The organism is Streptomyces griseoloalbus (assembly GCA_014650015.1).
GTDB lineage: Bacteria > Actinomycetota > Actinomycetes > Streptomycetales > Streptomycetaceae > Streptomyces > Streptomyces griseoloalbus.
Window position 1 is genome coordinate 1 of record BMUD01000008.1, and the last position, 56,053, is coordinate 56,053.

Annotated in this window: 56 protein-coding genes (1 of these 56 cut by a window edge); 16 read left to right on the forward strand and 40 right to left on the reverse strand. The window is 72.1% G+C overall.

Annotated features, from left to right (window positions below; genetic code table 11):
- Window positions 1-118: 118 nt before the first annotated feature.
- The 7 genes from IE178_RS14125 to IE178_RS14155 all read right to left on the reverse strand — a co-directional run bounded on the left by IE178_RS14125 (window position 119) and on the right by IE178_RS14155 (window position 7,171).
- Window positions 119-871: an aldo/keto reductase gene (locus tag IE178_RS14125; protein ID WP_193512656.1), complete on the reverse strand. Its 753-nt coding sequence runs from the start codon at window positions 869-871 to the stop codon at window positions 119-121.
- A gap of 52 nt (window positions 872-923) precedes the next feature.
- Window positions 924-1,922 carry an aldo/keto reductase family protein gene (locus tag IE178_RS14130; protein ID WP_184761723.1) on the reverse strand — a complete coding sequence of 333 codons (999 nt, stop codon included), beginning with the start codon at window positions 1,920-1,922 and terminating at the stop codon, window positions 924-926.
- Complete coding sequence (locus tag IE178_RS14135) at window positions 1,856-2,959, reverse strand: MFS transporter (protein WP_193512657.1); 1,104 nt, start codon at window positions 2,957-2,959, stop codon at window positions 1,856-1,858. Before IE178_RS14135 ends, IE178_RS14130 begins: the two co-directional genes overlap by 67 nt.
- A gap of 46 nt (window positions 2,960-3,005) precedes the next feature.
- A complete protein-coding gene (locus tag IE178_RS14140; protein WP_184761722.1) occupies window positions 3,006-3,896 on the reverse strand; it encodes a Vgb family protein in 891 nt (296 codons plus the stop codon).
- A complete protein-coding gene (locus IE178_RS14145; RefSeq protein WP_221491779.1) occupies window positions 3,893-4,531 on the reverse strand; it encodes a CatB-related O-acetyltransferase in 639 nt (212 codons plus the stop codon). The genes IE178_RS14140 and IE178_RS14145 overlap by 4 nt, the downstream gene beginning before the upstream one ends.
- Window positions 4,532-4,649: 118 nt before the next feature.
- Window positions 4,650-4,925, reverse strand: a complete 276-nt coding sequence (locus IE178_RS14150) for a hypothetical protein (protein WP_193512502.1) — start codon at window positions 4,923-4,925, stop codon at window positions 4,650-4,652.
- A 434-nt stretch (window positions 4,926-5,359) separates the two neighbouring features.
- Window positions 5,360-7,171 carry a sigma-54-dependent Fis family transcriptional regulator gene (locus IE178_RS14155; protein ID WP_184761719.1) on the reverse strand — a complete coding sequence of 604 codons (1,812 nt, stop codon included), beginning with the start codon at window positions 7,169-7,171 and terminating at the stop codon, window positions 5,360-5,362.
- A gap of 217 nt (window positions 7,172-7,388) precedes the next feature.
- Here IE178_RS14155 and IE178_RS14160 point away from each other — a divergent pair, with 217 nt between their 5' ends.
- The 7 genes from IE178_RS14160 (at window position 7,389) to IE178_RS14190 (ending at window position 13,434) form a co-directional block, all read left to right on the forward strand.
- Complete coding sequence (locus tag IE178_RS14160; protein ID WP_184761718.1) at window positions 7,389-8,183, forward strand: acetoin reductase; 795 nt, start codon at window positions 7,389-7,391, stop codon at window positions 8,181-8,183.
- Window positions 8,184-8,262: 79 nt separating this feature from the next.
- Entirely contained in the window at window positions 8,263-9,261 is a 999-nt protein-coding gene (locus IE178_RS14165; RefSeq protein WP_184761717.1) for an amidohydrolase family protein, read from the forward strand.
- Between the two features lies 1 nt (window position 9,262).
- Window positions 9,263-10,057 (forward strand): metal-sulfur cluster assembly factor, encoded by a 795-nt coding sequence (locus tag IE178_RS14170; RefSeq protein ID WP_193512503.1) that lies wholly within the window; start codon window positions 9,263-9,265, stop codon window positions 10,055-10,057.
- Entirely contained in the window at window positions 10,054-11,079 is a 1,026-nt protein-coding gene (locus IE178_RS14175) for an NAD(P)-dependent alcohol dehydrogenase (protein ID WP_184761715.1), read from the forward strand. Before IE178_RS14170 ends, IE178_RS14175 begins: the two co-directional genes overlap by 4 nt.
- Before the next feature lie 300 nt (window positions 11,080-11,379).
- Window positions 11,380-11,604: a hypothetical protein gene (locus IE178_RS14180; RefSeq protein WP_184761714.1), complete on the forward strand. Its 225-nt coding sequence runs from the start codon at window positions 11,380-11,382 to the stop codon at window positions 11,602-11,604.
- A 218-nt stretch (window positions 11,605-11,822) separates the two neighbouring features.
- Window positions 11,823-12,803, forward strand: coding sequence for a helix-turn-helix domain-containing protein (locus tag IE178_RS14185; RefSeq protein WP_193512504.1), 981 nt, complete (start codon window positions 11,823-11,825; stop codon window positions 12,801-12,803).
- Between the two features lie 100 nt (window positions 12,804-12,903).
- The gene (locus IE178_RS14190; protein WP_193512505.1) at window positions 12,904-13,434 is read left to right on the forward strand and encodes a hypothetical protein; all 531 of its coding nucleotides are present in this window, start codon (window positions 12,904-12,906) and stop codon (window positions 13,432-13,434) included.
- Between the two features lie 622 nt (window positions 13,435-14,056).
- Here the strand turns inward: IE178_RS14190 and IE178_RS14195 are convergent.
- From IE178_RS14195 to IE178_RS14300, 22 genes are all read right to left on the reverse strand, one after another.
- Window positions 14,057-14,506 (reverse strand): YndA family protein, encoded by a 450-nt coding sequence (locus tag IE178_RS14195; protein WP_184761712.1) that lies wholly within the window; start codon window positions 14,504-14,506, stop codon window positions 14,057-14,059.
- A 266-nt stretch (window positions 14,507-14,772) separates the two neighbouring features.
- Window positions 14,773-15,165 (reverse strand): hypothetical protein, encoded by a 393-nt coding sequence (locus IE178_RS14200; protein WP_193512506.1) that lies wholly within the window; start codon window positions 15,163-15,165, stop codon window positions 14,773-14,775.
- A gap of 198 nt (window positions 15,166-15,363) precedes the next feature.
- Window positions 15,364-15,714, reverse strand: a complete 351-nt coding sequence (locus tag IE178_RS14205) for a MerR family transcriptional regulator (RefSeq protein WP_184761711.1) — start codon at window positions 15,712-15,714, stop codon at window positions 15,364-15,366.
- Window positions 15,715-16,388: 674 nt separating this feature from the next.
- Window positions 16,389-17,810: a gamma-aminobutyraldehyde dehydrogenase gene (locus tag IE178_RS14210; RefSeq protein WP_193512507.1), complete on the reverse strand. Its 1,422-nt coding sequence runs from the start codon at window positions 17,808-17,810 to the stop codon at window positions 16,389-16,391.
- Window positions 17,807-18,661, reverse strand: a complete 855-nt coding sequence (locus IE178_RS14215; protein ID WP_184761709.1) for a sterol desaturase family protein — start codon at window positions 18,659-18,661, stop codon at window positions 17,807-17,809. Before IE178_RS14215 ends, IE178_RS14210 begins: the two co-directional genes overlap by 4 nt.
- 18 nt (window positions 18,662-18,679) lie before the next feature.
- Window positions 18,680-19,696, reverse strand: coding sequence for a guanitoxin biosynthesis L-enduracididine beta-hydroxylase GntD (gene gntD, locus IE178_RS14220; RefSeq protein ID WP_184761708.1), 1,017 nt, complete (start codon window positions 19,694-19,696; stop codon window positions 18,680-18,682).
- 12 nt (window positions 19,697-19,708) lie between these two features.
- Window positions 19,709-20,878, reverse strand: a complete 1,170-nt coding sequence (locus tag IE178_RS14225; RefSeq protein WP_193512508.1) for a cysteine desulfurase-like protein — start codon at window positions 20,876-20,878, stop codon at window positions 19,709-19,711.
- Window positions 20,875-22,326, reverse strand: a complete 1,452-nt coding sequence (locus IE178_RS14230) for an ATP-grasp domain-containing protein (protein ID WP_193512509.1) — start codon at window positions 22,324-22,326, stop codon at window positions 20,875-20,877. The genes IE178_RS14225 and IE178_RS14230 overlap by 4 nt, the downstream gene beginning before the upstream one ends.
- Complete coding sequence (locus tag IE178_RS14235) at window positions 22,323-23,330, reverse strand: NAD-dependent epimerase/dehydratase family protein (RefSeq protein ID WP_193512510.1); 1,008 nt, start codon at window positions 23,328-23,330, stop codon at window positions 22,323-22,325. The genes IE178_RS14230 and IE178_RS14235 overlap by 4 nt, the downstream gene beginning before the upstream one ends.
- Window positions 23,327-23,767 (reverse strand): type II toxin-antitoxin system RatA family toxin, encoded by a 441-nt coding sequence (locus tag IE178_RS14240; RefSeq protein ID WP_193512511.1) that lies wholly within the window; start codon window positions 23,765-23,767, stop codon window positions 23,327-23,329. The genes IE178_RS14235 and IE178_RS14240 overlap by 4 nt, the downstream gene beginning before the upstream one ends.
- A gap of 23 nt (window positions 23,768-23,790) precedes the next feature.
- The gene (locus IE178_RS14245; protein WP_193512512.1) at window positions 23,791-24,951 is read right to left on the reverse strand and encodes an acyl-CoA dehydrogenase family protein; all 1,161 of its coding nucleotides are present in this window, start codon (window positions 24,949-24,951) and stop codon (window positions 23,791-23,793) included.
- A complete protein-coding gene (locus IE178_RS14250; RefSeq protein ID WP_193512513.1) occupies window positions 24,948-25,967 on the reverse strand; it encodes a GNAT family N-acetyltransferase in 1,020 nt (339 codons plus the stop codon). Before IE178_RS14250 ends, IE178_RS14245 begins: the two co-directional genes overlap by 4 nt.
- 26 nt (window positions 25,968-25,993) lie before the next feature.
- Complete coding sequence (locus tag IE178_RS14255) at window positions 25,994-26,701, reverse strand: tyrosine-protein phosphatase (RefSeq protein WP_193512514.1); 708 nt, start codon at window positions 26,699-26,701, stop codon at window positions 25,994-25,996.
- A complete protein-coding gene (locus IE178_RS14260) occupies window positions 26,698-27,852 on the reverse strand; it encodes a phosphoenolpyruvate carboxykinase (ATP) (protein ID WP_184761700.1) in 1,155 nt (384 codons plus the stop codon). The genes IE178_RS14255 and IE178_RS14260 overlap by 4 nt, the downstream gene beginning before the upstream one ends.
- A gap of 8 nt (window positions 27,853-27,860) precedes the next feature.
- Entirely contained in the window at window positions 27,861-28,493 is a 633-nt protein-coding gene (locus IE178_RS14265; protein ID WP_193512515.1) for a P-loop NTPase family protein, read from the reverse strand.
- Between the two features lie 19 nt (window positions 28,494-28,512).
- Window positions 28,513-29,622: an aminotransferase class I/II-fold pyridoxal phosphate-dependent enzyme gene (locus IE178_RS14270; RefSeq protein ID WP_184761698.1), complete on the reverse strand. Its 1,110-nt coding sequence runs from the start codon at window positions 29,620-29,622 to the stop codon at window positions 28,513-28,515.
- Window positions 29,619-30,941: a B12-binding domain-containing radical SAM protein gene (locus IE178_RS14275; RefSeq protein ID WP_184761697.1), complete on the reverse strand. Its 1,323-nt coding sequence runs from the start codon at window positions 30,939-30,941 to the stop codon at window positions 29,619-29,621. The genes IE178_RS14270 and IE178_RS14275 overlap by 4 nt, the downstream gene beginning before the upstream one ends.
- Before the next feature lie 116 nt (window positions 30,942-31,057).
- Window positions 31,058-31,711 carry an HAD family hydrolase gene (locus IE178_RS14280; RefSeq protein WP_193512516.1) on the reverse strand — a complete coding sequence of 218 codons (654 nt, stop codon included), beginning with the start codon at window positions 31,709-31,711 and terminating at the stop codon, window positions 31,058-31,060.
- Between the two features lie 47 nt (window positions 31,712-31,758).
- Window positions 31,759-32,565 carry an ABC transporter permease gene (locus tag IE178_RS14285; RefSeq protein ID WP_184761695.1) on the reverse strand — a complete coding sequence of 269 codons (807 nt, stop codon included), beginning with the start codon at window positions 32,563-32,565 and terminating at the stop codon, window positions 31,759-31,761.
- Window positions 32,558-33,559 (reverse strand): ABC transporter ATP-binding protein, encoded by a 1,002-nt coding sequence (locus IE178_RS14290; protein WP_318280041.1) that lies wholly within the window; start codon window positions 33,557-33,559, stop codon window positions 32,558-32,560. Before IE178_RS14290 ends, IE178_RS14285 begins: the two co-directional genes overlap by 8 nt.
- The gene (locus tag IE178_RS14295) at window positions 33,552-34,061 is read right to left on the reverse strand and encodes a hypothetical protein (RefSeq protein ID WP_193512517.1); all 510 of its coding nucleotides are present in this window, start codon (window positions 34,059-34,061) and stop codon (window positions 33,552-33,554) included. The genes IE178_RS14290 and IE178_RS14295 overlap by 8 nt, the downstream gene beginning before the upstream one ends.
- Window positions 34,058-35,140 (reverse strand): hypothetical protein, encoded by a 1,083-nt coding sequence (locus IE178_RS14300; protein WP_318280042.1) that lies wholly within the window; start codon window positions 35,138-35,140, stop codon window positions 34,058-34,060. Before IE178_RS14300 ends, IE178_RS14295 begins: the two co-directional genes overlap by 4 nt.
- A gap of 333 nt (window positions 35,141-35,473) precedes the next feature.
- On the opposite strand from IE178_RS14300, the gene truD reads away from it, so the two are divergent.
- The 8 genes from truD (at window position 35,474) to IE178_RS14340 (ending at window position 42,948) form a co-directional block, all read left to right on the forward strand.
- A complete protein-coding gene (gene truD / locus IE178_RS14305; protein ID WP_193512518.1) occupies window positions 35,474-36,505 on the forward strand; it encodes a tRNA pseudouridine(13) synthase TruD in 1,032 nt (343 codons plus the stop codon).
- Between the two features lie 20 nt (window positions 36,506-36,525).
- Complete coding sequence (locus IE178_RS14310) at window positions 36,526-37,776, forward strand: aspartate aminotransferase family protein (RefSeq protein ID WP_318280043.1); 1,251 nt, start codon at window positions 36,526-36,528, stop codon at window positions 37,774-37,776.
- 13 nt (window positions 37,777-37,789) lie between these two features.
- Window positions 37,790-38,545, forward strand: coding sequence for a class I SAM-dependent methyltransferase (locus IE178_RS14315; protein WP_193512519.1), 756 nt, complete (start codon window positions 37,790-37,792; stop codon window positions 38,543-38,545).
- Between the two features lie 7 nt (window positions 38,546-38,552).
- Window positions 38,553-39,302 carry an SDR family NAD(P)-dependent oxidoreductase gene (locus tag IE178_RS14320; RefSeq protein WP_193512520.1) on the forward strand — a complete coding sequence of 250 codons (750 nt, stop codon included), beginning with the start codon at window positions 38,553-38,555 and terminating at the stop codon, window positions 39,300-39,302.
- Window positions 39,303-39,411: 109 nt separating this feature from the next.
- Window positions 39,412-40,032, forward strand: a complete 621-nt coding sequence (locus IE178_RS14325) for a 2OG-Fe(II) oxygenase (protein ID WP_193512521.1) — start codon at window positions 39,412-39,414, stop codon at window positions 40,030-40,032.
- The gene (locus IE178_RS14330) at window positions 40,029-41,405 is read left to right on the forward strand and encodes a carboxyvinyltransferase (RefSeq protein WP_184761689.1); all 1,377 of its coding nucleotides are present in this window, start codon (window positions 40,029-40,031) and stop codon (window positions 41,403-41,405) included. Before IE178_RS14325 ends, IE178_RS14330 begins: the two co-directional genes overlap by 4 nt.
- Window positions 41,402-42,067 (forward strand): 2OG-Fe(II) oxygenase, encoded by a 666-nt coding sequence (locus IE178_RS14335; RefSeq protein WP_193512522.1) that lies wholly within the window; start codon window positions 41,402-41,404, stop codon window positions 42,065-42,067. The genes IE178_RS14330 and IE178_RS14335 overlap by 4 nt, the downstream gene beginning before the upstream one ends.
- Window positions 42,064-42,948 carry a class I SAM-dependent methyltransferase gene (locus tag IE178_RS14340; RefSeq protein ID WP_193512523.1) on the forward strand — a complete coding sequence of 295 codons (885 nt, stop codon included), beginning with the start codon at window positions 42,064-42,066 and terminating at the stop codon, window positions 42,946-42,948. Before IE178_RS14335 ends, IE178_RS14340 begins: the two co-directional genes overlap by 4 nt.
- Before the next feature lie 41 nt (window positions 42,949-42,989).
- On the opposite strand, the gene IE178_RS14345 is transcribed toward IE178_RS14340, so the two are convergent.
- The 9 genes from IE178_RS14345 to IE178_RS14385 form a co-directional block, all read right to left on the reverse strand.
- Window positions 42,990-43,616, reverse strand: coding sequence for an IclR family transcriptional regulator (locus IE178_RS14345; RefSeq protein WP_318280044.1), 627 nt, complete (start codon window positions 43,614-43,616; stop codon window positions 42,990-42,992).
- Window positions 43,617-44,304: 688 nt separating this feature from the next.
- The gene (locus tag IE178_RS14350) at window positions 44,305-44,508 is read right to left on the reverse strand and encodes a cold-shock protein (protein ID WP_184761686.1); all 204 of its coding nucleotides are present in this window, start codon (window positions 44,506-44,508) and stop codon (window positions 44,305-44,307) included.
- Between the two features lie 301 nt (window positions 44,509-44,809).
- Entirely contained in the window at window positions 44,810-45,808 is a 999-nt protein-coding gene (locus IE178_RS14355) for a nuclear transport factor 2 family protein (RefSeq protein WP_193512524.1), read from the reverse strand.
- A gap of 107 nt (window positions 45,809-45,915) precedes the next feature.
- A complete protein-coding gene (locus IE178_RS14360; RefSeq protein WP_184761684.1) occupies window positions 45,916-47,262 on the reverse strand; it encodes an MFS transporter in 1,347 nt (448 codons plus the stop codon).
- Window positions 47,263-47,518: 256 nt separating this feature from the next.
- Window positions 47,519-48,304, reverse strand: coding sequence for an HpcH/HpaI aldolase family protein (locus IE178_RS14365; RefSeq protein WP_318280045.1), 786 nt, complete (start codon window positions 48,302-48,304; stop codon window positions 47,519-47,521).
- Entirely contained in the window at window positions 48,301-49,074 is a 774-nt protein-coding gene (locus IE178_RS14370) for an SDR family NAD(P)-dependent oxidoreductase (protein WP_193512526.1), read from the reverse strand. The genes IE178_RS14365 and IE178_RS14370 overlap by 4 nt, the downstream gene beginning before the upstream one ends.
- Complete coding sequence (gene hisD, locus IE178_RS14375; protein WP_193512527.1) at window positions 49,071-50,381, reverse strand: histidinol dehydrogenase; 1,311 nt, start codon at window positions 50,379-50,381, stop codon at window positions 49,071-49,073. Before hisD (IE178_RS14375) ends, IE178_RS14370 begins: the two co-directional genes overlap by 4 nt.
- A 62-nt stretch (window positions 50,382-50,443) precedes the next feature.
- The gene (locus IE178_RS14380; protein ID WP_193512528.1) at window positions 50,444-51,187 is read right to left on the reverse strand and encodes an alpha/beta fold hydrolase; all 744 of its coding nucleotides are present in this window, start codon (window positions 51,185-51,187) and stop codon (window positions 50,444-50,446) included.
- Window positions 51,188-51,192: 5 nt separating this feature from the next.
- Complete coding sequence (locus IE178_RS14385) at window positions 51,193-52,332, reverse strand: cupin domain-containing protein (protein ID WP_184761679.1); 1,140 nt, start codon at window positions 52,330-52,332, stop codon at window positions 51,193-51,195.
- A gap of 145 nt (window positions 52,333-52,477) precedes the next feature.
- On the opposite strand from IE178_RS14385, the gene IE178_RS14390 reads away from it, so the two are divergent.
- Window positions 52,478-53,542: a LacI family DNA-binding transcriptional regulator gene (locus IE178_RS14390; RefSeq protein WP_268250116.1), complete on the forward strand. Its 1,065-nt coding sequence runs from the start codon at window positions 52,478-52,480 to the stop codon at window positions 53,540-53,542.
- Window positions 53,543-53,923: 381 nt separating this feature from the next.
- Here IE178_RS14390 and hisD (IE178_RS14395) read toward each other — a convergent pair whose 3' ends face one another.
- Together hisD (IE178_RS14395) and IE178_RS14400 are read right to left on the reverse strand one after the other, a co-directional pair.
- Window positions 53,924-55,285 carry a histidinol dehydrogenase gene (gene hisD / locus IE178_RS14395; RefSeq protein WP_193512529.1) on the reverse strand — a complete coding sequence of 454 codons (1,362 nt, stop codon included), beginning with the start codon at window positions 55,283-55,285 and terminating at the stop codon, window positions 53,924-53,926.
- Window positions 55,286-55,400: 115 nt separating this feature from the next.
- Window positions 55,401-56,053, reverse strand: partial view of a LysR family transcriptional regulator gene (locus IE178_RS14400; RefSeq protein WP_184761675.1) — the 3' portion only. 259 nt of this gene lie beyond the right edge of the window; the window shows 653 of its 912 coding nt (coding positions 260-912); its start codon lies off the right edge, out of view; it ends in the stop codon at window positions 55,401-55,403.

Here is a 56,053-nt window from a genome sequence, read left to right on the forward strand (position 1 = left end):
CCCGGTGAGCTTCACCCCACCAGCCTGAGCCCGGGCCACCAGCTCGGCGACCAGACCGTCATCCACGGCGCCCGCCCCACTCACAACGGCCTCCCCGGCCTCGATGTCACTCGCCACGTCAGTCATCAACTGTCGCTTCCAGCTCGGGAGTTACACCGCTCACCGTACAGACCCGGTCGACCCGCACCGACTTGGGTATGGCGACGATGTCGCGCTGGGTCAGCCAGCGCAGAGCGACCTGGGCGACGGACTTGTCGTGGGTGCGGGCGATGTCGACGAGGACGGGGTTGTCGAAGAATCCCTGGCCGCCTTCGGCGAGCGGGCCCCAGGACTCGTGCTGGACGCCGTGCTCGCGCATGAGTCGCCGGTCGTCGGTGCGCTGGAAGAAGACGTGGGTCTCGATCTGGTTGACCGCGGGGACGATCTCGTTGTGGGTGATGAGGTCGGCGAGCCGGTCGGGGTAGAAGTTGCTGACGCCGATGGCCCGGGTGCGGCCGTCCCGGTCGAGTCGCTCCAGGGCTCGCCAGGCGCCGTAGTAGTCGCCGAAGGGCTGGTGGAGCAGGTACAGGTCGAGGTGGTCCAGGCCCAGTCGGTCCAGGGAGCGGTCGAAGGCGCGATGGGCGCTGTCCTGGCCGTAGTCCTGGATCCACAGCTTGGTGGTGATGAACAGTTCGTCGCGGGGGATGCCGCTTGCGGCGATGGCGCGGCCGACGGCGCGCTCGTTCTCGTACGCGGCGGCGGTGTCGAGCAGGCGGTAGCCGGCTTCGAGCGCGGCTTCGACGGCCTGCTGGGTCCGGTCTTCGGCGATCTGGAAGACGCCGAAGCCGAGGATCGGCATCCGAACGCCGTTGTTGAGGGTGAGCTGGGGGATCTGCGTGGTCATGGATGCGACCTCTCCTACTGGTGGGATGGCGTTGCCGGGGTCAGCGGCGTGTGATGCCGGTCTGGGCCCCGGGAGCAAGGACTGGTTCCTTGACGGGAGCGTCGCCGAGGGCCTGGTCGATGGCCGTGAGCAGGTCTTCGGGAAGTTCCACGCCGGAGGCGGCGGCGTTGGCGTGGACCTGTTCGGGGCGGGAGGCGCCGGTGATGGCGGAGGCGACCTCGGTGCGGCGCAGGATCCAGGCCAGCGCGAGGGTGGGCAGGCTCATCCCGGCTTCCTCCGCGATCGGGACGAGACGCTGGACCGCTTCGAGGGTGCTGTCGCTGTAGACGAGGTCCTGGGAGACCGCCATGTCGGCGGAGGCGAACCTGCTGCCCTCGGGGACGGGCTGTCCGGGCTTGTATTTGCCGGTCAGCACGCCCTGGGCGAGCGGGGACCAGACGATCTGGGAGATGCCGTTCGCTGCGCACAGTCCGAAGATCTCGGCTTCGGGGGCCTGCCAGAGCATGGAGTACTGGGGCTGGGAGGAGACGAACAGGTCGGGGCCGGCGACGTCGATGGCGGCCTGAACCTGCTCCGGGGTCCACTCGCTGAAGCCGATGTAGCGGGCCTTGCCCTGCTCGACGACCTGTCGGAACGCCTCGACGGTGTCCTCGAGGGGAACGGACGGGTCGAACCGGTGTGCCTGGTAGAGGTCGACGTAGTCGGTCTTCAGGCGGGTCAGGGAGGCGTCGATCTGCCGGGCGATCTGCTGGGGGGACAGTCCCTGGTCGGCCGGGTCGTCCGACATCGGGAAGTAGACCTTGGTGGCGAGGACGTAGGAGTCGCGGGGGCGGGTGGAGAGGATCTCGCCCCAGGCCGTCTCGGCGGCTCCCTGCCCGTAGACGTTGGCAGTGTCGAAGAAGGTGATGCCCGCGTCGAACGCCGCCTCCGTGCAGGCCCGGGTCTTGTCGGCCTCGATGCCTCCGGAGTAGGTCAGCCAGGATCCGAGCGAGATTTCCGAGACCTCGAGGTCCGAACTGCCGAGCTTGCGATACCGCATGGTGACTCCTTGCTTTCGTTTCGAAGTTCTCCAGGACTGCCGCCTTCAGCCTGCTGTCGGTTGCGGAGGGCGGCGACCGGAAATGGTTCGGTGGTGCGGGTGCGGGTGCGGGTGCGGGTGCGGGTGCGGGTGCCGGTGAGGGCGGGCTGCGGGTCGGGGTCGCTCCGCGCGGAGGCCGCCTTGCGCTGCGAGGCGGCCAGGAGGCCGAGCGGCAGCAGGGCGATCAGGGCGAGAGCCAGGCCGGCCAACGACGGGCCCTTCAGGTCCAGGGCGGAGGTCAGGGCGAGGCCGCCGAACCAGGAGCCGACGGCTATGCCGACCTGGAAGGCGGAGGTGGCCAGGGCCATGGGCAGGGCGCGGCCGGCGCCGGCGGTGCGGACCACCTCGCCGACGAGGATCGGGTTGGTGGTCATGCCGGTCGCGCCGAGCAGCACGACCAGGACCACGGCGATGACGCTGTGGGTCGCCCACAGGGTGGTGGCGGCCAGGACCGCGGCGGTGCCCGCGGCGGCCGGGATGAGCGTGGCGTAGGGCCGGTCGTCGCCACGGCGCCCGCCGAACGTCGTGCCGACCAGGGCGCCGAGGCCGTAGCCCAGCATCGCCAGCGGCACGATCGCACTCGTGAGGTGGGCCCGCTCGGTCAGCAACGGGGCGACGTAGCTGTAGAAGGCCATCATGCCGCCCTGCACGAGCGCGATAGCCAGGTAGATCAGCCACAGGCGGGGGTGCTTCAGCGTGCCGAGTTCGCCGCGCAGCGAGCTGTCCGCGCGGCCGGTGTCGGCGGGCAGCCGGCGAGCGATGACCGCGGCGGCGGCCAGGGCCAGCAGCGCGAGCGCCCAGAAGGGGCCCTGCCAGCCGGCCACCTGGCCGGCGGCCGTGCCGAGCGGGACGCCGACGATGCTGGAGAGAGTCACGCCGCCGACCATGACGCCCATGGCGCGGGTGCTGGCGGCCGGTCCGGCCGCGGCGGTCGCGACGACCGCGCCCACGGCCCAGAAGGTGCCGTTGCCCAAAGCCTCGGCGAACCGGCCCACCATGGGCACCAGCCGTGAGTGAACGTCACGGGCTAGGTCTCCTCCTGGGTCAGGGCAGCGGGTTCGGGGTGATGCGGGCGAGGGCACCGATCTCCAGCGCCGTCCACAGGGCACCGTCAGGGCCGACGGTGATGCCGTGCGGTTCCGAGCCGGAGGTGGGCAGGTCGTGCACCTCGATCACGCCATCGGTGGTGAGGGAGCCGACGCGGTTGCCGCCCCACTCCGTGAACCACAGGTCACCGTTGACGCCCGCGGTGATGGCGTGCGGTCGGCCGGCGCGGTCGGGCAGCGGGAACTCCTCGATGTCGCCATCGGCGGTGACGCGGCCGATGTGGCCGGCGGCGATCGCGACGTACCAGACGGCGTCGTCGGGGCCGAGCGCTATGCCGACCGGTGCGGCGGCCGCGGTCGGCAGCGGGTGGACGGTGACCGTGCCGTGGGAGGTGATCCGGCCGATCGCGTTGGCCTGGTTCATGGTGAACCACATCGCGCCGTCCGGGCTCGCCGTGATCGCGGACGGGAACGCGCCGGTGACCGGCAGCGGGAACTCGGTGACCTCACCATCGGTGGTGATGCGACCGATGCGGTCGGCGGTGGTTTCGGTGAACCACAGCGCCCCGTCGGGTCCGGCCGCGATGCCGAACGGCCCGCTCTCCGGGGTGGGCAACGGGAACTCGGTGACCTCACCGTCGACGGTGATCCGGCCGATGCGGTGTGCTCGATATTCGGTGAACCACAAGGCGCCGTCCGGTCCGGTGGTGATGACCGTCGGTCCGCAGTCCGGTTCGAGCTGGTAGTTCTTCGGCTCGCCACCGGGCACGAGCCGGCCGATCCGGCCGCTGTGGACCAGCGTGTACCACAGCGCGCCGTCCGGGCCGGTGGTGATCGCGTACGGTCCGCCGCCGGCCACGGGGTGCTCCTCGATCGACACGACGGTCATACGGCCTCCAGCCCGTGGTCGGCGGCGATACGGGCGATGTCGGCCGGGGTGCCGGCCATGATGGTGCGGGCGTGCTCGGTGACCAGCTCGGCCGGCCAGTCCCACCAGGCGGCACGCAGGAGCCGGTCGATGTCGGCGTCGTCGAACCGTTGCCGGATCGGCCGGGCCGGGTTGCCGCCGACGATCGTGTACGGCGGTACGTCCGCGGTGACGACCGCGCCGGCGGCGATGATGGCGCCGTCGCCGACGCGTATGCCGGGCATGACGGTGGACCGGTGGCCGAACCAGACGTCGTTGCCGACCACGGTGTCGCCCCGGCTGGGCATGCCGGTGACGATGTCGAGGGTCCGTTCGGCCCACTCGCCGCCGAAGATGGTGAACGGGAAAGTGGACACGCCCATCGTCGGGTGCTCGGCGCCTGCCATCAGGAACCGGGTGCCCGCGGCGATGGCGCAGTACTTGCCGATGATCAGCCGTTCCGGGCCGTAGGCGTAGAGCACGTTGCGGTGCTCGAAATCGGTGGCTCCGTCGGGGTCGTCGTAGTAGGTGTACTCGCCCGCGACGATCTTCGGTGAGCTGACCAGCGGTTTGAGGAACACCACCCGGTCATGGGCGGGCATGGGGTGAAGGGTCATCGGATCAGGGGTCAACGTTCAGCTCCTGCTGCGGGGATAGGTGCGGGGAGGGGGTCGGGGAAGCCGTGGACGCGGCGCAGGCGGGTCTGTTCGCAGACCATGACGGCAAGCCCGATGATCACCGGGGGGCCGCCGACCGGCGCCAGTCCCCAGGCCGGGCGCGCCACACCGTGATGGCCGTCGACATTCCCGGCCGGTACACCAGGCCGGGGAACTGCCGCTGGGCCGTGGCCACCACGTCCTCGATGGCGTCGCGGCCCTCGGCCGCCACGATCGGATCGAGGTAGCCCGCGTCGTCGGTCCGGAGTTCGTCGACGAGCGCCCGGCCCCTGGCCGGATCGCGCTTGTTCCCACTGGCCGGATATCGCCTGGCCAGCTCGTCGATGCCGGACATGGTCGATCCCCTCCGCCGCCGTGCTGCGTTCATCAATCTACGCCGGGGGCGGGGTGCTGCATCTGTTACGCCACGGCCATCAGGCCGGGGATGTGCGGACGGCTCAAGTACCCGACCCTCGCCACGCGTTGCATGGCCGGAGTCCGGTCGAGGCAGCGGTGCGGCTCGGCCGGCCGACGCCCACGAACCGCTCGCGCGGCGCACGGACTGGGCACACGATGCCACGCAGCCGTGGATCGACGCGCACGTCCGACGCTGCCGCGCGCTGCTCGCTCCGGAAGCGGACGCCGCGGAGCTGTACCAGGACGCACCGCGGCCGCACCCCGAGGTACGGCAGTTCGAACGCGCGCGAACCGCTCCGCTCCACGGCGAGTGGCTGCGCCGCATGCGCCGCAAGGGTCCGACGCCCGCCGCCCCGTCGGTCCCGGCCCGTCTCAGGGGCGTGTGGGAAGGGTGATGCCGTAGGCCCTCATCTTGCGGTAGATCGTCGTACGGGAGATGCCGAGCCGCTGGGCCGCCAGCAACTTGTTGCCGTCCACCTCCAGCAGGGCCTGGACCAGGGTGTCGCGCTCGGCCGCCTCCCAGGCGCTCAGGGACCGGCCGCCCGCGCTGTGCAGGGACGGTGGCAGGTCGCGGAGCTCGATCCGGTACGTGCGGCGGCCCGCGGCGGCCTTGCTGAGCACGTCGTTCAGCTGGCGGACGTTGCCGGGCCAGTCGTGCCGGCGCAGCAGGGGCAGAACCTCCGGTGCGTACTCCACGCCCGCGCCGACGCGTCGCAGCAGACAGTCGACGAGGGCGGGGAGGTCGGCGAGACGGTGCCGCAGGGCGGGGACCGCAGCCGCTTCTACGAAACAGCGCCTCAGGGGCTCCGGTACGCCCGGTGCGCGGTGGAGCGTGCCCACGATCCATGTGCCCTGTGCCGCCGCGGCATCCAGCGCCCGGGCGACGGCGGGTCCCTGCTCGGGAGCCACGGCGTCGACGTTCCGCAGGACCAGGGCGCGGCCCGGCCCCGTGGGCGCCGCGCGCAGGGCAGCCGACAGGTCGGTCCCGGCGTCGGCGGCCCGGGGGTCCATCGCATCCACGACGACGGGCGACGAGGCCGCCCCGGTGAGCGCGTGCGCGGCACGGACCAGGGCGGATTTACCTGTTCCGGTCTCGCCGTGGAGCAACAGCGGCGTCCGTTCGCGGGCGCAGCGCGACGCCGTGCGGGAGACGGTGTTCCATGCCGGGTCCGTCCCGGCCAGTCCCGGCAGCGGCCACGGCAGGGCCGAGCCCTGCTCCTCACGGCTGCGGGAGCGGGAGCCGGTACGGTCGCCGGCCTGGTCGCCGGGGTGGTCCGTGAAGGCGAGCTCCAGCAGGTACCCGGCCGTGCCCGCGGAGCTGTCGACCTGGCGGCACCGCATCAGCACGGTCTCTCCGCCGGTCAGCCGCACCTGCTTGCGGGTGCGCGGCGCGTGCCCCAGTTCGGCGGCGGCCTCGTGCAGCAGCCGGTGGTCGTCGCCGCTGAGCCTCGCCGTGGCCGCGGAGTTGGCGAGCACGAGATCCTGGCCGAGGCAGAGCACCGGCCGGTCACCGTAGTGGGTCACCTGCTGGAACGCTTCCAGCAGGGCTCGCTGGTGCGAGCTGCTGGACTCGTACATCACGCGCTCGATGTCGGCGACGGCTTCCTGCACCAGGGCTGCCATGAGGGTGCGCGCAGGACCGTTCCAGCAGGTCAGGTTCATGGCCCCTTCGACCCGTCCGGTGACCGAGTTGCGGATCGGGGCGGCCGCGCAGGAGACGTTCTGCAGGCGCTCGTTGAAGTGCTCGGTGCCCAGCACCACGTTGGGCCTGCGCTCCTCCAGCGCGACCCCGATGCCGTTCGTACCGACGAACTGTTCGGCGTAGTTGAAGCCGGGGGCCAGGTGGACGCGGTCCAGGTGCGCCGACAGCCGCTTCTCCCCGACGCGGCGGTCGCGTACCCAGCCTTTTCGGTCCGTCACGATCACACAGGCGTCCGAACCCGCCAGCACCTGTTCCAGACGGTCCAGGACCGGCGTGGCGGCGCGTACCAGGCGGCTCTCCCGGTCGTAGTCGGGCTGGTAGGGGACGACCACCTCGTCGGTGCCGATCCCCAGGTACTTGGAACGCTGCCAGGAGTTGCGGATGCCCTCGGGCACGATCGGCGCAGGCGGGTCCTCGTTCGCGAGGAACTGCAGGCGTGCTCGTGCGATGTTCCGGTCCCGCGCTGTGCTGTCACTGAGCATGGCGCCTCCGATGGCGTGTTTCCGCCATATTACGAACGTGTTTGCACCTGTCAACGGGTGGTTCGCCACGACTTTTCCGCGCGTTCGCCGTGCCCTGACCGGGAGGCGGGTCAGGTGTGTTCCACATTGAAAAAGTCGACGGGCCCACCCGCCCCCACGCTGATGGTCGGCACCGCACGAAGGGTGCGGCGGCCTACCGTCGAACACAGGAGCACCTATGACTTCCGTCGGTAACACACCCCGTACCGCGATCGTCACCGGCGCCGCCCGCGGCATCGGCCGCAGCATCGCGGAGCGGCTGGCCAAGGACGGGCTCGATGTGGCCGTCGCCGACCTCCCCGGCATGAGCGAGGAGCTGAGCGAGGTGGCGGCCGGCATCGAGAAGACGGGCCGCCGGGCCCTCGCCGTGCACGCCGATGTCACCAGCAAGGAGCAGACCGACGCGCTCGTCGACGAGGTGGCGGGCCGCTTCGGCAGGGTCGACGTCTACGTGGCCAACGCCGGTATCGCCCGGGTCACCCCGCTGCTCGACACCGGGCTCGACGAGTTCGAGCAGATCATGGCCGTGAACCTGCGCGGCGTCTTCCTCTCCTATCAGGCCGCGGCACGGCAGATGATCGCCCAGGGCGGCGGCGGCAAGATCATCGGCGCGGCCTCGATCGTCGCGTACCGCCCGTTCGCACTGCTCGGCACCTACTCGGCGTCGAAGTGGGGCGTACGGGGTCTGACCCAGGCCGCGGCCATGGAGTGGGCGCGGCACGGCATCACCGTCAACGCGTACTGCCCGGGAATCGTCGGCACCGACATGTGGGACCTGATCGACGAGCGGCTGGCGGAGGCCGAGGGCCTGCAGAAGGGCCGGGCCATCAAGAAGTACGCGGAGGCGATCGCGCTCGGCCGGGTCGAGGAGCCCGCGGACGTCGCGTCCTTCGTCTCGTATCTGGCCTCGCCGGACTCGGACTACATGACCGGCCAGTCCGTCATGATCGACGGCGGAATCCAGTTCTCCTGACGCGGGGCGTCGCGCGCCCACTCGGTCAGCCACCCCGCGCGCACTCCGGTCAGCCACCCATCGCGAACTGAGGAGACAGATGTATTCCAAGGACGGCGAGAACTACTTCATCGTGGACGCGCACGTCGCGCTCTGGGACGCGCGCCCCGAGAACCAGCTCAACATCCACGGCAAGCAGTTCATCGACTGCTTCTACGACTACCACCGCAACCTGAGCCCGGAATCGGAACTGTGGCCGTACGAGGAGTACCTCTACTACGGCGGCGAGCGTCTGATGCGGGACCTCTTCGCCGAGGGGTACGTCGACCACGCCATCTTCCAGCCCGCGCGGCTGGGAGCGTTCTACCGCAACGGCTTCGGGCAGACCGAGGAGGCCTTCGCGCTCACCCGGCAGCACCCGGACAAGCTCACGTACAACCACTCCTGGGACCCTCGGTACCAGCAGAAGGGACTCGAGCGTCTGCGGCGGGACGCCGAGCGGTTCCAGCTCAAGGGCGTGAAGCTGTACACCGCCGAGTGGAAGGGCGACAGCCGCGGCTACAAGCTCGACGACCCGTGGACGTACCGCTATCTCGAGGCGTGTCAGGAACTCGGGATCAACAACATCCACATCCACAAGGGGCCGACGATCCGGCCGCTCGACCGGGACGCGTTCGATGTGGCGGACGTCGACAAGGCGGCCACGCAGTTCCCCGAGATGAACTTCGTCGTCGAGCACTGCGGCCTGCCCCGCCTTGAGGACTTCTGCTGGGTCGCCACGCAGGAGCCCAACGTGCACGCGGGTCTCGCGGTCGCGATGCCCTTCATCCACAGCCGGCCGCGGTACTTCGCGCAGATCATCGGCGAGCTGCTGTACTGGCTGGACGAGGACCGCATCCAGTTCTCCAGCGACTACGCGCTGTGGACGCCCCGGTGGCTGATCGAGCGGTTCGTCGACTTCCAGATTCCCGAGGACATGACCGAGTACGCGCCGATCACCGTGGCGCAGAAGAAGAAGATCCTCGGGCTGAACGCGGCTGCCATGTACGACATCGAGGTGCCGGCCGGGCTGGGCGTCGCCGAACCGGCGGTGGTGTGAGATGTCCGGCGGCACATGGGAACGGTCGGCTCGCGCGGCGCTGGACACGGTCTTCGACCCGGAGCTGGACGAGCCGATCACCGACCTCGGCTTCGTACGCTCCGTGACGGTGACCCCCGACGGCGCGCTCACCGTCCGTCTCAGGCTTCCCACCTCGTTCTGTTCGCCGAACTTCGCGTATCTGATGGCCTCCGACGCCAAGGACGCGTTGACGGCACTGCCCTGGACCCGGGACGTCGTGGTGCTGCTCGACGACCACCACGACTCGGACCTGATCAATCGCGGGCTGGCCGCGGACGCGGGCTACCGCGGAACGTTCGGGGCGGAGGCGGAGAAGGATCTCGAAGCACTCCGGCTGACGTTCCGCCGCAAGGCGCATTCCGCGGCGATGGAACGGGCCCTGACCCTCCTGCTCCGGGCAGACCCCGACCTCACCGAGGAGGACCTCCACGGCGTGGTGCTCGGTGACCTCCCCGACGCGGCGGCGTCCGGCGCGCTGCTGCGGCGGCGCGCGGCGCTGGGGCTCGGGGTGGCACCCTCCGACCCGGTCCTCGTGGACGAGGAGGGACGGCGCTACCCGCCGGGAGAGATCCCGCTCCGCTTGCGCTTCGCCCGTGCGGTCCGGGTGTCGATCGACGGCAACGCGCACTTCTGCCGGGGCCTGCTCCGCACCCGGTACCCGCAGTCCGCGGCCGACCAGTCCCCGCGGGCGGAGGACTTCGCGACGGCGGAGCAGCCCGTGCCCGCGGGGGAACTCCTGCACCTCACCGCTCCGCCGAAGGGATATGTCTCGTGAAAGCAGTCCAGGTCGTGGGCTACGGCCAGAACCTCCGGATGGCCGAGGTCCCGGCTCCCGAGATCACCGGCCCGTACGACGTGATCGTCAGGATCGGCGGTGCCGGCGTGTGCCGCACCGACATCCACATCCTGGAGGGGCAGTGGGCGCAGAAGTCCGGGGTGGCACTGCCCTACACGATCGGTCACGAGAACGCCGGCTGGGTCCACGCGGTCGGCAGCGCCGTCACCAACGTCTCCGAGGGCGACAAGGTCATCGTGCACCCGCTGATCACCTGCGGACTGTGCCGGGCGTGCCGGGCAGGTGACGACGTGCACTGCGAGAACAGCCTCTTCCCCGGTATCGATACGGCCGGCGGTTATGCCGAGTACCTGAAGACCTCCGCGCGCAGTGTCGTGCGGATCGACGACTCCCTCGAACCGGCCGATGTCGCGGCTCTCGCCGACGCGGGCCTGACGGCCTACCACGCGGCGGCCAAGGCCGCCCGCAAGCTGCGGCCGGGTGACCGCTGCGTCGTGATCGGCGCGGGCGGGCTGGGGCACATCGGCGTACAGGTGCTCAAGGCCGTCACCGCCGCCGAGATCGTCGTCGTCGACCGCAACCCCGACGCGGTCGCCCTGGCCGTCTCCATCGGCGCCGACCACGGTGTCGTCGCCGACGGCGGCCAGGTGGACCGGGTGCGCGAACTGTCCGGTGGGCACGGGGCGGAGGCGGTCATCGACTTCGTCGGTGAGGGCGGCTCCACCAGGGACGGCGTCGGCATGCTGCGCCGGGCGGGCGACTACCACGTGGTCGGTTACGGCGAGAACATCGACGTCCCGACCATCGACATCATCTCCGCCGAGATCAACTTCATCGGCAACCTCGTCGGCTCCTACAACGACCTGTGTGAGCTGATGGTCCTCGCCGCGCAGGGCCGCGTGCGCCTGCACACCGCCCAGTACCCCCTCGACCGGTTCCAGGACGCCCTGGACGATCTCGGGAGCGGCCGGATCCGGGGCCGGGCGATCCTCACCCCGTGACCCCGCCCCCGAACGACGAAGGAAGTGCCCCTTGATGGAGGGCAGCCGCAATACGCCGGAAACGTGCCGTAGGCAGGCTGCGGTGGTGATCTGGAGCTCGCTGGCCCACCGGCAGGTAACCCGTTCGTGGGTTCCTCCGATGATTCGCGGCGGGGTGCCTGGATGGCTTCTTCCCTGGTCATGTGCTTGTGGTGTCTGTGATCGGCTCGGCTGCGTGTGCTCCGTACGGGTGAGCGGCCGGGATCATGCGGCGCATGCGAGTCGGTCACCCTACCCACGGGCGCCCGCAAGCAGAACGCGGTGCACGCCGAGTGCGGCAAGGCGGTGCTGGAGCGGCTGGAGAAGGCCGGCGGCCTGGCCAAGCTCTCGGAGGACCACGAGTTGGTCTCCGCCCACCACGGCGACAACTACGCGCCGCTGATGCGGCGTCACTTCCGCAGCCACCGCAAGGTGCTGCTCGACCTGCCCGACACCTTGTCGATGGTCGCCACCTCCACCGACGACACAGTGCTCCAGGCTGTGTAACGTCTTCGGGCCGGGGGCCGGTTTCCACCAACTGAAGATCGCCGGCTGACCGGCGAGTGTACGAGCCCGCGATCCGGCCATCCTCGGCACAGGCCACCGCTTCTCGTGTGGTCCCCGTCCCGCCAGGGAATTCGACATGTACGCATCCGCACCAGGCGTGCTCTTGCGCATAGCCAGCGATGCAAAGCATGCCGATCAAGGACCCGCGGGGGAGAGAAATGCTGATCGAGAGGGCTTTCTGTACACGGGATTTCCTCGCGCCTGACAGGTTCTCCTATTGGCGCGAGCACATCTCCCAGACGCACATACCGATGGACGTCGGCGGTGACCGCACAGCGGACACCACGGTGTCGCAGCGCATCCTGGCGCTGGGAGCCGTACAGCTGTGGACAATGGAACACTCACCGATGACACTGCGGCGAACGCAGAAGCTGATCGAGCAGTCCGACCCCGAGCTCTACCACCTCTCGCTCAACCTGCGCGGGACGATGGGACTCTCCAGCTCCGGTCACGAGGCCGAATACGAACCGTACGACCTGGTTCTCCACGACACCTCACGGCCCCACCTCATACGGGCGACCACCAGCCACGGCGAGGACACCATTCTGGGAACAGGGCTGTTCATCCCCCGAAAACTGCTGCCACTGTCGGACAACGTGATCGACTCACTGATCATGCAGCGGTTATCGGCGCGGGAGGGTATCGGGGCGCTGCTCGCCCAGTTCCTCACCCAGGTGAACCGGGACTCCGGCTCCTACCGCCCCGACGACGGACCCCGACTGGGAACCGTAGCCATCAACCTGCTCTCTGCGTTGTTCACCCACGCCCTCGACGTCAGCGGCTCCCTCCCCCCGGAAACCCACCGACAGGCCCTCGTACTGCGCATCCGAGCCTTCATCCAGCAGCACCTGCACGACCCGCACCTGACTCCGCGCACCATCGCCTCCGCGCACCACATATCCACCAGCTACCTGCACCGTCTCTTCCAACATGAAGAGGAGACGATCGCAGCCTGGATACGCCACCAGCGCCTGGACCACGCCCGCCGCGACCTCGCCGACCCGGCTCAGCGCACCACACCCATCCACGCCATCGCCGCCCGCTGGGGCTTCCCACGCGCATCCGACTTCACCCGCGCTTTCCGCACCGCCTGCGGCATCCCACCCAAGGAGTACCGGCACCAGCACACCGTCGAGTAGGCGCATCGCCAAGTAGGCGTGCACTCAGCGTTATCGCCCTCCCCGGGGGTGGCAGGCGACTCTGATGAAGGCAACTTTCACGGGGAAACGGAGAGCTTTCATGCAGCGCAGGATCAATAACGCTCTGGTCGCGGGCGCGGTCGCGGGCACGATGGCTGTGAGCATTCTCGGCGCGGGTACGGCCACGGCCGCACCCGCCGGGACCGCCACGACCGAAGCCACGACCGGAGCGTCGTCCATCAGCAGGCCGTTCAAGCCGATCGAGTTGCGTCACGGAAAGTACCTGGGGCGGAGCTGCGGGAAGAAGTCGATCGCGGAAACCGACGGCCGGGGGAAGACAACCCTGAAGATGAACTTCTCGAGGACTGTGGAGACGGCGTTCTCGTCGGAGGCAGGATTCACCGCCGGCAGTGTCAGCGGCAGCATCGGGTCCGAAGTGCGGAAGAGCTACACGGTGGAGATCGAGACGCGTTTCGAGGTTCCGAGGGGGAGGGTGGGCCATGTGAGGGCCTATCCCAAGTACAAGGTCTACAAGTACGACGCGTACCTCAAGATCGGCGGCTATATGGGCAAGGCAACCTTGAAAAAGCCGATCGGGATCTGCTTCGAGGAGTGGACGACGAAGGCGTAAACCTCGCCTTCTGGCGGTTACGCCCGGTGTGCCCTGTTCTCGGGGTGACGTCACCCGACGAGTAGCTGTCGGTAATCGGCGTTGCGATCCGTGACGTCCACACTTCCGGACGACTGGCGCAGTAAATGCCGGATTTACTGCGGCGGAGCCCCTACCCTGATCATCGCGAAGGATGCTCGTCGGCGAGCCTGCTCCGACCGGACCCGCCCGCCGGGGCGCGAAGCCGCCCCTCTTCCCCGTCACCGCGATCGACGACCCGGCCCTGCCGGAGGCCCTGGCCGAACTGGCGGCGGCCAGGGCCGACGAGATGGACGCCGACACCGTCAACCGGGAACTGTCCATCGCCCGCAAGGCAATCGGCTGGTGGCAAATCGCTGCCCTCAACGCGGACACACGGGTACGACCCGATACGCGTCTTCACCTGAGAAGTGCTTCTTTCCACGGCACGGTCTGGACCCTCGACAAGTCCGATCGTTCCAGGTCAGGAGCACTTCTCGCGTTTGTGAGCAAGCTTCGGACAGGCTACCTCGTGAAAGTCCGATGCTTTATTGCAAGCGGCTGTCCATGGCGCCAGCCGGGTGACGTCCTGTCCGGTCACGCCGACGTCCGACGCAACGGCCCGTCAGTCGTAATAGTCGGCGTAGGTGCCGGCCACGGCCGTGGTGACGAGGTAGAACTCGGCGGTCCCGTCACTGCCGTCGACAAAGCCCCCGATGCTCCTGAACACCGCGCAGCCATCGGAGTTCAGTCGCACCGACCCGACGTAGTCGTCGGTGTTCTCCGAGTCCCACTCCCACAGCTCGTACCGGTCACCGGAGCCGAAGCTCGAGCCGATGCAACCCTGGAAGTCGCCGCCCGTCGAACGCGCCGCAGGTGTCTTGTAGTCACCGTTGCCGGTGGCGAAGAACGTGCCCCGGCCCACGAAGTCCCAGCCGGCGGCCGCGGCCCGTAACCCGGTGCGGTTCGCGCCCTCGTCGCCACTGGTGACGGCCGCCGCGGGGGCGGCGGACGCGCCTGCCAAGAGCATCGTGCCCAGGATGGCCGTCGCGGCACGTCGAGCCACTGTTCCCATGTTCACTCCTTGTCCGTTCGTCCCTTCGAGGGTGGTCGAGCCCTCGTTGAACAGCAGCCTGCCGCTTCCCGGCCCTCGCGTCCTTACCGAGGAGTGCACGGATATTTGACGTTCCGTACACATCCGGCGTGACGGACCAGGTCTCAACTGCCCTGGACGGCTGTCACGGCTCTACGCTTGGCTCCTCATGCGCCCACATCGCAGCTGGGAGGTTCGTTGTCCACCACGCCACCCTCTCCGAGCGACAGCCCCACCCCTCCGCCTGCTCAGCCGCCCCACCCGCAGGCGCTGCGGCCGCCGGTGTGGTGCCGGGTGCAGACCTTGTTCCAGGGGACGAGCCAAACGGGCAAGGTGGCCATCATGGGGTGTGTCTTCACGCTTGCGAGTGCCGTGGTAGCGGGCGTGTGCGCCATTGTCGTCGCGCTCGTCCCTGCCGTCTGGAACGAGAACAAAGACGACGGGCACTCCGGCTCGTCCGCGTCGATTCCCCCAGCGGTGTCGACAACGCACCCTGAGCGGTCTTCGGCAGCGTCATCTGCGTCGCGGTCGTCCCAGGAGCCCAAGGTCAGCATTACCTCGTGGACCGAGACTTCCTCAACATCGTCGACGTGAAGGTGCCCCAGGACGACTGGTCGCCGCTGGGTGAGATGGCGGTCCACTAAGGCTGACGCACCTGCGTGTCGTCGCGGAACGGCGGTGGGCGTGAGGTCGCCCACCGCCGTTCGACGGCCCGGGACGGGTTCAGGTCTGCTGTGCGGTCTTCCAGGAGCGGTCATGCGGCTCGGGAGCGTCGGTGAAGGAGATGTGGCGGCGGTGGCCGGGGCGTACAGGGACCGCGCGCTCCCCCGTGTCCGTGATCAGCTCGAACCGGGACTGGAACTGCCGGACCCTTCCTTCGCGGCGCGGCGGTACTCGGCGTTGATGCGCTGAGCTTCCTCGAGCTGGTCCTCGAGGATGACGATGCGGCACGCGGCCTCGATCGGGGTTCCCCTGTCGACGAGCTCGCGGGCGCGAGCGGCGATCCGTAGTTGGTAGCGGGAGTACCGGCGATGTCCGCCCTCCGAGCGCAGCGGAGTGATCAGCCGAGCCTCGCCGATGGCTCGGAGGAAACCAGGGGTGGTGCCGAGCATTTCGGCGGCCCGGCCCATGGTGTAGGCGGGGTAGTCGTCGTCGTCCAGACGATCACTGAGCGGAGTATCTGCTGCCATGTCACCTCTTTGTGCAACGCGTCGAGGGGCCCTGGTGCCGTACGGCACCAGGGCCCCGAAGGAAATTCAACACCATCTGTCGGCCCTCATGCTGTGCCGACCTTCTGTTTCCGTCACCCGGCCCGGCGAGGGGAGGGGTGCGGGGATCGCGGCTGCGTGACCGGGGACCACCATCCATTCCGGGGTCTTGCGGTACCCGGACCGAGAGCTTCCCGGGCCGGGCGATCCTGATGGCGTCTGCTCCTCCGTTCTTCCTCTGAACCAACCACTTGCTGGACGGGTACTGCGGTACTGCTCGGTGATGCTGTTGGCGACCCCTCGACCTGCGGGCCACCCAGTGCGGCTCTCAGCCCCGTCACCGTTTCGAGAACGCCTTGGCTTCGGAGCTCCAGAGCCGCACTGACCTGCGAACTTCAGCTACTTCCGCCCGCCAGTTCGTGTCTGCCGGGCCTTGCTTGACCGTGTCGACAAGAACAACGTTAACCATGTCAGGGCTCGATGTCTACTCTGGCAAAAGTAGATTTTGGCGTTCAGGGGACGCAGGCATCCTGCGGCCCGCGATACCGGTGAGGCGGCGGTACAACGGTGAGGGCCCTGCCGACGCGTGTCGGCAGGGCCCTCACCGGGTCTCTGATGGCGGTTTCCGCCTGTTCTGACGCGCCTCGGGGGGCGCGTCAGGGGTTCAGGTTGGTCATCACGTGCTTCAGGCGGGTGTAGTCCTCCATGCTGTAGCTGGACAGGTCGCTGCCGTAGCCGGAGTGCTTGGTGCCGCCGTGGGGCATCTCGGCGGCCAGGGGGATGTGGGCGTTGATCCAGACGCAGCCGGCCTCCAGGTGCCTGGCCAGGCGCATGGAGCGGGGGTGGTCCCGGGTCCAGACGCTGGCGGCCAGGGCGTAGTCGACGCCGTTGGCCAGCGCCAGGGCCTCCTCTTCACAGGAGAAGGGCTGGACGGTGAGGACCGGGCCGAAGACCTCGCGCTGTACGATCTCGTCGTCCTGGCGCACGCCGGCGACGACGGTCGGCGCGTAGAACCAGCCCTCGTCGCCGACGCGGTGGCCCCCGGTGAGGACGCGGGCGTGACCGGGAAGACGGTCGATGAAGCCGCCGACCCGCTGAAGCTGGGTCTCGCTGTTGAGCGGGCCGCAGAAGGCGGAGGTGTCCGACGGCGGACCGACCCGCGTGCCCTCGGCCTCCTTCACCAGGGCGGCGAGCAGGTCGTCGTGCACGTCCTCGTGGACCAGCACACGGGTCGCGGCGATGCAGTCCTGGCCCGCGTTGAAGAACGCGGCCTGGGCGATGCCCTCGGCGGTGGCCGCGAGATCGGCGTCCGGGAAGACCAGGGCGGGCGCCTTGCCGCCCAGTTCGAGGTGGACGCGCTTGAGGCCGGCCGCGGCGGTGGCGGCCACCTCCATCCCCGTCCGCACCGACCCGGTGACGGCCACCATGTCCACGTCCGGGTGGCCGACCAGGGCGCGTCCGGTGTCGCGGTCGCCGCAGACGACGTTGAACACGCCGGACGGCAGGACGCGCGCGGCCAGCTCCGCCAGGAGGACGGTGCTGCGCGGAGTGGTCTCGGCGGGCTTGAGGACCACCGTGTTGCCGGCGGCCAGGGCCGGTGCCACCTTCCACACCGCCATCATCAGCGGATAGTTCCAGGGCGTGACCTGGCCGATCACACCGAGTGGCTCCCGGCGCAGCATGGACGTGAAGTCCGGCGAGTACTCCCCGGCCGCCTTGCCCTGCAACGAGCGGGCGGCGCCGGCGAAGAAGCGGAGCTGGTCGACGGCGGGGACCAGCTCCTCCTCGAGCGTGGTGGCACGCGGCTTGCCGGTGTCCGCGCACTCGGCGTCCACCAGGGCGTCGGCGTGGGCCTCCACCGCGTCGGCCAGGCGCAGCAGCGCCGCCTGGCGTCCGCCCGGGGTGGTGTCGCGCCAGCCGGGGAACGCGGCGCGGGCCGCGCGGACGGCCTCGTCGACGTCGGCGGCCCCGGCGCGGGCGGACGCACCGGAGACGGTTCCGGTGCAGGGGTCGATCAGATCGAGGGTGGAGCCGTCGGCCGCCGGGACCGAGGCCCCCGCGATCACGTTCTGGATCATGGCTGTCCTTCCGGTTGTTCCTCGCGCCGCGGCTGCCACCCGGGGCCGCGGAAGAGATAGCCGCCCGCCTCGCGCGGCGAGTGGGCGCCGCGCAGGTCACGGCCCAGGCGCAGCCATTCGAAGGTGACGACGCGCAGCGGGTTGTACGACTTGACGTTGGTGGTCATGCCGTAGGCGATGCGGCTCTTCTCCGGCTCGAAGGAGCCGAACATCCGGTCCCAGACGATGAAGACGCCGCCGTAGTTCCTGTCCAGGTAGGGGTAGTGGCTGGCGTGGTGCACACGGTGGTGCGACGGGGTGCAGAAGACCCACTCGATGGGGGCCCACAGCTTGCCCACCTTCTCGGTGTGCAGCACGAGCTGGTAGACGAGGCCCACGGCCTGCACGACGAGCAGCATGTACGGCGGGAAGCCCAGCAGCGGCTCGGCGGCGAAGAAGGGGATGGAGGTCATCGGCGCCCAGGAGTTGCGCACCGCCACGGTGAAGTTGAAGCGCTCGCTGGAGTGGTGGACGCTGTGCACCGCCCACAGCACCCGGACGCGGTGGTGGGACCGGTGGAAGGCGTAGTAGCACAGGTCGTCCAGGACGAACAGCAGGACCCACATCCGCCAGTCGCTCGCGTCCACGCGCAGCGGGCTGATCGCGTAGAGGGCGGCGACGATGGCGACGTTGGTGCCCTGCCAGAAGAAGTTGACGACCTGGTTGCCCATGGCCAGGCCCAGACTGCTGGCGGTGTCGCGCAGGTCGTAGCCGGTGTCCTTGTCGGAGGGCAGGAACTTGTGCGCCAGCAGCTCCAGGCAGACCAGGACGGCGAAGACCGCGACGGTCAGGCCGAGTGTCGACCAGTTCATGGAAGACCTCTCGCGGGCTCAGACGACGACGCGCACGGCGTCGGGGAGCCGCATCGCGCTGGACTTGCGCAGGTCCCGGGTGACGTTGACGCGCTTGAGCCAGCGGTCGGTGCCGTCGTAGCGGGCCTTGAACGGCTGACGGCCGTGCACGAGGCGGAAGTTGTCGATGAAGACCACGTCGCCGGGGCGCAGCGGCACGTCGGTCAGCCCGCCCTCGATGGCCTCGCCGATGCGGTCCAGGGTGCGCCGGGCGGGCTCGTCGCCGGGGGCGGTGTCCATGTACGCCGGGTCGATCTGGAGGAAGGGGTCGTGCGGGGCGCCGAAGAGGACCGGCACCGCGTCGGGCTCCTCGTTCATCTGCTCGGTGCGGTCGAAGCCCTCGCGGTGGCGGTCGGCGTTCTCCGCGTTGTACGCCTGCAGGTGCGACTTGTCCGGGCGGATGCGGAAACGGGGTTCGAAGGCGCAGCGGCGCTCCTCCTCGGTGAGCACCGAGGGGTCGAAGCCGCCGACGGTCGTGGCCACGCCGTCGGGGTTGCGCAGACACATCAGGACCACGTAGTCGGCCCGGTAGGGGTGGAACGCCTCCTCGGTGTGCCACATCAGCGGGGCGGTGCTGCCCGAGCCGAGCTGCTCGTCCTCGTGGCCACGGGTGGGCACCACGTCGTGGACGAGGCGGCCGTCCTGCTGGGTGGCCCAGCCGAACACGTCGCCCAGCAGGGAGCTGTACAGGACGAGGGCGTTCTCCAGACGGTGCACGGCCGGCGGTACGGGGCGGCCCTCGCGCCAGCTGGACGGGGTGGGCCCGATGGCCTCGTCGGGGACGTCGAGCCCGCCGATGACCAGGGCCGACGGGCCGTCGTCCGCGTGCAGTCCCGCGAGCGCCGCGCGGACCGCGCGGGGCATGCGGTGGGCGATCAGCGGGGCCTCGCGCAGGAAGGCGGGGTCGTCGGCGGCCGGATGTTCCCCGGCGGCCTCGGCGCACAGGGCGGCCACGGCATCCCGGTCCTCGGCGGTGAGGTCGATCCTGGTGAGCATGGGTGTTTCCCTTCAGGCGAGTGCGTCCACGGCGCGCAGCAGGCGGTCGACGTCCTCGGTGCTGGTGTAGCAGGACAGGCCGGCGCGGACGGCGCCGTCCTCGTGCAGGCCCAGGGCGTGCATGACCTCGTGGGCGTAGAAGATGCCGCTCCAGGTGGCGATCTTCTGCCGGGCGAGGTGCCGGGCGACGTCGTCGGCGGGGTGGCCGGCGACGGTGAAGGCCACCGTGGGGGTGCGGTCGGTGTGGTCGTGCGGGCCGTGCACGCGTACGTGGGGCATGGCCAGCAGGCCGTCGAGGAGCGGGGCGAACACGGCCGTCTCGTCCACGGCGCGGGCGTGGTCGAGGACGAAGCGGGCGGCCTCGGTGGCGGCGGCGATCGCCTCGAAGGACGGGGTGCCGGTCTGCCAGCGGTCGGGGGCCTCCTGGGGGGCGGGCCGCACCCGGTCCGGGTCGAGCGCGTCGAGCAGACCGGGGTCGGCGCACAGCACGCCCAGGTGCGGGCCGTACCACTTGTACGCGGAGCTGACCAGCACGTCGGCGCCGAGGGCCGTGCGGTCCACCGGGCGGTGCGGGGTCAGGTGCACGGCGTCGACGAGGACCCTGGCCCCGGCGGCGTGCGCGGCGGTGGCGATGGCCGCCACGTCGGGGATGCTGCCCAGGGCGTTGGAGGCGCCCGTGACGGCCACCCAGCGGGTGCGGTCGCTCAGCAGGCGGGTGACGTTCTCGGTGGGCAGCCGGCCGGTGTCGGTGTCCACGTCGGCGAGGTGCACTGTGGCGCCGGTGCGGGCGGCGATCCGCAGCCAGGGGGCCACGTTGGCGTCGTGGTCCAGGCGCGTGCACACGATCTCGTCGCCGGGGCCGAGGCCGGCGGCCACGGTCTGCGCCAGGTCGATGACCAGCGAGGTGGTGTTGGGGCCGAAGACGACGCCGCGCGGATCCGTGCCGAACAGCTCGCCCATCGCGGCCCGCCCGCGGGCCACGACCTCGTCGGTGGCGTCGGCCGCGGCGAACATGCCCTCGGTGTTGGCGTTGTCGCCGCTGGTCAGATAGCGGGTCATCGCCTCCACGGCGGTGTCGACGACCTGGGTGCCTCCGGGCCCGTCCAGCCGGGCCCAGTCGCCGCGCAGCCCGGGGAAACGGTGCCGCAGACCGGTGGTGGTCGTGGGGTCGGTGACGGTCATGCGATGGCTCCTGATCCGGGGACGGTGGGTGGGACGCAGGCGGTCAGCGGCGCGATGCGCAGGCCGAGTTCGCGTACGCCCAGGGCGCAGGCCGCGGCGACGGCGCTGCCCAGGGCGTGGCCGCGGAAGGCGTCGGTGCGCGGCTGGAAGCGCACCCGGTCGCCCACGGCGGACCGCTCGGTGCGCAGGGTGGCGTCGGGGCGGTCGTGACGTCCGGCGGGCCGCAACGTGCCGTCGGGGCCGAGGAGCAGGCCGAGACGCAGGCCGGGCTCGGCCGGGGCGTCCAGCCGGATCTTGGCCTCGCTGTGCCGGACCCGGTCCAGTGCGTCGAGGACGGTGCTCTCCAGCAGGGCGGGGGCCACGTCCACCGGGTCGCCCTCGCGCAGGACCCGGCACAGCAGGTCGAAGGCCAGCTCGGGCCGGGTGCTGTCGATGTTGAGACCGCTGCCGAGGCGGGCGTTGACCTCGGTGGGCAGGAAGCCGTCCGCGGTGAGAACGCCGTCCAGGGTGAAGGCGCCGCGGTAGCCGTAGAGCTCGCGCAGGGCGCGGCCGACGGCGCGGGTCGTGGCGCGCAGTTCGGCTTCGCGGGGCGCCGGGCAGTCCCAGTACGTGGAGGTGCCGGCGAAGACGAACCCGCCGTCGGGGCGGCGCAGGGTCAGCAGCTCCAGCGGGCGGAAGACGGGTACGGCGGCGCTACCGGGTACGACCAGGCCGTGGATGCTGCACGGCAGCCCGTCGAGGAACGGCATGACCCGCACGCGGTCGGCGCGCCCGGCGAACGCGGCGGCGAGCGCGGCGGTGTCGGCGCCGGGCGGGTGGTGGCGGGTGCCGCGGGCCCCGGTGTGGATGCCGTCGCGGGCGTCGGCGGCCCACACGGTCCCTCCGGCGGTACCGAGTTCCCGCACGGCCTCGGCGAGCGCGCCGGGCTCGCACGGGACGACCGCCTCCGGGGCCGCGGCGATACCGGCCCGTTCCCAGACCTCGTGCACCCGCACCTTGTCCTCCGCGACCGTCCAGCGCGGGCGCCGGTGGCCGTAGCGGCGGCGGTGCAGCAGTGCGGCGCCGTCCGTGTCCAGGGTGTCCAGGACCAGGGCGGAGCGGTCCGGGTCGAAGGCGTCCAGGCGGGCGGCCAGCTCGGGCGTGGGCCGGGACAGCAGCCGGGTGAACTCCGCGGCCAGGGCGTCCTGGTCGCCGGAGGCCAGACCGGCGTCCCACCACACCACCCGCGCGGAGGCGGGGCGGGCGGCGTCGAGTGCCGAGTCCGGGCGGGCCGACAGGGCGAACACGCCGGCCGCGCCCAGCTCCAGCAGTTGGGTGACGCGCGGGACCAGGCGGGCGGGGGACATGCCGGCCAGGACGCAGCGCCGGCCCGCGACCGCCCGCGCGACCTGGGCGGCGAAGGGGGCGGCGGCGTCCGGTGCGGTGGCGTGGACCGTGCCGGGGCTCATCCGGTCCACGCCTTCGGCTCGGCGGACGCGGCCCGCGCGTTGTTCTCGGCCCAGTACACCTGCGAGGACCGGATGGCGTCGGCCGGGTCGGGCATCACGTGCGTGCACCCGATGGGCTCCTCGATCGCGAGGTAGACCTGGTAGGCCGCGTACATCTCCACCCGGCGCAGCTGGACGCGGCTGAGGGTCTCCCGGGCGAAGGGCAGGTGGAAGCGGTTCCACGCCTCGGGGGTGACGAACGGCGGCGTGGACAGCGCCGAGGCGCCCCGCGGGACGCGCCAGGAGTTCAGGCCCTCCACCGTCAGGTCGAACATCTCGCCGACCCGGGGGGCGTCGGCGCCCCGGCCGAGCACCGAGGTGCGGGGCGCCTCGGGCGGCCCGGCGTACACGGTGTCGGTGATCCATGCGGCGAGGTCGTCGGCGGCGACGATCTCCACGTAGGCGTCCTTGACCCCGACGACCGCCGGGATCACCCCGGAGCACAGGCCGGAGACGATCCAGAAGAGTCCGCTGAACCGGTCGATCGCACCGTCCGTGCGACGGCCCATGACCATGGGGAAGCGGACGACGTCGGTGCGGGCGTGGCGGGCCGACGCCGTCCGTTCCGCCCACGCCTTGGACCACTCGTAGGTGTTGCGGTAGTCGGCGGTTTCGGCGGACGCGCCGTCACCGCGCAGACCCGCGGCGAAGGTGGTGGACAGCTGGAGGAAGTGGGTGTGCTCGTCCGCCAGGTCGAGCAACGCGTTCGTCGGGCCTACGTTGGCGGCCTCGGCCTGGTCCGCGGGCAGGTTCCAGCGGGTGTCGGCGGCGCTGTTGACGATGACGTCCCAGGAGGTGTCACGCAGTTCCCGGGGCGGCGGTTCGGAGCCGATCTTCCAGGCGCACTGGCCGGGGGCGCCGCGACTGCTCACCCCGGTCACGTCGGCGCCGCGGGCGCGCAGGTGGCGGATCAGCTCGCCGCCGACCGCTCCCGTCGCGCCGGCGACCAGGATCCGTGGGCTCACGATGCCACGACCCGCTGCTCGATGGAGGTGAGCATCTGCTGGGCGTTGTCCCGCAGGGCCTTGGCGGCCACCGGGTTGAGCATGTCGGCCAGCAGCGGGATGCCGATCTCGAACTCCACGAAGAACGTGGTCACCGAACCGTGGTCGCCGTCCGGGTCGACCCTCCAGTAGCCGCCGAAGTGGTCGAGGTCGCCCGTGAGCTGCCGGAACGTCATGGTGCGGTCGTCGTCGTCGATCTCGTCCTCCTCGACCCATTCCAGCGTCGAGCCCTTGAGCAGCACCGACCACTCGCTGACGCGCCGCGTACCGGAGGATTCGGTCACACGGACCGAGTTCACGCTGTCCATGTAGTCGGCGTAGTCCTCGATGCGGCTGACGGCCTGCCAGGTCTCGTCCGCCGGCGCGGCGATGCTCAGCTTGACTTCAACGGTGGGCACGGGGTTTCTCCTTCGGTGGTACGTCAGCTGGAGGGGTCGAAGCCGAGGGGCCGGCCGGTGCAGTAGGCGCCGACCGCCTCGTCGCAGGCCAGCAGGCTCGGCGGGTGGTGGTGGGCGGCGAGCGAGTCCAGGTGCAGCGCCGCGGCGTGCTGTCCGCGGGTGTACATCCGGCTGCCGATCACGGGGGTCAGCGTGGACACCACCCGGTCCCGGGTGTCGCTGAGCGACGAGCGCAGCGCCATGGCGGTGGCCAGCGCCGGCTCGCCGCCGAGCGAGCCGTCGGTCCAGTCGCGGGCCAGCTGCCGGCAGGCGCCGCCCAGGGCGAGCAGGTCGCGCGCCGCCTGTCCGATCCGTACGGTGCGCGGGCCGTGCCGGTCGCTGGTGGTGACCGTCTTCACGGCCAGGTCCAGCAGGGAGGTCAGCACACCGTGGTAGGTGGCGCCGATCAGTACGGCGAACCACACGATGCCGGCGATGACGGTGTCGTCGATCGAGTCGGCGGGCGCGCGGTGGAAGACCAGCCGGTCGTCGATCTCGACCTCGTCGAGCACCAGCTTCGCCGTGTCGGAGGCGTTCATGCCCAGGGAGGGCCAGTCGCCCTCCACCCGCAGGCCGGGGGAGGCGCTCGGGCACAGCGCGATGATGGTGTCGTCGGTGCCGGCGACCCGGGCGCTCAGGCACACCAGGGTCGCGGTGGAGGCCAGCGAGCAGGGGTACTTGGTGCCGGAGACCACGTAGCCGCGGCCCTCCCGGCGCGCGGTGGAGACGCTGCTGAGGAAGTTGGCGCTGCCGCCCGGCTCGGCGAACGCGGACGCCACCAGGGCGTTCTGCGTCGCGATGCCCTCCAGCAGCCAGGAGGTGGTGTCGCGGTGGCGCTCCCAGTAGTCGGTCATCAGGCCGACGGTCAGGGAGTGCATGTTGAGCGCGATCGCCGCGTGCGGATCGCGCCGGGCCAGGGCGCGCTGCGCGGCGGCGGTCCCCGCCAGGTCGGCGCCCGCGCCGCCGAACGCCTCCGGGATCGCCAGGGAGGCGAATCCGGAGGCGGCCACGGCGCGGATGCGCTCGGCCGGGGTGCCCTCCTCGGGGTCGTGCACCGGACCCGGCCAGGCGTCCGGCATGTGCCAGCCCGCGTCGAGCAGAGTGAGGTGCCGGTCGGTGTGCCGGTCGGTGTCGGTGATGGTCATGCTGGGGCCTCCTCGTGCCGGCCGGGTCCGGTGGGCGCCGTGTCCGGGCGCGGGTCGATCCACCAGCCCTCCGTGTGGTGCAGCCGGCCGCCCATGCGGTGCTTGAAGTGGGTGACCGGGGTGTCCGGACGGCTGTCGCCCATGTGGTAATAGCGGCAGCCCTGCGCACAGGCCGCCTCGATGGCCAGGGCCTGGAGCAGGGTGGGGGCGCCGGTGGCCGCCGCGGGGGCCTTGTCCATCGCGCCGCGCCAGTACTTGGCGTGCTCGCCCTGGCGCATGGTGATGATCCCGGCGACGGCTCGGCCCTGGTGGTGGGCCAGCCAGATCTGGCAGGCGTCGCCGAGGTGGCGGGCCACGGCGGCGAACTTGCGCCGCGGGTCCTTGCGCCACATCTGCCAGCGGGCGCGCGGCCGGGACGTGCCCTCCTGGGCGGCCCAGCGGTCCACCGACATCCGGTAGAGCCGGTCGAACTCGCGTACCAGCCGCGGGTCATTGCCCACCTCGACGCCGATCCCGGCCCGCTCGGCCTTGCGCACGTTGCGGCGGGTGTTGGAGGTGAAGCGCTCGCTCCAGACCGTGGCGTACCCACCGGACAGGTCGGCGATCTGCGTGATGCGCGGGTAGCGGCGCACGTGGCCGGGGGCGGCCGCGCGCCACACCTCGTCCGTCAGCGGGCTGGGCCGCAGATAGGCGGCGGCGCCGGGCCGGCGGGCGAGGTCGGCGAAGACGGTGGCCGCCTCCGCGCGGGTGACGGGGCCGCCGGGGGCCACGGGCCCGCCGATGCCCCAGTCCAGCGGCCAGCCCAGCTCCTCGGCGCGGGCGGCGGTGGTCAGGCGGGAGCGCACCAGCGGCAGCACCAGGCGCCGTCCGTCCTGCCACTCGTAGAGCCGGCTGACGTCGCGGTAGGGCCGCACCGAGCACATCGCGTCCAGCCAGCCGGGGGTCTGGGTGGCGAGCGCGTCGGGGTCGTCCGCGAGCGCCGCGTGCCAGAGGTCGCGGGGGACCGGACTGGTCACGCGTACGGCCGTGAGCAGGGCGGCGGTCACGGCGTGGCCAGCGCGGCGCGCACCGCGGCCAGATCGGCCGGGTCCACTCGACGGGCGACGAAGCCGGCCAGGCCACCGGGGACCCCGGCGAGGAAGTCCGCCATGGTGGCGGGCACCACGCGCATCCGGGTCAGGTAGTCGTCGCGGGTGTGGCCGCGCTTGCTCCACTTGTCCTCGAACAGGTCGACCCGGGCCACCAGGTCCGCGGCGCTGGCGCCGTAGTCCTCGGCGATGTCCGCGGCGGGGCTGCCCACCGTGTCGAGCACGGCGGCGACCACCACGCCGGTGCGGTCCTTGCCGCAGTGGCAGCAGAGCAGGAAGGGCTCGTGCGCCACCGAGGCCAGGGCGGCGAACAGGTCCGGCCAGCTCTCCGGCAGCGCGTCCGCGAGCATCCCGTGGTAGTACGCCACCACGTCGTCGGAGGTGGGGCGCGGCTTGTCGATCGGGGTGCTGGGATAGCCCGTCACGGGCGCGTTGATCCAGCGGATGCCCGCGTCGACGAGCGCCTTGGGCGCGCCGTACTTGTCGATCTCGCGCCGCGAGCGCAGGTCGACCAGTGCGCGGATGCCGTACCGGTCGCGCAGGGCCGTCGCGTCCCGCGCGGTGTACGTGGTCACGGCGCCGCAGCGGAACATCCGGTCCGCCACCAGGCCGCGGGCGCGCACGGCGCGGAAGTTCACGCCCACGCGGTCGTCGCCGTTCATCGCACCCCCGCGGGGGTGCCGAGGGCGGCGGTCGCTTCCGCCCAGAAGCGGGGGAAGTCGGCGTTGACGTCCGGGCCGTAGCGCACGCGGGCGCACGGCAGCGCGGCGAGGTCGGCGAGGACGGCGTCGCGGGTGACGGTGTCGGCGACGGCCGGGGGCAGCACGCCGAGGTAGTCGACGAAGTGGCGCAGGTTGCGGCCGGCGACGGGGGCCAGCTCGGGCGGCAGGCCGTCGACCGGCTCGACCTGCCAGCCGCGGACGGTGGGGTCGGCGTGGGGCAGCAGGATGCCGCGCGGCCGGGAGTCCTGGTCGACCGTGGCACCGGTGACGGCGGTGAACTCGTCGAGGTCGCAGTAGACCCGCACACGGCCCTCGCGGGTCCACGACGAAGCGCCCGGAGTGGGCAGCGGGCCCACCGGACCGTCGTAGCGGCGCAGCGAGGCCTGCTCGAAGCGGGCGCGGGCCGGGTGGCCCACCAGACTGCCGACGCTGATGCCGAGCCGGCGCGGCCAGCCGCTCACCCGGGGCGGGGCGGAGGCGTGGTCGCGCCACACCATCAGGGTGTCGTCGCTGACGAAGTCCCAGCCCGCCAGGGTGGTGGCCAGGAACGCCAGGGTGGACTTGCCGGAGTTGGTGGTCCCCAGCATGATCACCGACTCGCCGTGGCGGGCCACGGCGGAGCCGTGCAGCACGGGCACGCCGCCGTGGTGCAGCTGCGCCCCGACCAGGAAGGCCAGGTAGCGCACCAGGGCGCGGACGGTCTGCGGCCGCTCGTCGTACACCTCCAGGTGCACGTGCCCGGCCGGCCGCGAGGCGGTGACCAGCATCGGGCCGCTGTCCTCCTCCGCGTCGCGCAGCAGGACCATGCGGTCGTGGCCGTGGTCGAGCAGGACGAAGCGCGGCCCGTCCTCGTTCAGCCACAACTGCGGCGTACGGCGTACGGCCTCCAGGTCGGACTCGGAGACCGGCAGCCGTGCGGAGCGGGTGATGCGCACGGTGACGGCGCCCGGGGTGTGACCGGGCGTCAGGGTGAAGTAGGGCGCCAGCACGGCGGCGATCACGTCGTCGAGTCCGGGCACCTCGCTCTCCACGTTGATGCGGCCGAACCAGCACGACAGCGTGGCCTCGGCGCACACGGGAGGGGTTGTCACGGGGACGGTCACGTGCCGGTCCCCCGGTCCGCTCGGGGCCTGGTGCCGTGGGTCATCGGCTCTCCTCTCGGGGACAGGGTCTCGGGACAGCGGCACGGGGGAAGGCCCGGGTCGCCGTCCGCGGCGGGTGCCCGCCGGTCCGGGGCGGACAGCTCCGCCAGCAGGGCCGAGGCGGCGCGCCGGGTGCGCACCACGCGGACGTCGGCCCCGGCCAGCAGCGGTGCCATGCGGCGCAGTTCGCGGCGGCGGAAGCCCAGGGCCTTGCGCAGCAGCGCGCGCACGCTGCGCACGGGCGGGTCGTCCGGGGCGAGCCCGTGCGGCAGGTAGTCGGTGCGGTCGCCGCGGCGCAGCCGGGCCGAACGGCCCACCAGGGCCGCGGCGCACAGCAGCGGATGGCGGTCGAAGAGGACCACGACGTCGGCCGCGGCCACGCGGACCGGCACGGTGTCGATGAAGTTCCCGTCGACCGTCCACGTCCGCAGCCGGGTCAGCCGCGCGACCGTGGCCTCCCACTCGGCGGGGACGGGGCGCCGCCAGCCCCGGCCCCAGTAGAGGTCGTCGAGGTGGTACAGCGGGGGACCGCCCGCGGCGGCCAGCGCGTGACAGAAGGTGGTCTTGCCGCTTCCGGGACTGCCGAGCACGGCGATCCGGCTGACGGCCTCAGGCGTGGTGATCGGACACCTCCCGGATCATCCCGGCCACGCGCCGCATGGTGGCGTCGTCGGCCAGCGAGACGCGGAAGGCGCCGCTCAGCCCGGTCAGCGAGGTCAGCGACCGGATACGGACGCCGCGTTCGGCCAGGCCCGCGGCGATGCGGTCGGGGAGCGCGGGGTCGCCGGTGACGAAGGTGGCGAAGTTGCCGCCCGGAGCGAGGAACGTCCAGTCGGGACGGTCGGCGAGCACGGCCGCGGCGAACTCCTCGCGTATGCGCGCCAGGTCGGCCCACACGGCGCGGTACTCGTCGAGCGCGTCGAGACCCTGGCCCAGCAGGGCCAGCGCCGGACCGGAGACGGTGCTGTCGGGGCGGTACTTGAACAGCTCGGCGGCGATGCCGGGGTGGGAGAAGACCGCGGCCAGCCGGGCGCCGGCCAGGGCGTAGGCCTTGGAGCAGGAGCGCACCACGACCAGGTTCGGGTGGCGGCGCAGCAGGGGCACGTGGGTGGTGCCGGTGAAGGCGCCGTAGCACTCGTCGACGACGAGCAGGTGCCCGTGGCGCGCGGCGAGCACCGCCAGGTCGGCCACCTCGGTGGTGTCGAGCACGAGACCGGCGGGACTGACCGGGTTGGCCAGCGCGACCACGGCCGGGGAGGGCGCGTCGGCCAGGGCGTCGGCCAGGGCGCCGAGGTCCGCGCGCGGCGGCGTTCCGGCGAGGACGGGCACGCCGGTGACCGGCACCTCGCGCAGCCGGGCGTAGTACTCCCAGGCCTCGAAGGCGGGCCGGGCCACGATCAGCCCGCCGGCCGGGCGCGCGAACGCGTCGACGAGCAGTCCGATCGCGGCGTCCGAGCCCGCGGTCAGGGTGATGCCCTCGACGCGGGTGTCGTGGACCCGGGCGAGCGCGGCGAGCGTCTCCGCCTGGTACGGGTAGGAGCGGGTGTCCTCCACGCGCACGCGGGCCAGCGCCCGGTCCACGAGCCGGTCGGAGCCGGGGTGGCGCAGTTCGCAGCTCTTGAGGTTGAGCGCGTCGGTCCGCAGGCGGGGCCGGGGATCGACGGCCGCCGCGCCGGGTGCGGTGGCGAAGGCGGGTACGGGTTCCGCGGCGGCCGTCACGACACCCCGCCCGACAGCCGCCTGGGTATGTTCTTGTAGACCGAGGTCAGCCGGTCGTCGCCGCCGAAGACGAAGTCGTAGACGTCGGTGGACTCCGTGCCGAGCGGGGCGGAGGTCAGCTGGCGGTTGAACCGGCTGATCTCCAGCGGGGTCATGGCGGGCGTCATCTCGTGCAGCGGGGTGTAGACCGTGGGACGGAAGCGGGCGCCGGTGTCGCGCAGCACCTCGCGGGTGCGGGCGGCCCCGGCGGCGGTGGTGCCGGGCAGCCCGATGATGACGAACGCGTTGAGCTCGATGCCCGCGGCCTCGCACCAGCGCGCCAGCTCGCGGAAGCGTTCCTCCTCGATCCGCTTGGCGCGCGGCAGGGTGCCCTGCCCGTCGGGTTCGAGGGTCTCCAGGCCCACGGAGATGCGGACGCAGCCCGCCTCGCCCATCAGAGCGACCAGTTCCTCGCTGAGGTGCGGAATGGTGGTGGCGCACTTCCACTGGGGCGACACCGGGCCCTCGATGAAGCGCCGGCACAGCTCCTTGACCCAGCGGCGGTCCAGGGTGAACGTCGGCGCGTAGAAGGCGACGTACTCGAAGGGCGCCTTCTCGTAGGAACGGCGGATGTAGTCGATCGTCGCGTCCACGCTCAGCCGTCGCTCGCGCAGGCCGAAGATGGCCGGGACCTCGCAGAAGTCGCAGTTGACGGGGCAGCCGCGGGCGGCGGGCACGACCAGTTCGCGGCGGAAGGGGATGCCGCAGAACTTGTGCGCGTCGTCGGCGTAGAGGCGGTCGTAGGAGTCGTAGGGGATCTCGTCGACCTCGGGCAGCACCCACTGATCGGCGGGCAGTGTGTCGCCGGGGCCGGTGGGCGGGTGCCAGCGGTCGCCCTCGCGCACGGTGACTCCGGGCAGGCCGGTGGTGACCGCCCCCTCGGCCAGGGCACGCACGTAGTGGGCCACGCCGGTCTCGTAGTCGCCGGACTGCACCACGGCGTCGAGGGCGTAGCGGGCGAAGAAGCCCGGGTTCATGCTGCTGAGCCGGCCGAAGGTGATCAGGCGGGCGCCGGGGCACAGCTCCTGGGCGTAGAGGACGAACCGTTCGAAGCCGTCGACGGCGTCGAAGTCGTTCATCATCGCGATCACGTCGTAGGCGCCCTGGTAGAGCAGGTCGCCCATGGCCTTCCAGTTCAGGCCCGCCGCACTCGCGTCGCAGGTCTCCACCTCGTGCCCCTCGGCACGCAGGTGACCCGCCGTCATGTAGAGCGGCGTGTGGTGGCCCGCGTTGAAGTAGCTGGGCACGTGCGGTGGCCAGACGACCAGGATCTTCGCCACGGATGAACTCCTCGGCTGGTGGGGGCACGACGATTCTGTGCCGCCGTGCGGGTGCGGGGAACGCGGTGTTTCTGTGGTTGGAACGCTGATTCGAGCAAGTTGGGGCGAGGGCCGGCTCAGATGCCGAGCAGTGCGTGCAACGGCGTGAAGTCCGGGGCTGCCGGGTCCACTTGGACGGTGTCCCAGCCCAGCTCCCGCGCGGGCGCGATGTCGTTGTGCGGGGTGTCGCCGACCATGACGCGCCGGGTGAAGTCCCCCGCGCCGACGGCAGCGAACGCCCGCGGGTCGGGTTTCTTGGGGCCGCCGTCGGCGGAGAACAGACAGGCGTCGAGGACGTCGGGCACCCCGAGTCCGGCCAACAGCCGGCGCATCTGGTCCCCGGGCAGGTAGCAGGTACTGACCATGCGGACGGTGTGACCGGCGGCGGCCGTCCTGACCATCGCCTCCGCGGCCGGGGCGCACAGCCGGAAGCGGCCGTCGTCCGGTCCCAGGACGTGCCACAGGGTCCGGTCCACGGCCGCCGCGTCCGCCGAAACGCCGTGCTCGTCCAGGATGCGTGCGAGCAGCAGCCGGGAAGCGGGCTGTTCGGCGGCCGGCTCGGTCAGCGCGGTCCACAAGGTGCCGATCAGGTCGTCGAGCACGGCGGCCGCGGTGATCGAGGGCAGCTCGAGGGAGGCCGCCAGCCTGCGGGCCAGCTCCGGTGCCTCGGGCATGGGCGTCAGCTCGGTGACCACGGTGCCGAAGCAGTCGAACACGACGAGGGCGGGCATGCGGCCCCTCCGGAAGAGTGCGAATGGTGCGGTGGACGGTGTGCCGGTCAGGACCAGGAGACCTTGCGGTCGTCGAAGCGGAACCGGTTCAGGCCGGCGACGGTGAGCACGGCCGCAATGGCGAGGAGCACCAGGCAGGGCAGGACGGCCCCGCCGAGGCCGTCCCCGTCGAGCACGGCTCCGGTGAAGCCGCGCATGGCCCAGTAGGTGGGCGTGACGTGGGCGAGGGCCTGCACCCAGCCGGGCAGCTGCTCGACCGGGGCCAGGGTGCCGCCGAGGCCCGCGAACAGCAGGGCGGCCACGTTGGAGAAGACGTTCAGCTGCATCACCGTGCGGCAGAGCGCGACCAGGACGAACCCGAAGGCGACCAGGCACAGGGCCAGGCACACGCCGACGGCGGCGATCGCCGCGTAGGAGCCGCGCACGCGCAGCCCGAACAGCAGCCCGCCGACGGTGAACAGCAACGTCAGCTGCACGAGCAGCACCAGCAGCGGGACGACCGCCCGTCCGGCCAGCACCTCGAAGGGGCGGGCCGGACCGGTGCGCAGCCGGTCCCAGGTGCGCCAGCCGTGTTCGCGGAAGACGCCGTAGCCGACGTCGGCGGCCAGGAAGAACGAGAAGATCACCGCGACGCCCGGCACGGCGAGCTCCGCGCCGGTGAACGGGACGCCGTCGGGCGGGGTGCCGTACCGGGTGCTGAGGCTGCTCAGGTACAGCGGGCGCACGAAGGCCATGATGAGCAGGGGCATCACCGTCATGGTGACCAGCGGGGTCAGGTCGGCGCGGTGCAGCCGCAGGTCGTGTCTGACCAGCGCCGCGACGCGCAGGACGGACCGCGGCAGGGACTCACGCATCGGCGGGGCTCCCCTCGTCGCGGTAGCGGCGGCCGGTCAGTTCGAGGAAGACCGCCTCCAGGTCGGGCCGGACCACGCGCAGCCCGGACAGCGCGGAGGTGGGGCCGAGCAGCTCCAGCAGGCGGGCCGCCGCCTCGTGCGGCCGGTCGGCCAGCACCCGCAGGCCGTCCTCGGTGGGGCGGGTGGGCCAGGGCAGGTCCAGGTCCTCGGGGACGGGGCCGTGGAAGGTCAGCTCCAGCGCGCCGCGGGCGTGCCGGTCCACCAGCGCCGACAGGGTGTCGTGCGCGATCACCCGGCCCCCGTCGAGGACGGCGACGTGGGCGTCGAGGGACTCCACCTCGGCCAGGTAGTGCGTGGAGTAGCACACGGCGACGCCGTCGGCGGCGAGCCCGCGCACCAGGTCGAGCAGGGCGGTACGGGTGCGGACGTCCACTCCGGCGGTGGCTTCGTCCAGCAGCAGGACGGCGGGCCGGTGCACCAGCGCCATGGCCACGTGCAGCCGGCGCTGCTGGCCGCCGGACAGCTCGCCCGCCCGCCGGTCCAGCAGCTCGGTCAGCGCGAGCGGCTCGGCGGTCTCGGCCGTACGGTCCCGGGCGGCGCCGCGGCGCAGTCCGGCCAGCTCCGCGCAGAACATCAGGTTCTGGCGGACCGTCAGGGTGGGGTAGACGCCCAGTTCCTGCGGGGCGAAGCCCAGGGCGCGCCGGGCCGCCCCGGGCGCGTCGGCCACATCGTGCCCGGTGACGGCGATGCGGCCCGCGTCGGGCCGCTGCAGGCCTGCCACCAGCGACATCAACGTGGTCTTGCCCGCGCCGTTCTCGCCGAGGAGCGCGGTGATCCGGCCCGGCGGGATGCGCAGGTCCACCCCGCGCAGCGCGTGGACGTCGCCGTAGGACTTCGTGACGCCGACGAGGTCCAGCGCGACGCCGCCGCCGCGGCCGACGCAGGACTGCGACCCGGCGATGGCGCTCGGCGTGTCGTGGACGGACTCAGTCACCGGGCAGCGCCCAGTCGCCGGGGAGGACGCCCGGAAGGCCGAGCTTCTCCAGATGGGCGGCCCAGGTGCGGACCAGGCCGACGGCCTTGAACATCCCGGCACCGGAGCGCACGTACGGCAGGGGCTCGGGGTAGCCCAGCCGGCTCTCGGTCTCCGCCAGGTGGGCGCGCAGCTCCTCCAGCCAGGCCTCGTCGCCGTGGTCCAGGCCGCGCGCGGCCAGCGCTTCGCCCTCGGCGACCTCCCGCGGGTCCACCCCGGCGAAGGGGTCGAAGCTGGCCTGGCCCTGCGGCCAGCTCAACTCCCCGGCGGTGGCCAGACCCCTGATGGACAGGGAGATCTGGATCAGCTCGTGCGCCATCAGCACCGCCGTCTCCGGCTGGCCGGCGGCCAGCGAGCCTTCGACGTCCTCCAGCGCGGCATGGCCCTCCAGGACGAGGCGGGCCGCGCCGTGGGCGCGGTACCCGATGAGCCTGCGCACGTCGGGCAGGGCCGCGGCACTCACGGGGCCTCCTTCACGGCCGGGGCCACGCCCAGCCACAGCATGTCGTGGGCGAACAGGTCGCGGACCTCCGGGGGCGGGGCGTCCGCCGGCCCCGTCCACACCGTGCCGTCGCCCGGGGCGGCGGGCAGGCCGGACAGCGGGGTCTGCACCGCGCGGATGCCCCAGCGGTCGACGACGGTGCCGGTGTCGACCGGCCAGGTGGACACGCCGGGCGCCCAGTGCACCGCCGCGTCCCAGTGGCCCACCGGGCCGAGCAGGTCGTCGGCCCAGGACAGCGCGGTGTCGAGGGTGACACGGCCGGCCAGCAGCGCGGTCACCTTGGCCAGCCCGTCACCGTCGTCCAGGACGCGCAGCTTCTCCGGCAGCCACTTGGCGTTGAAGTACCACTGTCCCGCCTCGGTGGCGCGGGCGTGCAGGGCGTGCAGGACGGCGTCACGGGCGCGCAGCGCAGCCAGGGCGGGGTTGGCGGGCGCGAGCCAGCGGGCGGCGGTGCGCATCCGCACCGCCTCGGCCACCCACCAGCGGTGCAGCACCCGGCCGAGCCACGGTCCGCGCAGGCCGCGCTGCCAGGCGAGCCAGTCGTCACCGCCCTTGAGCGGTAGGCCGAGCGCCATCCGGCTGGTGGTGTTCAGGGAACGGCGGTGGTGGTTCCAGCCCGCGTTGTCCACCCGGTCCAGCGTGGGCCAGTCGGTGGTCGTCAACGCCTCGGCCGCGGCTTTCGCCGGTGCGGCGGCGCGCACGGTGACGTCGAGGAGCGTGCCGAAACGGTGTGAGGTGATCGGCATCCGGGTGACGCGGTCGTTGTCGACCAGGACCAGCAGGTCGAGGTCGCTCTTGTGGGTGCCGAAGCCCGCCAGGACGGAGCCCGCGGCGACCGCGATCACCGGTTCGCCGTGGCCTTGGTCGGTCTCCTCGACCAGATCGTCCAGGCCGAACGACCGGGCCGTGAGGAACGCTTCGAGCCGGGTGCGCAGGAGATCGTCCGAAGCGGACGCGGCCGGGGATGCGGAGGGTGCGATCGACAGGACGGCCTCCCTGGGTGGTTGTTCGCGCGGCGCCGGGCGGCGCCGCGCCACCATCCTGAACTGCCCTGTCCCAGAACGTCGTTCGGTGTTCCACTGCTCGGAACACAGGGCCCCGGCACGGGTTGGGGCGTGCCTAGAGTCGGCACCACTCCGACCGTCTCCGGCCGGGAGTCGTTGAGGCAGCACCCACCACGAAGTCCGTACGCGGACCCCACGTGTTGCACCGACAGCGGCCCCGCCCGGCCTGCGCGAGACGCGTTCTCGCGTCGGGGGAACAAATGACCCCGGACGTCGGACGACGGGCGCTCGCCCCGGAACGAAGCGAGAGCGTGGTGCGGGCCCGGTCGTGCCGGGCCCGCACCGCACGACCCCTTGGGAAGGAACCCGATGTCCGTCTGCGTACTCAAAGCGGTCCCCGAGGACTTCGCGGTGAGCGAGTGCCTGGGGACGGCCACCGTCCCCGCAGGGGACGCGGACCACCAGTACCTGCTCCTCACCAAGCGCGGGTTCACCACCCACCAGGCCGTCGCCGCGGTCGCCGCCCACTTGGGGGTGGCGCGCGAGGCCGTCGCCGCCGCCGGGCTGAAGGACGAGGACGGGGTCACCGAACAGACGCTGTCACTGCGCGGGACGGCCTCCCCCGAGCAGCTGGCCGCCTTCAACCGCGCGCACGACGGTGCCGACTACATGCGGCTGACCGAGCGCGGGCACGGCGACGGACCGGTCGTCGTCGGCGAGCTGGACGGCAACTGCTTCCGCATCGTCGCCCGCGACCTCGACGCGGCCACCGCGGACGCCCTGCGCGCGGGTCCCGCGCAGCACAACATGTTCTTCGTCAACTACTACGACACCCAGCGCTTCGGCGTGCCCGGCGGCCCCAAGCAGACGCACCTGCTGGGCGGCGCGCTGATCGACGGCGACGACGAGGCCGCCTTCCGGCTGCTGCGGGAGTCGGGTTCGCCCGAGGGCGGGCAGGCACTGGCGCACGACGGGGACCCGGCGGAGTTCCTCGCCGCGCTCGACCCGCGCGTGCTCGCCTTCTACCGCTGCGCCCACGCCTCGGCCGAGTGGAACGAGCGACTGACCAAGCTGGTCGCCGACGAGGGCGGCGCGGACACGGTCGAGACCGACCGGGAGGGCCTGCGCTACGTCCTGCCGCGCACACCCGCCGCCGCGCGTGAGGTGCTGCGCGCCGCGCCGGAGCTGGGCTGTGGCCGCTACCGGTGGACGGACGGGAAGATGCGCTACACCGAGTCCCCGCGCCCCACCGTGGTGCAGACGCGGGTGCGGGTGCTCGGCGTGCGCCCCGACGACCGGTTCCCGGACCGGTGGGCCTGCACCCTGTCGTTCTTCCTGCCCTCCGGCTGCTACGCCACCATGGCCGTCACCCAGTTCTTCCAGCAGCTGGAGACGGTGTGAAGCCGGCGGCCCGAGACGCTGTGAGAAGTGCCGAGGACACTCTGCGCGGCGTCCGCGAGCACATCTCGCCCAGCCTGGGCATGCTGTACGCGATCAACGGCATGGACGCGGTGGAGGCCACCGGCGACGGCGCGCTCGTCAGCCTCTCCGACGGCCGGGACGCGGTGGACTTCGGAAGCTACGCCGTCACCCTGCTCGGCCACCGGCACCCGGCGGTCACCGCCGCGGTCGCCGCCGAACTGGGGCGCATGCCCACCTCCACCCGGGTCCTGGCCAACCCGGCCACCGCCGCGCTCGCCGACCGGCTGACCGGCTACCTCGACCCCGGCCGGCTGACCCGCGCCTGGTTCGGGCTCAACGGCTGTGACGCCGTGGAGGCCGCACTGAAGCTGGCCCGCGCGCACACCGGCCGCACCCGCGTCGTGGCCGTCGAGGGCGCCTACCACGGCAAGTCGCTGGGCGCGCTCGCCGCCACCTGGAGCGAGCGCTACCGCGCGCCGGTGCGCGGCCTGCTGGGCGGGGTCACGCATGTGCCGGTGGACGTCGGCGCGCTGGACGCGGCCTTCGCGGACGGCGACGTCGCCGCAGTGATCTTCGAACCGGTGCAGGGGGAGGGCGGCGTGCGCCCGCTGCCGCCGGAGTTCCTGGACGCCCTGGTCGCACGGGCCCGCGAGGCGGGCGCGTTCGTCGTCGCCGACGAGATCCAGACCGGCCTGCGCCGTTGCGGCGAGCGGTCGCTGGCCGTGGCGGCGGGACTGCGTCCGGACGCGGTGCTGCTGGGCAAGGCGCTCGGCGGCGGAGTCCTGCCGCTGTCGGCGATGGTGGCCACCGAGGAGTTCCACCGGCCCTTGGCGCGCGACCCGTTCCTGCACACCACGACCTTCTCCGGACATCCGCTGTGCGCGGCGGCCGGCGCGGCCGCGCTCGAGGCGGTCGAGGAGCACGCCGCGGACGGCGCCGACCTGGCCGAACGGGTCGAGCGGGGACTGGCCGAGCTGTGCGCCCGCCACCCGGGCCTGCTGCGCGGCGCGCGCGGACGCGGACTGCTGTGGGGCCTGGAGGCGGCCTCGCCCGCCGCGGCCGGCGACCTGCTCATGGAACTGGGGCAGCGCGGACTGCTGCTGTCGCCGTGCCTGGGCGAGCCCGAGGTGCTGCGGTTGCTTCCGCCGCTGGTGACCACCCCCGCACAGCTCGACCGGGCATGGCAGGTGCTCGACGAAGCATCTGCCAAGATCACCCCCGATCTCGCCGTCAGCGGGACGGCCGGCTGAGCGGAGGACGACGATGAGCGAGCACGACACACCCACCACTGGCCCCGACCGGGACGAGGACGACCTCGGCTACGAGCCGTTCGCGCTCCAGTACGACCGGGGCAGCGCGGACAACCCCTACAACACTCTCCTGGAGCGGCCCGCGCTGCGGGAGCTGCTCGGACCGGTGCGCGGACTGCGCGTGCTGGAGGCCGGATGCGCGGGCGGCCGGCTCTCCGCGCAGCTGGCGGACGACGGCGCGCGGGTACTGGGCCTGGACGTCAGCCCCTCCCTGGTGGCGGCGGCCCGCGAACGCGCCGGGGAGAGGGCCGAGTTCCGCGTGCACGACCTGCGCGAGCCGCTGGACTTCCTCGGGACCGGTTCGGTCGACCGCGTGGTGTCGTCGCTGACGCTGCACTACGTGGCGGACTGGGTGCCGGTGCTGACCGAGTTCCGCCGCGTGCTGGCCCCCGGCGGCCGGGTGGTGATCTCCACCCACCACCCCTTCGACGACCTCGAACTGTCCGAACGGGGCGACTACTTCGCCGTGGAGCAGCTCACGGACACCTGGAAGTCCTACGGCCCCCCGCCGATGGTGGTCCGCTTCTACCGCAGGCCGCTCGGGGACATGGTCGCCGCCGCGCACGCGGCCGGCCTCGCGGTGCGGGACCTGCGCGAACCGCGCGCGACCGAGGAGCACCGCGCCGCCTTCGGCGACAAGAAGTTCCCCGCCGTGGCCACCAGGCCGCGCTTCCTCCTGCTCGACCTGACACCGGATCCCGGAAGGTGACTCCTCCATGACATCAGCGACGTCGCAAACGCAGCCCGCAGTGGCGGCGGTGATCGGCGGGACCCGGGGCCTGGGCCACCAGCTCGCGGTCCGCTGCCGGGACGCGGGCCTGCGCACCTTCGTCTACGGCCGGTCCGTGCACGACCTGCCGCCGGAGCGCTCGCGCGGGTTCGAACCGCGGGAACTGGACCTGTGCGACGCGGACTCCGTGGCCTCGGCGGACGTGTCGCTGCCCGGTCCGGCGTACGTGTTCTGGGTGGCCGGGGCCTTCCTGAAGAAGCCCCTGGCCAAGACCGAGGACGCGGAGATCGACGGGCTGACCGACCTGCTCCTGACCGGTCCGCTCAAGCTGCTGCGGCGCATGCTGGCGGCCGCCCCGTCGAGCGTGCGGCTGGTGACCATCGCCTCGTCGTCCGGCTGGAAGCGGCGGGAGAACGAGTCCCTGTACTGCGCGCTCAAGGCCGCGCAGGCCACCGCGACCCGGGGTCTGGTGCCAGAACTGGTGGAGGCGCACCCGGCGAACCAGGTGACCCTGATCCAGCCGGGCGGCCTCGCGGTGCCCGACTTCCACACGGGGCTGGAGATCGACTACGGCACGATGATGGACCCGGCGGAGGTCGCCGGGATCATCTGGGACCTCGCGCGCTCCCAGCGGGAGTCCTTCTCCGAGGTGCAGATCCTCCGCTCGCGCGAACCCGGCCAGGAGGGCGTGCCGCAGGTCTCCTTCGGCCCGCGCCTTCCCGAGCCCCCGCTGTAGGCCCTGCCACCGGACTCCTGCCCTTCGGCGGGCGCACGCCGTCGTCCTCGGTGACACGACCCGGTCGGCGTCCGCCCGTCGCACCCCCCCATCGTCCGAGGAGGACAACGTGCTCGACTTCACCGCCGCCCGGGACACCAGGACCGAGCCCTACCACTGGTCGACCGTCACCGGTCTGCTGCCCGCCGAGGCGCGCGCCGCGCTGCGGGAGTCGGTGCCCGCGCTGGAGCACTTCACCCGCTCCGAGCGCCGTACCGGCGGCGACAAGACGTACGGCATGCACGTGCTGCCCCTGGTGCACCGCGGCGAGGAGCAGCCCGCGCTGCGCAAGGCGGGCGACGCGTGGGCCGGGTTCGCCGCGGCCGTCCAGTCGCCCGAGTACCGCCGCTGGGTGGGCGAGACGGTGGGCGCGGACGTGTCGGGCGGCGCCTTCGACGTGGGTGTGTTCGTCTTCGGCGAGGGCGACTGGGTGTCCTCGCACACCGACAAGGCCGACAAGAACGCCACCCACGTGCTCTACCTCAACGAGGAGTGGGGCGCGGACGACGGCGGCGAGTTCCTGGTGCGCGGCACGGCGGGCGACGACGCGCCGGTGCACGCGTCCATCGTCCCCGGCGGCGGCCGGTCGGTGCTGTTCGCGCGCGCGGAGAACTCCTGGCACGCGGTCGCCCCGGTGCGTCCGTCCGCGCCCGGCCTGCGGGTGACGGTGCAGGTGGAGATGTGGCGATGAGCGGTTCCACCCTCATGCGCAACCCCGCCGACACCGACGTGTGGACGGTGTGCGGCGGCTCCCCGGCGGCGGACGCCGGTCCCGTACGGGCGGACGGGTTCAAGCACCTGCTCGTGCCGAGCCTGGCCGCCGCCTGCCTCGCCGGCGCGCCGTGGGAGTTCACCAACGTCCCCGACATCGCCGACCGGCACGCGCTGGGCGGCATCGTCTCCGCTCTCGGCGGGCGGGTCGAGCACGACGGGGACCGGATGACGGTCGACCCGCGCGGGCTGACGGGCCACGAGATACCGGCCGCGCTGTCCCAGGGCGTGCACGGCGGCATGTACCTGCTGCCGACACTGCTGGCGGCGCGCGGCCGGGTGGTGTCGGGCACGCACGGCGGCTGCAGCATCGGCGACGGCGCGGGCGGCGCCCGGCCGACGGGTCACGTGGCACGCGTCCTGGAGGCGTTCGGCGCCACCTGCGAGGCCACCGCGGACGGGTTCAGCGCCCGCGCGCCCCGCGGCGGACTGCGCGGCGCCACCCTGGACATGGCCGACTTCGCCGACGTCGAGCCCGCCACGGGAACCCTGACCGGCCCGTACTACTCCGGCGCCACGAAGACCGCCCTGCTGGCCGCGGCCACGGCCACCGGCACCACCGAGATACGCAACCCGTACCCCAAGCTCGATGTGTACGGTCTGGTGCGGGTGCTCGCCGAAGCCGGGGTGGCGGTGGAGACCGCCCCCGGCCGCATCGTGGTGGAGGGCGCCGGCGGGCCGCTGGGCGCGGCCCGTGTCACGGTGCCGTCGGACCTGATGGAGGTCGTCACCTTCGTCGCCCTCGCCGTGCACCTGCGCCGTCCGCTGGAACTGGCGCTGGACGGCGTCGAGGAGGTACGCGCCGGACTGGCCCCGGAACTGCGCTACCTGGACGCGATGGGCGTGCCCCTGGAGTGGGGTCCGTCGTCCCTGCGGATCGGCGAGCCGGCGCGGCTGCGCGCCACCGACGTCCTGGCCGCCTCCCACTTCGCCTACAGCGACGCACAGCCGCTGTTCGCGCTGATGCTGCTGGGTGCCGACGCGCCGGCCACCCTCACCGATCTGGTCTGGCACGGCGGCCGCTTCGGTTACGCCGAGGGGCTGCGCGCCCTGGGCGCCCGGCTGGAGCTGAGCGGCAACCGGCTCACGACCACGCCGAGCCGGCTGCGCCCGGCCGCTACGGACCTGGTGGCGGGCGACCTGCGGGCCGCGGCCACGCTGGTGCTGGCCGCCCTCGGCACCGGTGTCCCGCAGCGCCTCGTCGGCGTCGGCCACCTGCGCCGCGGATACCAGGACCTCGCCGCCAAGCTCACCTCGCTCGGCGCCACCATCACCCCCGAGGATGCCTCGTGACCACGACCGTCGACAACGCGCCCTTCGACTACGACGCGCTGACCCGCACCGAGCCGGCCACCGATCCGTTCCGCTGGGCGCTGGTGCGCGGCATGCTGCCCGGCGCCGTCGGGACCCGGCTGGCCGAGGAGTTCCCCACCGAGGGCTTCACCCTCACCGAACGCGCCACGGGCACGGGCGGCAAGGGCTACAGCACCCGCAACCTCAAGCTCATCGAGCACTCCGAGCCCGTCCCCGCCGCCCTGGCGCTGCTGACACCGCGCTGGCGGGCCGTGGTCGACGCGCTGCTGTCCCCGCGGTACCGGGCGGCGGTGGCCGCGCTGTCGGGGCGTGACCTGACCGGCTGCACCGTCGAGGCGCGCGCCGTCCGTTACGGGTCGGGCTCCTGGATCGACCCGCACACCGATCGCGCGGACAAGGCGGTGACCCAGACCTGGTACTTCAACTCCGGCTGGCTGCCGGAGTGGGGCGGTGCCCTGCGCATCCTGGCCGGGCCGAGCGGGGACGAGGTGGTGCGGCAGGTGCGGCCGGACCTGGGGGAGTCCGTGGTGCTGGTGCCCTCCGACGCGTCGTGGCACTCGGTGGCGGCCGTCACCGACGAGGCGCGCCAGGAACGGCAGACCCTGCTGGTGCACTTCGTCCGTCCGGAGGCCGCCGGATGAGCGGGGGAGGGCAGACCGCGGCACAGGGCGAGTACCACCGGGAGCTGTTCCCCGCCTGGCACGACTGGGAGACCACGGTCGGCAGGATCGCCGACTTCACCGGTCAGACGGGCCCGTCGGGACTGCTGGGACTCGACCAGATGGGCCATTTCGGCCCGCACGGCTGCGACCGTGTGGCGGACGCGGTGGCCGCGCACCGGCCCGCCGGCCCGGCCGGGACGCCCCTGCGGCTGGTCGAGCTCGGCAGCGGTTTCGGCGGCGCCCTGCGCTACCTCGTGGACGCCCTGACCGCGCGCGGCGTCGTCGTCGGCGAGGCGGTCGGAGTGGACCTGGTCCCGGAGCACTGTGAGGTCAGCGCGCGCATCACCGCTTCGCAGGGCCGCTCCAACGTCACCGAGGTGTGCGCGTCCGCCGACGCGGTGCCCCTGTCCGACGGGGAGGTGGACGCGGTGGTGGTCACCGGCTCCATGCCGCACTTCCCCGATCCCGCGGCGGTCCTGCGCGAGGCCGCGCGGCTGCTCGCGGACGGGGGCGTGCTGGTGGTCACCGAGGAGGTGAGCCTGTGCGCCGCCGGAGAAGCGCCGGCTCCGGCCTTCCGGCGCTTCCACCCCGAGGGTGTGTTCTTTTTGACGGACGTCGAGGAGCGGCGCACCCAGTTGGCGGCGGCGGGCCTGGACCTCGTGGCCGACGTGGACGTCTCCGAGTGGGCCGCTCAGCTGGTGGCCGAGCGGCTGCGCGCCCTGCGGTTGTTCCGCGGGAGCCTGGATTCCATCCTTGGTGCCGACTCGGCGGACCGTGTGGTCGGCACCCTCGACTCGGCGCTGGCGGAGTATCGGGCCGAGCGCCTGCTGCCCCGGCTGTTCGTCGCGCGGAAGGTCTGAGGCGGGGCGGGGCGGCGCCGGTCAGCGCGCGCCCGTGCCGCTCAGCACGGTGGCTGTTCCCACGGTTCCTGCAACTGGCGCGAGATGGAGCGGGCCGCCCCCTGGGCGTGCCGGGCGGCGATCTCGGGGCGCAGGTGCGTCATGACGCCGACCACGGTGAGGGCGGCCGCCGGTGTTCCGGCCCCGCCCAGGACCGGGGTGGAGACGGCGACCAGTCCGCGTGCGCCGGGCACCGTGGTGTACTGCCGGCCGCCGGCCCTCTCGGAGGGTACGGGGGAGGAGAGCACCTGGCGTGCCGCCGAGGCGCACACCGAGCCGTGGTCGGTGCGCCGCATGGTCTGGAGGGAGGGGCTGTGCACGGCGTCCAGGTGGACGACGTTCGGGCCGTCCGCGAAGGACAGGTAGGCACTGCCGCCGGTGGCCTCGTTCAGCCGATGAAGACAGGGGAGCGCGGTCCGTCGCAGCAACTGGTGCTGCGGCGCGCGGGAGCCGAGCAGAAACAGCGTGTGCCCCAGCCTCAGCCCTCGCCGACCGCGTTCCAGGAAGCCTTGGTCGACCAGTTCTTTTATCAGCCGGTGCACGGTGGGTTTCGGGAGTCCCGTCCGACGGGCGAGTTCGGACAGTTGGACCTCGTTGTCCTGGGGCCGGAACGCGTTCAGCAGCGTCAAGCCCCGGGTTAACTTGGACCGTCGCCCCTCTTCCGCCTGCGGTTCCTCGGTCGAGCGGCCAGCCGGCGATAAATTTGTCACAAATACCTTCACTTTGTCTGATTACTGGAGACAGCAAGTGACGGGATCGTAGCCGAGTGCGTCTAGTCGAATGACCAGTCATTTCGTAATGTCCGGAACCGTCGTCACGGCACTCACGCTTTACGCCACGCTGGACGTCGACTGGCTACAGGTGCCCCCGCCGCTCGCCGCCGTCACGGCCGCCGCCTGCGGTGCGGCGGCCTGCCCCGGCTTCGTGGCGGGCACCGGCCGCCAGGCGGGGCCGAATCCGGCCGACCGCGGCAAGAAGGGATCGAGAATCCACCTCATGGTCGACCGCAACGGCATGCTCCCGCGTGGGCGAACAGCGGCACGGCACACCGGGGCGCTGATGGCCCTCGTCCGCGTTGTCGTTCTCGGTATGTGTATTGGCCGAATGCCTCTGGTGGCCGCCGGTTTCCTCGCAGGCAATCTCGGGGTGAACCAGAAAGCGATGTGGGCGGGATCGGGCCCGACGGGAAATGGTCACCGGTCGGTGATGCGATGGAGTTCGGGGCCTTTCCGGCCCCGGCGCCCTGAAATGCAGCGAGCTGGGGCCCGCACCCATAAGGTGCGAGCCCCAGCCGTGAAGTATGTGCCGGCGAAGGTGTCAGGCGGGAACGATGTTCTCGGCCGTCGGGCCCTTCTGGCCCTGCGCGATGTCGAACGACACCTTCTGGCCTTCCAGCAGCTCACGGAAGCCCTGGGCGGCGATGTTGGAGTAGTGGGCGAAGACGTCGGCGCCGCCGCCGTCCTGCTCGATGAAGCCGAAGCCCTTGTCCGCGTTGAACCACTTCACGGTGCCGGTAGCCATGTCAATTCCCTTTCGGAGACGGTGTCAGGAATGCACACTGTGTGCGTTCCGTGTCGCCGTGATGATTACCCCGTCGGAAATGAACCTTCTGGCAACCACACCTGCAACTGATGCGACAGTAGCACGGTGCGATCGGCCCTGCACGGTCGATGATTTCGCTCCGGCAGGCGGATAAGAAATACTTGCCGTACCCCGCGCTTAATTCTCATGTCCCGGTCGTAGATATGCGGTGCACCCGGAGGTGGACGCCGCGGGCCCGCCACCGGAATGCCGGTGGCGGGCCCGCCCGCGTCAGTGACGCTCAGTAGATGTTGGCCTCGACCTGGGGGCCGTCCCCGCGCCCCGCGTCGATCTGCGCACGCAGCGAGATCTCGTCGTAGACACGGACCTCCTTCACGATGCGGCCCTCCTGGATCAGGAACTGCGAGACGCCGAGCACCGTGACCGGCCGTCCGGTGAGGGGGCCGAAGGCGGGGACGCCGCGGTAGGTGCCGTGCATGGTCCACAGGACGGCCACGCGCAGGCCGGCGTAGCGCGGGGAGTGGTTCGTCTGGATGTCGCGGACGGCGAACCGGGCGTCGGGGAAGGGGCCGACCATGGCGAGCAGGTCGCTCTGGTAGCGCTCGGGGCGGATGACGGTCCGGTCGCCGATCGTGTGGAGGAACAGGTCGCGGTCCATGAAGTCGTTGACCCTGTTCAGCCGGCGCCGCGTCCACACCTCGTCGATGAACTCGAGCACCATCTCGCACTCGGGACGGAACTCGTCCGGACGCGGACCGCTGACCCCGCTCAGCAGCACGTCCTGCGGCGGCTCGTCGAGCATGGAGCCGCTGTACCCCTGGAAGGTCAGCCCACGAGCCACCTCGGCCGGGTCAAGGCCGCTTTGCAGGCAGTCGGCCAGATCGTCGCGCACCACCCACTCCTCGACCATCCGGCCGCGCCGGTACAGGCAGTTGGCCACCGTGCGCTTGCGGATGCGGACGAGGCGGCCGTCCACAAGGTGCTCGTCGGCGGAGAAGACCAGGTGGGAGCTGAGGAAGGCGTCGTCGCCGCGTGCCTCCCACACCACGTCCTCCGCCTGGCCGATGTGGCCCGGCGTGCTGCCCATGCGGATCGTGCTGCCTTCGATGACACCGTCACGGCCCACGACGGTGCCGAGGCTGGTGTGCACGATCGAGTCGGGCTCGTAGTTGTCGACGATGTAGGCGATGTCGCGGTCGACCCAGATGCGGTCGGTCACCTCGCGGATGAAGTCGTCCGGGTCCTTGTAGGGGAGGTACGCGACGGGGTCCACAGGCATGGTGCTTCCGTTCCGGTAGTGATGTGAATGCGTATGTAGGGGGATGGTCGGGAGGGTAGCGGGGGAGGCCGCCTGCCGGGTAGCCGGGGATCGGGTTTCCCGCCGCGCTAGCGGGCGAACTTGTCCGCGCCCAGGTGGCTCCGGTACGTCTCCGTCATGAAGGCGCTCACGACCACCAGGGCCAGGAGAGCGCCCACCGCCAGGTAGGCCCAGACGGCGTAGATGGTGCCGAAGGTACTGACCAGCAGTGTCGCGACGAACGGCGTGATGCCCATGAAGATGGAGAACGAGCTGTTGTACGCGATGGCACTGGCGCTGAACCGGGTGCGGGTGGAGAAGAGCTCGGCCGCGCAGACGGTGACGATGCCCGTGAGGAAGAACTCCGGCACGATGTAGATGAGCTGGCTGGCCACGGCCGCCCCGAAGGTGCCCTGCTCCCCGACCCGGAAGGCGACCGGGACCAGCACGATGCACGCGATGGCGCCGGTGACCAGCATCGGCTTGCGCCCGATGCGGTCCGACAGCATGCCGGCCAGCGGCAGGGTGGGGATGAGGACGGCGATGGAGATGGCGTTCGAGGCCAGGCCCATCCAGCGCGGCAGGCCGAGCGTGTCGGTCAGGTACTGCGGATAGAACGTGACCCAGGTGTAGGAAAGGATCGCCAGCATGATCGAGACGCCGCAGAAGACCAGCATCGGCCGCCACTGCGAGCGCAGCGCCTCACGGACCGGCGCCTCGACGACGTCCGTACCCTCCTCGGTCGCGCGCACGAATTCCGGGGTCTCCTCGATGTGACGACGCAGCCACATCCCGACCAGGCTGAGCGGGACCGCCAGCAGGAACGGGATGCGCCAGCCGTACGAGTCCAGGGCCTGGCCCTCGAACACCCAGCTGGTCAGGGCCGCCGTACCGGCGCCCGCCAGGATGCCGACGAAGCAGCTGTTGGAGGCGTACGACGTGTAGTAGGCCCGCCGGTTCGGCTCCGCCCACTCCACGATGAACGCGACGGCCCCGACGTACTCACCGCCCGAGACCGCGCCCTGGACGACGCGGAGCAGCAGGAGCAGGATCGGCGCACCGATGCCGATCTGCTGGTACGTGGGCAGCATCCCGATCAGGCCGGTGGCCACGCCCATGGCCACGATGGTCCACAGCAGGGTCTTCTTGCGGCCGACCCGGTCGCCCCAGCGGCCCACGAGGGTGCCGCCGAGCGGGCGGAACAGGCAGGCGATGGCGATGATGGCGTAGGTGCCCAGCACCGCCACGGTCCTGTCGCTCTCGGGGAAGAACGCCGGGGCCATGATCGGTGCCATGTAGCCGTACAGGCCGTAGTCGAACTGCTCGACGAAATTGCCGATGCTGCCCGCGCCGATGGCTCGGCGTATCGCCTTCCGCTTGTGCGGGTCGACCTGGGGGGAGTCGACGGCTTGGCTGGGTGGCGCTGCGGCGGACATGGGTTCTCCGATCGCGCGGGGGGAGGGGGACGGGGAGTGCATACGTATGAACTGGTCGGGAACACTAAGGATCCGGTTGTGGGACGTCAAGGGTTCGCGCCGGAGGATTCGGCAACCCCGGAAGACGGCAGCCGAGAGCTCGGCCGCGCGCGTCACGCGGGGTGCGGGACGCCCCCGCCGCCGGGCGGGTCCGCCGGCGCGGGCGGCCCGCCCCCGGCCGTCGGACGGCCCGGCGCGGGCGGCCCGCCCCCGGCCGTCAGGCGGGGTCTGCGGTCGCGTCCGTCGTCCCGGACGCGGTCAGGGAGCGCAGGGTGTCCATGAGCACGTGCGCCATGTTGTAGACGATCAGCTGGAAGCCCTGGCGCTCGGCGGCCCGGGCGGCGTCGAGGCCCGGCACGATCGTCATGACCGCGCGCTGGTTGGCCCGCGCGGCGTCGTGCGCCCGGGCGATCAGCCCGTCGATGACGCCGGGCTCCGGGAAGCCGCAGTCCGCGGCCAGGTCGGCGGGGCCCACCAGGACCGCGTCCACCCCCTCGGTGCCGGCGATCGCGTCGGCGTCGTCGCAGGCGCGTCGCGTCTCGACCATGGTCACGACCAGGGTCTCGCGGGACGCCGCCACATGGTCGGCCGCCGTGACCGTGCCGAACCGGCCCGCTCTGCTGTAGGTGGCGAAACCCCGCTTTCCCCACGGCGGGTAATGGCTGGCCTCCACCGCCCGCCGGGCGTCCTCGCGGCTGTCCACGTGGGGGTGGATCAGCCCGGCGGCGCCCAGGTCGAGGCAGCGCAGCGCGAGCGCCGGCTCGGCCGAGCCCACGCGGACCAGGACGTCCATCCCGTGCGCCGCCGCGGCCGTGAGGTGCTGCTGGAGCAGCGCCGTGTCGGCCGGCCCGTGCTCGCAGTCGATGACGACGAAGTCGAATCCCGCGACCCCCGCCATCTCCACCAGCGTCTCCGAGGGCAGCCGCAGCAGGGCGCCCCGCAGCCGCTCGCCGTCCGCCAACCGCTGTTTGAGGCTGCGGCGCGGTGCGCCGTGTTCCGTCATCGGGCCACCATTCCCGCGGAGAGGTCGATGTCGGCCCCGCACAGTCCGCGCATGCGCAGCATCGCGCCGACGGCTTCGCCCACCTCGTCCTCGGTGACCATCCGCCCCAGGGCGGAGCGTGCGACGAACGCCTGCTCGGCCTGCTCGTAGGTGCTGCCCGTGCGTTCCGCCTCCAGACGGAAGTTGCGCTCCATGCGGGGGCCCTCGACAGGTCCGGGGGAAAGGGAGTTGACCGTGACGCCCAGCGGCCCGACCTCGCCGGCCAGCGTGGCCGTGAGACCGATGACCGCCATCTTCGACGCGCAGTACGGCGTGCGACGCAGCAACGGGCGCTTGCCCGAGACCGAGGCGATGTTGACGACGTCGCCCGCGCCGCGCCCGGTCATGGCGGGCAGGAAGGCCCGGCACATCAGGAACACCCCGCGCACGTTCACGTCGAAGACCTCGTCCCAGTCCTGCGGGGTGATCTCGGTCAGCGGGGCCACCGGGCCGGCGATCCCGGCGTTGTTGACCAGGATCGATATCTCCTCGCCGGCCAGACTCCGGGCGAGCTCGTCCACGTCGTCGGGGCGGGAGACGTCGCAGACCCGGTGCGAGACCCGCGGGCCGAGCCGCGACGCGGTCTGTTTCAGCGTGGTCTCGTCGCGGCCCGTGATCACCACCCGGGCCCCGTCGGCGAGCAGAGCCCTCGCGATGGCCCGGCCGAGGCCGCTGCCTCCCCCGGTGACGAGCGCGGTGCGGCCGGCCAGCGCTGCGGTGCGGCCGCTCATGCGGCGCCCTCCTCGTTCCACGGCAGGGTGCCCGTGCCGTACTTGGCGGCGCGGACGTCGCCGGAGCGGGCGTGCCCCTCGAAGAGCTCGACGCGCGCGGCCCGGCCGCACACCTCGCCGAGCAGCGCGGAGGACGCGGTGTCGGTGATCTCCTGGTACGTCACCGTCTTGAGGTACTTGCCGACCCACAGGCCACCGGTGTAGCGGGCGGCACCACGGGTGGGCAGGACGTGGTTGGTGCCGATGACCTTGTCGCCGTAGGAGACGCAGGTGCCTTCGCCGAGGAAGAGCGCACCGTAGTCCCGCATCTTCTCCAGGGCCTGGCGCGGGTTCTCGGTCAGCACCTCCACGTGCTCGCTGGCGTAGGAGTCGGCGATCTCGAAGGCCTCGTCGAGGGTGGCGGCCACCACGATCTCGCCGTGGTCGCGCCAGGCCGGTGCGGCGTAGTCCCGGGTGGGCATGGAGGGCAGCAGGCGCTCGATGTGCCGCTCGACCTCGCGGCCCAGCTCTTCGGAGGTGGTGACCAGCACGGCGGGGGAGTCCGGGCCGTGCTCCGCCTGCGACAGCAGGTCGACGGCCACCACGAACGGGTCCGCGTGCTCGTCGGCGATCACCAGGATCTCGGTCGGTCCGGCGAACAGGTCGATGCCGACCTCGCCGAACAGTTGCCGCTTGGCCTCCGCCACGTACGCGTTGCCCGGGCCCGCGAGCATCGGGACGCGTTCGATGGTCTCGGTTCCCACGGCCAGCGCCGCGACCGCCTGGACGCCGCCCAGCAGGTAGATCTCGTCGGCGCCCGCGAGGTGCATCGCCGCGACCGTCGCGGCGGGGATCTCACCGCGGATGGGCGGGGTGCAGGCGGCGACGCGGGGGACGCCCGCCACCTTCGCGGTCACGATCGTCATGTGGGCCGACGCGGTCAGCGGGTAGCGGCCGCCGGGCACGTACGCGCCGGCGCCGGACACGGGGACGTGCCGGTGGCCGAGGCGGACGCCGGGCAGCGTCTCGATCTCGACGTCACCCAGCGCGTCACGCTGGGCCCGGGCGAACGTGCGGACCTGCTGCTGCACGAAGCGGATGTCGTCCAGGACCGTCCCGGGCACCCGGGAGACGATCCGACGGATCTCGTCGGGAGCCAGCCGGAACGACTCGGGGCTCCAGTCGTCGAACTTCTCGGAGTACTGGCGGACCGCCTCGTCGCCGCGCTCGCGGATGTCGTCGAGGATGACGCGGACGCGCTCGGCGACATCCGCCCGGGCCGCGGTCACGTGCGCGGCGGGCACGGGGGACTTGAGGTGTCGGGGCATGACGGCTCTCTTCCACTGCGGATGAAGGGGCAAGGGGAGGGGTTCGGGGGAGGAGGGGGCGGTCAGGGGACGGTGGGTGCGGCGCTCGCGGGTGTCGTGCCGACGGCCGCGACCAGTTCCCGCAGCGCCGCCGTCACCGCCTCGGGCTGCTGCCACGGCAGCAGGTGTCCCGCCTCGGGCAGCAGCGTCAGGGCCGCTCCGGGGACCGAGTCCGCGATCGCCTGGTGGAAGGCGGGCGGGCACAGCGTGTCCCGCGCCCCGGCCAGGACCACGGTGGGGCAGCGGGCCGTCCGCAGCACACCGGACGCGTCCGCGCGGGTCGCCTGCGCGGCGAGCTGGGCGCGGGCGGCGGTGGCGCCCACGGCGTGCGCCATGGCGCGGTAGCGCCGTGCGGCCTCGGGTGTGGGGCGCCGGTCGGGGAACATGTCCGGCAGCGTCCGCTCGACGACGTCCGCGTACCGGCCGGCCGCGATCAGCTCGTCCATCTCCCGCCAGGCCGCGTACTGCTCGGGACGCGGTGCGCCCGCGTTGGTCGCCATCACGCACAGGCCCGCGATGCGCCCGGGCGCCCGGCGCAGCGCCTCGAAGCCGACGATGGCCCCCAGACTGAGCCCGACGAGCACGAAGCGGCCCGGAACCGCGGCGAGCACGTCCTCGGCGAGCGCCCCGATGTCCGCACGCCGCAGCGGGACGTGGTGGACGTCGTGGCCTTCGGGGAACTCGACGTCGCGCCACAGGCTCGCGTCGCAGAGCATCCCGGGCACGACGACGAGCGGCAGTGGACCGGCCGTGTCCTCGTACGCCATGCCGGTCACCAGGAGCGCGCGGAGCGGGGCAGCAGCGCGTACGGGGCGACGTACCCGTTGTGGTCGATGCCCACGCCCGCGTCCGCCGCGCTCTTGCGCACCTCCTCGTCCCACTCCAGACGGACCCGTCCGTCACCGGAGTTGACCACGAGGAGGTCGCCCCGCTCGTCGCCGACGTTGCGCACGGTGCGCCAGGCGTCCTGGGGGACGGAGAGTATGTCGCGGGGGCCGAGACGCACCGAGACGGGGTCGGTGCGGTTGAGGGTGACCTCCCACAGACCGTCCTTCACGATCAGGGTCTGGGTCTCGTGCTGGCGGTGCGCCGAGACGCCCTGCCCGGGGTCGGCGCGGAGCCAGGCGACGTTGTGCCCGTGCGGATTGAACACGCGGGGCTCCTGGTGCGGGTCCTCGGTCATGCCGTAGCCGATGACGCAGCTCAGACGGGCGCCGCCGCCGGGCAGGGCGCTGTCGAGGAAGGGGTGGTCGGAGAACACGAGCTCGTCCGCGGCGGCGATGCGGCGCCTCATCTCGTCGGGGGTGTAGCGGCGCAGCCGGTCGAGGTGTTCCTGGGCCAGGGGGCTGACGAGCTCGGACTCCGGCGGGACGGTGTCACCGGCGACGGTGTCGACGAGTTCGTTGTCGGCGGTGAGGTACAGGCCGTGCTTCCGCGCCTCCCGCAGGACGGACGGGCCCCAGATGATGCCGCCGGTGTCGTCCATGCCCAGCACCGTGAACAGCCAGCCGTCGTCCGGGCCGGTGTTGGTGAAGCCGCGGAAGATCCAGGTCGGGATGGAGGCGATGTCACCGGCTTTGAGCGTGAGTTCGCCCTCGGTGCCGTCGGCGCCCCAGCGCAGCAGGTACTCGCCCTCGGTGCAGATGAACACCTCGGCCGTGTAGTGCAGGTGCAGGTTGTTGGTGATGCCGTGCGGCATGGCGGCGGCGCCGATGTTGTAGCCGTGCGGCAGCCGCAGGTTGACGTGCTGGTCGGCGGCCTGTGAGACGCCCGGCCCGATCATCGCGTAGTTCTCCTTGCGATCCGAACCGGGCGTACGGCAGTCGATGAAGGCCTGGTTGCAGGAGACGAAGTCGCTGCGGCGCACCGTGCGGCGGGCCAGCTCGCTGGGGGACACGACGACATCGGGCATGACTGCTCCTCGGTTTGTGAATACGTATGTATTCCATGACAGGCTCCGGACGGAGGGATGTCAAGAGGAAGGGGCGAGACAGTTGAGGGCGAGTCGGCTCACGCACGGCCCCGACGGGCGTGGCCGGCGAGGTGCGGGCCGTGTTATGGACATACGTATACTGGCGCGGGGGCGTCATCGGGCGGCGCCGGTGGCAACGAGGAGAGAGCCGATGGGGATCACCAGTCACGACGTGGCGAGGCTGGCAGGTGTGTCGCAGCCCACGGTCTCCCGGGCGCTGCGCGACGACCCCCGCGTGTCCCAGGCCACCCGCGAGAAGGTCAAGCGGGCCGCCCAGGCGCTGAACTACGTGCCGAGCGAGGCCGGACGCACCCTCTCGACACGTGCCACGCGGCGGGTCGGCGTCATCGTCACCGACCTGACGAACCCGTTCTACCCGCATGTCATCGCCCCGCTCCACGACGAACTGAGCAGCCTCGGCTACCGGATGATGCTGATCACCGAGCGGTCCGACGAGGCGGTCGCCGAGGAGAAACTGCTCGACCAGTCGATGGACGGCGTCGTGCTCGCCACAGCCACCACCGACTCCCGGCTCCCGGCCCAGCTGGAGCGACGAGGCATGCCCTACGTCTTCCTCAACCGCGACACCGGCCGGGCCGGGGACTTCGCCTCCGTCGTCGACAACGAGGGCGGCGGGCGGCTCGTCGCCCGGGAACTCGTGGCCCTCGGGCACCGGCGCATCGCCGGGGTCTTCGGCGCGGCCAACACCACCACGGGGCGCGAGCGCGAGATGGGCTTCCGGCTGGCCCTCGCCGAGGCGGGCGTGGGGCTGCCGGAGGGCCGCGTGGTGCGCGGAGCGTTCGAGTACGACACCGGCTACCGGGCGCTGCCCGCCCTGCTCGAGGCGGACGAGGCACCCACCGCGGTGTTCTGCGGCAACGACGTCGTCGCCATCGGTGTCCTGAACGCCGCCCTCGCGGCCGGTGTCAAGGTCCCCGACGACCTCACCGTCATCGGCTTCGACGACCTTCCGATGGCCTCCTGGGAGGTGTTCCGGCTCACCACCGTCCGGCACGACCTGCGCGAGCTGTCGCGCCAGGCGGCGCGCCTGCTGGTGCGGCGGATCGCCAAGGACGTCGACCCCGCCGGTGAACGCCTTGTCCTGCCGACCGAGTTCGTCCCCCGCGCCACTCACGCCCGCGCCCACTGAGCCGTCACGGCCGCCGGTCCACCCGCTTCGGTGTCCGCTTCGGTGTCCGCTCCGTGTCCCCGGAGCGGACACCGGGATGGCGCCGTCGCCGCGGCCCCCCGGCCGGCGCTGCCGTACCACCCCCACGCCGACGAGCACCGTCGCGAGGCCGGGCGAGAGCCACAGCTCCAGCCGGTGGCCCCCCAGCACGGCCATGAGCAGGTCAGGTGGGGCGGTCGGCTTCGGCGCCGGGGGTCCGGCGGCCGACGGTCCGCGCCGTCCGAGAGGAGCGGGCGGCTCACCGTCAGCCGGGCCGGCGGGCCCGGAACGGGCCGGCCGGGGCGTGGTGTGCCGGGCGCACCGGGCGTGCCGGCGCACGCGACGCGCCGGCACGAGAGGGGATCAGAGCTGGTCGCGCAGAGCGGCCGGAATGTCGTCGAACGCGCCGGACGTCCGCCCGACCCGGTCGATGCGGAGCGTCGCGGTGGCGCCGTGGGCGGCCAGCCCCTCGAACGCCGAGATGCGCTCGACGGCGGGAGCCAGGGACACGGTCCCCTCCCGCGAGGCGCGCTGGAACGTCAGCGGCTTCAGGAAGCGGGAGACGGAGAGCCCCGCGTTGTAGCGGGCGGTCTTGCCGGTGGGCAGCACGTGGTTGGTGCCGGCGATGCCCTTGTCGGAGTAGGCGACCGTCGACCACGACCCGATGAACAGCGAGCCGTAGTTGGAGAGGTTCTCCAGGTAGTACTCGTCGTCCTCGGTCTGGATCTCCAGGTGCTCGGGAGCGATCACGTCGGCCACGGCGACGGCGCCGGCCCGGTCACCCACCACGACGACGGAACCGAAGTCGCGCCACGCCGGGCCGGCGATGTCCCGGGTGCTCAGGGACTCCAGCTGGCGCTCGATCTCCGCGATCACGGCACGCCCCTGCTTCTCGGACGTGGTGATCAGGGCGGCGGGCGAGTTGGGGCCGTGTTCGGCCTGACCCAGCAGGTCCGCCGCGACCCACACCGGGTCGGCGCTGTCGTCGGCGATGACGGCGACCTCGGAGGGGCCGGCCAGCAGGTCGATGCCGACCCGGCCGAACAGCTGCCGCTTCGCCTCGGTGACGAACGCGTTGCCCGCGCCGACCAGCATGTCGACCGGGGCCTCGCCGAGCAGACCGAAGGCCATCGCTCCGAGCGCCTGCACACCACCGAGCGCGAACACCCGGTCGGCGCGCGACAGGTGGGCGCCGTACAGCACGGCGGGATGCGCGCCGTGCTCACCCGACGGGGGAGTGCACGCCAGCACCGTGGGCACCCCGGCGGTCTTCGCCACGTTCACCGTCATGAAGGCGCTGGCGAGCAGCGGGAAACGACCGGCCGGCAGGTACGCGCCGACGCGGGAGACGGGAACGTAGCGCTGGCCGCCGGTGACACCGGGAGCGACTTCGACCTCGAAGTCCGTCAGGTGCTCGCGCTGCGCGGCGGCGAACCGGTGGGTGCGCTCGTAGCCCATCTCCAGAGCGGTGCGGACGTCCGGGGGCAGGGCGTCGCCCGACTTCTTCAGCTCGGCGGCCCCGATCTCCAGGTCGCCGGACCAGCCGTCCAGCTCCTGGGCGTAGGCGCGCACCGCGTCCATGCCCTTGTGCTCGATCTCCTTCAGCATCTGCGAGACCCGCTCGACCACCTTGGGGTCGCGCTGGGCGGGGGGACCGTCCACGGACGGCTTCTTGAGCCACTGGAACGGGGGGAGGGCCTGTGCTTCGGCGTGCGTGATCTGCATGGCGAGGACGCTAGACGTCGCGCTGCCACAGGACTAGAGGGGCAGTTCCTGTCCGAACCACAGGGTCTCCCTGTGGTTCGGGGAGGGGCCTGCACCGCGTCCGTGCACCCGCCGATCAGAGGCCGACGTCGGTACGGATCTCACGCAAGGTGTCCTCGGCGATCCGGGCGAGCTCCCTCGTGGCCCGCGACAGCGGATGCCCCCGCCGTCTGACCAGGGCGATCGTGTCGTAGAGGGGGTCGGCGAACGGGACGGTGCGCAACCCCGCGGGAAACGCCGGGCCGGCGATCACCGCCCGGCTGGCGATCGTGTCGCCCACCCCGGCGGCGACCAGGCCCAGCGCGGCCTCGACATGCTCCAGCTCGATCAGCGGCTCGATGCCCACCCCGGCGAACTGGGCCCGCTCCGCGAGCTGCCGCCGGGTGGGGTCCTGCCACCCGTAATGGGCGTCGTAAAGGACCAGGGGCGCTCGGGCGAAGGCCTCCATCGTCATCGGCGCGCGGGTTCTCTCCTCGCTCGCGCTGACGAAGAACACCTCGTCGCGCAGCAGCGGGGTCACCGCCAGCCCCTCGTCGTCGATCGGCAGGACGACCAGGCCCGCCTCGATCCGTCCCGCCGCCACGGCCGCCGCGGTCTCGGCCGAGTTCTGCCCCACGAGCCGGACCCGGACGGACGGATACCGGGCGTGGAACATCTGCACGAGGTTGGACAGCAGGTAGTAGTCCGCGTTGCGCAGCACACCGAACGTGGCGGTCCCCCCGCCCAGCG

Bases quoted from the DNA above. Each gene is read 5' to 3' on its own strand.
- IE178_RS14215 (WP_184761709.1), bottom strand. From the start codon at position 18,661: ATGAACTGGTCGACACTCGGCCTGACCGTCGCGGTCTTCGCCGTCCTG.
- IE178_RS14195 (WP_184761712.1), bottom strand. From the start codon at position 14,506: ATGGGAACAGTGGCTCGACGTGCCGCGACGGCCATCCTGGGCACGATG.
- IE178_RS14145 (WP_221491779.1), bottom strand. From the start codon at position 4,531: ATGACCCTTCACCCCATGCCCGCCCATGACCGGGTGGTGTTCCTCAAA.
- IE178_RS14360 (WP_184761684.1), bottom strand. From the start codon at position 47,262: ATGTCCGCCGCAGCGCCACCCAGCCAAGCCGTCGACTCCCCCCAGGTC.
- IE178_RS14365 (WP_318280045.1), bottom strand. From the start codon at position 48,304: ATGACGGAACACGGCGCACCGCGCCGCAGCCTCAAACAGCGGTTGGCG.
- IE178_RS14135 (WP_193512657.1), bottom strand. From the start codon at position 2,959: ATGGTGGGCCGGTTCGCCGAGGCTTTGGGCAACGGCACCTTCTGGGCC.
- IE178_RS14225 (WP_193512508.1), bottom strand. From the start codon at position 20,878: ATGACCGTCACCGACCCCACGACCACCACCGGTCTGCGGCACCGTTTC.
- IE178_RS14320 (WP_193512520.1), top strand. From the start codon at position 38,553: ATGACATCAGCGACGTCGCAAACGCAGCCCGCAGTGGCGGCGGTGATC.
- IE178_RS14170 (WP_193512503.1), top strand. From the start codon at position 9,263: ATGTCCGGCGGCACATGGGAACGGTCGGCTCGCGCGGCGCTGGACACG.
- IE178_RS14185 (WP_193512504.1), top strand. From the start codon at position 11,823: ATGCTGATCGAGAGGGCTTTCTGTACACGGGATTTCCTCGCGCCTGAC.
- IE178_RS14140 (WP_184761722.1), bottom strand. From the start codon at position 3,896: ATGACCGTCGTGTCGATCGAGGAGCACCCCGTGGCCGGCGGCGGACCG.
- IE178_RS14350 (WP_184761686.1), bottom strand. From the start codon at position 44,508: ATGGCTACCGGCACCGTGAAGTGGTTCAACGCGGACAAGGGCTTCGGC.
- IE178_RS14130 (WP_184761723.1), bottom strand. From the start codon at position 1,922: ATGCGGTATCGCAAGCTCGGCAGTTCGGACCTCGAGGTCTCGGAAATC.
- truD (WP_193512518.1), top strand. From the start codon at position 35,474: ATGTCCGTCTGCGTACTCAAAGCGGTCCCCGAGGACTTCGCGGTGAGC.
- IE178_RS14340 (WP_193512523.1), top strand. From the start codon at position 42,064: ATGAGCGGGGGAGGGCAGACCGCGGCACAGGGCGAGTACCACCGGGAG.
- IE178_RS14330 (WP_184761689.1), top strand. From the start codon at position 40,029: ATGAGCGGTTCCACCCTCATGCGCAACCCCGCCGACACCGACGTGTGG.
- IE178_RS14380 (WP_193512528.1), bottom strand. From the start codon at position 51,187: ATGGCGTACGAGGACACGGCCGGTCCACTGCCGCTCGTCGTCGTGCCC.
- IE178_RS14205 (WP_184761711.1), bottom strand. From the start codon at position 15,714: ATGGCAGCAGATACTCCGCTCAGTGATCGTCTGGACGACGACGACTAC.
- hisD (WP_193512527.1), bottom strand. From the start codon at position 50,381: ATGCCCCGACACCTCAAGTCCCCCGTGCCCGCCGCGCACGTGACCGCG.
- IE178_RS14150 (WP_193512502.1), bottom strand. From the start codon at position 4,925: ATGTCCGGCATCGACGAGCTGGCCAGGCGATATCCGGCCAGTGGGAAC.
- IE178_RS14255 (WP_193512514.1), bottom strand. From the start codon at position 26,701: ATGAACGGCGACGACCGCGTGGGCGTGAACTTCCGCGCCGTGCGCGCC.
- IE178_RS14245 (WP_193512512.1), bottom strand. From the start codon at position 24,951: ATGACCATCACCGACACCGACCGGCACACCGACCGGCACCTCACTCTG.
- hisD (WP_193512529.1), bottom strand. From the start codon at position 55,285: ATGCAGATCACGCACGCCGAAGCACAGGCCCTCCCCCCGTTCCAGTGG.
- IE178_RS14355 (WP_193512524.1), bottom strand. From the start codon at position 45,808: ATGCCTGTGGACCCCGTCGCGTACCTCCCCTACAAGGACCCGGACGAC.
- IE178_RS14160 (WP_184761718.1), top strand. From the start codon at position 7,389: ATGACTTCCGTCGGTAACACACCCCGTACCGCGATCGTCACCGGCGCC.
- IE178_RS14285 (WP_184761695.1), bottom strand. From the start codon at position 32,565: ATGCGTGAGTCCCTGCCGCGGTCCGTCCTGCGCGTCGCGGCGCTGGTC.
- IE178_RS14280 (WP_193512516.1), bottom strand. From the start codon at position 31,711: ATGCCCGCCCTCGTCGTGTTCGACTGCTTCGGCACCGTGGTCACCGAG.
- IE178_RS14390 (WP_268250116.1), top strand. From the start codon at position 52,478: ATGGACATACGTATACTGGCGCGGGGGCGTCATCGGGCGGCGCCGGTG.
- IE178_RS14300 (WP_318280042.1), bottom strand. From the start codon at position 35,140: ATGGTGGCGCGGCGCCGCCCGGCGCCGCGCGAACAACCACCCAGGGAG.
- IE178_RS14370 (WP_193512526.1), bottom strand. From the start codon at position 49,074: ATGAGCGGCCGCACCGCAGCGCTGGCCGGCCGCACCGCGCTCGTCACC.
- IE178_RS14155 (WP_184761719.1), bottom strand. From the start codon at position 7,171: ATGCTCAGTGACAGCACAGCGCGGGACCGGAACATCGCACGAGCACGC.
- gntD (WP_184761708.1), bottom strand. From the start codon at position 19,696: ATGCTCACCAGGATCGACCTCACCGCCGAGGACCGGGATGCCGTGGCC.
- IE178_RS14230 (WP_193512509.1), bottom strand. From the start codon at position 22,326: ATGAGCCCCGGCACGGTCCACGCCACCGCACCGGACGCCGCCGCCCCC.
- IE178_RS14315 (WP_193512519.1), top strand. From the start codon at position 37,790: ATGAGCGAGCACGACACACCCACCACTGGCCCCGACCGGGACGAGGAC.
- IE178_RS14385 (WP_184761679.1), bottom strand. From the start codon at position 52,332: ATGCCCGATGTCGTCGTGTCCCCCAGCGAGCTGGCCCGCCGCACGGTG.
- IE178_RS14165 (WP_184761717.1), top strand. From the start codon at position 8,263: ATGTATTCCAAGGACGGCGAGAACTACTTCATCGTGGACGCGCACGTC.
- IE178_RS14210 (WP_193512507.1), bottom strand. From the start codon at position 17,810: ATGATCCAGAACGTGATCGCGGGGGCCTCGGTCCCGGCGGCCGACGGC.
- IE178_RS14190 (WP_193512505.1), top strand. From the start codon at position 12,904: ATGCAGCGCAGGATCAATAACGCTCTGGTCGCGGGCGCGGTCGCGGGC.